This window comes from Collinsella vaginalis, assembly GCF_900176655.1.
GTDB lineage: Bacteria > Actinomycetota > Coriobacteriia > Coriobacteriales > Coriobacteriaceae > Collinsella > Collinsella vaginalis.
This window is the reverse complement of the sequence record NZ_LT838860.1, coordinates 57,672-109,286: the sequence shown is the minus strand read 5'-3', so window position 1 is coordinate 109,286 and position 51,615 is coordinate 57,672. Positions and strand designations below refer to the sequence as shown.

37 protein-coding genes, 1 tRNA gene and 2 pseudogenes (1 of these 40 cut by a window edge) are annotated in these 51,615 nt (G+C 66.4%); 12 read left to right on the top strand and 28 right to left on the bottom strand.

What is annotated here, in order from left to right:
* Positions 1–180 precede the first annotated feature (180 nt).
* From CAP13_RS09295 to CAP13_RS09255, 9 genes and pseudogenes are all read right to left on the bottom strand, one after another.
* Positions 181–1,581: pseudogene (locus tag CAP13_RS09295) on the bottom strand (C1 family peptidase); the annotation flags it as partial.
* 99 nt (positions 1,582–1,680) lie between these two features.
* On the bottom strand, positions 1,681–3,354 hold the full coding sequence (locus CAP13_RS09290; RefSeq protein WP_245798988.1) for an ABC transporter substrate-binding protein: 1,674 nt from the start codon (positions 3,352–3,354) through the stop codon (positions 1,681–1,683).
* A gap of 144 nt (positions 3,355–3,498) precedes the next feature.
* Positions 3,499–4,092, bottom strand: a complete 594-nt coding sequence (locus tag CAP13_RS09285; RefSeq protein ID WP_245798987.1) for an HD domain-containing protein — start codon at positions 4,090–4,092, stop codon at positions 3,499–3,501.
* Positions 4,031–5,173, bottom strand: coding sequence for a C1 family peptidase (locus CAP13_RS09280; protein WP_245798986.1), 1,143 nt, complete (start codon positions 5,171–5,173; stop codon positions 4,031–4,033). The genes CAP13_RS09285 and CAP13_RS09280 overlap by 62 nt, the downstream gene beginning before the upstream one ends.
* 110 nt (positions 5,174–5,283) lie before the next feature.
* Positions 5,284–6,222, bottom strand: coding sequence for a 1-phosphofructokinase family hexose kinase (locus tag CAP13_RS09275; RefSeq protein ID WP_085831307.1), 939 nt, complete (start codon positions 6,220–6,222; stop codon positions 5,284–5,286).
* Positions 6,223–6,326: 104 nt separating this feature from the next.
* Positions 6,327–7,259: a 1-phosphofructokinase family hexose kinase gene (locus CAP13_RS09270; RefSeq protein WP_085831306.1), complete on the bottom strand. Its 933-nt coding sequence runs from the start codon at positions 7,257–7,259 to the stop codon at positions 6,327–6,329.
* 85 nt (positions 7,260–7,344) lie between these two features.
* Entirely contained in the window at positions 7,345–9,048 is a 1,704-nt protein-coding gene (gene ptsP / locus CAP13_RS09265) for a phosphoenolpyruvate--protein phosphotransferase (protein ID WP_085831305.1), read from the bottom strand.
* Between the two features lie 117 nt (positions 9,049–9,165).
* The gene (locus CAP13_RS09260; RefSeq protein ID WP_085831304.1) at positions 9,166–9,429 is read right to left on the bottom strand and encodes an HPr family phosphocarrier protein; all 264 of its coding nucleotides are present in this window, start codon (positions 9,427–9,429) and stop codon (positions 9,166–9,168) included.
* Between the two features lie 200 nt (positions 9,430–9,629).
* Positions 9,630–11,672 carry a fructose-specific PTS transporter subunit EIIC gene (locus CAP13_RS09255; protein ID WP_085831303.1) on the bottom strand — a complete coding sequence of 681 codons (2,043 nt, stop codon included), beginning with the start codon at positions 11,670–11,672 and terminating at the stop codon, positions 9,630–9,632.
* 989 nt (positions 11,673–12,661) lie between these two features.
* Between CAP13_RS09255 and CAP13_RS09250 the strand changes: the two genes are divergently transcribed.
* A tRNA-Arg gene (locus tag CAP13_RS09250) sits at positions 12,662–12,738 on the top strand.
* Between the two features lie 481 nt (positions 12,739–13,219).
* On the opposite strand, the gene CAP13_RS09245 is transcribed toward CAP13_RS09250, so the two are convergent.
* Positions 13,220–13,621 (bottom strand): GtrA family protein, encoded by a 402-nt coding sequence (locus tag CAP13_RS09245; protein ID WP_085831302.1) that lies wholly within the window; start codon positions 13,619–13,621, stop codon positions 13,220–13,222.
* Positions 13,622–14,133: 512 nt separating this feature from the next.
* Here CAP13_RS09245 and CAP13_RS09240 point away from each other — a divergent pair.
* Entirely contained in the window at positions 14,134–16,047 is a 1,914-nt protein-coding gene (locus tag CAP13_RS09240; protein WP_085831301.1) for a fructose-1,6-bisphosphatase, read from the top strand.
* 722 nt (positions 16,048–16,769) lie between these two features.
* On the opposite strand, the gene CAP13_RS09235 is transcribed toward CAP13_RS09240, so the two are convergent.
* The 3 genes from CAP13_RS09235 to CAP13_RS09225 all read right to left on the bottom strand — a co-directional run bounded on the left by CAP13_RS09235 (position 16,770) and on the right by CAP13_RS09225 (position 23,023).
* The gene (locus CAP13_RS09235) at positions 16,770–17,183 is read right to left on the bottom strand and encodes a GtrA family protein (RefSeq protein ID WP_245798985.1); all 414 of its coding nucleotides are present in this window, start codon (positions 17,181–17,183) and stop codon (positions 16,770–16,772) included.
* Between the two features lie 370 nt (positions 17,184–17,553).
* Positions 17,554–18,261, bottom strand: a complete 708-nt coding sequence (locus tag CAP13_RS09230) for a DUF4430 domain-containing protein (RefSeq protein ID WP_143764950.1) — start codon at positions 18,259–18,261, stop codon at positions 17,554–17,556.
* 340 nt (positions 18,262–18,601) lie between these two features.
* On the bottom strand, positions 18,602–23,023 hold the full coding sequence (locus tag CAP13_RS09225) for a DUF4430 domain-containing protein (RefSeq protein ID WP_085831299.1): 4,422 nt from the start codon (positions 23,021–23,023) through the stop codon (positions 18,602–18,604).
* A 327-nt stretch (positions 23,024–23,350) separates the two neighbouring features.
* On the opposite strand from CAP13_RS09225, the gene CAP13_RS09220 reads away from it, so the two are divergent.
* Together CAP13_RS09220 and CAP13_RS09215 are read left to right on the top strand one after the other, a co-directional pair.
* The gene (locus tag CAP13_RS09220; RefSeq protein ID WP_218775358.1) at positions 23,351–23,989 is read left to right on the top strand and encodes an MOSC domain-containing protein; all 639 of its coding nucleotides are present in this window, start codon (positions 23,351–23,353) and stop codon (positions 23,987–23,989) included.
* Positions 23,990–24,331: 342 nt separating this feature from the next.
* Positions 24,332–25,375, top strand: coding sequence for a coiled-coil domain-containing protein (locus CAP13_RS09215; protein ID WP_085831298.1), 1,044 nt, complete (start codon positions 24,332–24,334; stop codon positions 25,373–25,375).
* 158 nt (positions 25,376–25,533) lie between these two features.
* Here the strand turns inward: CAP13_RS09215 and CAP13_RS09210 are convergent, their stop codons facing one another.
* The 3 genes from CAP13_RS09210 to CAP13_RS09200 all read right to left on the bottom strand — a co-directional run bounded on the left by CAP13_RS09210 (position 25,534) and on the right by CAP13_RS09200 (position 27,878).
* Positions 25,534–26,835 carry a serine/threonine-protein kinase gene (locus tag CAP13_RS09210; RefSeq protein WP_179185039.1) on the bottom strand — a complete coding sequence of 434 codons (1,302 nt, stop codon included), beginning with the start codon at positions 26,833–26,835 and terminating at the stop codon, positions 25,534–25,536.
* A gap of 79 nt (positions 26,836–26,914) precedes the next feature.
* Complete coding sequence (locus CAP13_RS09205) at positions 26,915–27,334, bottom strand: transcriptional regulator (RefSeq protein ID WP_085831296.1); 420 nt, start codon at positions 27,332–27,334, stop codon at positions 26,915–26,917.
* 10 nt (positions 27,335–27,344) lie between these two features.
* On the bottom strand, positions 27,345–27,878 hold the full coding sequence (locus CAP13_RS09200) for a DUF4352 domain-containing protein (protein WP_085831295.1): 534 nt from the start codon (positions 27,876–27,878) through the stop codon (positions 27,345–27,347).
* Positions 27,879–28,153: 275 nt separating this feature from the next.
* Between CAP13_RS09200 and CAP13_RS09195 the strand changes: the two genes are divergently transcribed.
* Entirely contained in the window at positions 28,154–30,277 is a 2,124-nt protein-coding gene (locus CAP13_RS09195) for a cation:proton antiporter (RefSeq protein ID WP_179185038.1), read from the top strand.
* A gap of 341 nt (positions 30,278–30,618) precedes the next feature.
* On the opposite strand, the gene CAP13_RS09190 is transcribed toward CAP13_RS09195, so the two are convergent.
* The 3 genes from CAP13_RS09190 to CAP13_RS09180 form a co-directional block, all read right to left on the bottom strand.
* Positions 30,619–31,623: a nucleoid-associated protein gene (locus tag CAP13_RS09190; RefSeq protein ID WP_085831293.1), complete on the bottom strand. Its 1,005-nt coding sequence runs from the start codon at positions 31,621–31,623 to the stop codon at positions 30,619–30,621.
* Between the two features lie 148 nt (positions 31,624–31,771).
* Positions 31,772–32,722 carry an L-lactate dehydrogenase gene (locus CAP13_RS09185; RefSeq protein WP_085831292.1) on the bottom strand — a complete coding sequence of 317 codons (951 nt, stop codon included), beginning with the start codon at positions 32,720–32,722 and terminating at the stop codon, positions 31,772–31,774.
* Positions 32,723–32,884: 162 nt separating this feature from the next.
* Entirely contained in the window at positions 32,885–34,828 is a 1,944-nt protein-coding gene (locus CAP13_RS09180) for an NAD(+) synthase (protein ID WP_085831291.1), read from the bottom strand.
* 270 nt (positions 34,829–35,098) lie between these two features.
* Here CAP13_RS09180 and CAP13_RS09175 point away from each other — a divergent pair, with 270 nt between their 5' ends.
* Together CAP13_RS09175 and CAP13_RS09170 are read left to right on the top strand one after the other, a co-directional pair.
* Positions 35,099–36,055 carry a hypothetical protein gene (locus CAP13_RS09175; RefSeq protein WP_085831290.1) on the top strand — a complete coding sequence of 319 codons (957 nt, stop codon included), beginning with the start codon at positions 35,099–35,101 and terminating at the stop codon, positions 36,053–36,055.
* Positions 36,056–36,314: 259 nt separating this feature from the next.
* Entirely contained in the window at positions 36,315–38,060 is a 1,746-nt protein-coding gene (locus CAP13_RS09170; RefSeq protein ID WP_085831289.1) for a hypothetical protein, read from the top strand.
* 166 nt (positions 38,061–38,226) lie between these two features.
* Here CAP13_RS09170 and ettA read toward each other — a convergent pair whose 3' ends face one another.
* From ettA to CAP13_RS09135, 7 genes are all read right to left on the bottom strand, one after another.
* A complete protein-coding gene (gene ettA / locus CAP13_RS09165) occupies positions 38,227–39,906 on the bottom strand; it encodes an energy-dependent translational throttle protein EttA (RefSeq protein WP_085831288.1) in 1,680 nt (559 codons plus the stop codon).
* A gap of 275 nt (positions 39,907–40,181) precedes the next feature.
* Positions 40,182–40,958 (bottom strand): TatD family hydrolase, encoded by a 777-nt coding sequence (locus CAP13_RS09160; RefSeq protein WP_085831287.1) that lies wholly within the window; start codon positions 40,956–40,958, stop codon positions 40,182–40,184.
* A gap of 5 nt (positions 40,959–40,963) precedes the next feature.
* The gene (locus CAP13_RS09155; protein ID WP_085831286.1) at positions 40,964–41,743 is read right to left on the bottom strand and encodes a tRNA threonylcarbamoyladenosine dehydratase; all 780 of its coding nucleotides are present in this window, start codon (positions 41,741–41,743) and stop codon (positions 40,964–40,966) included.
* Between the two features lie 185 nt (positions 41,744–41,928).
* Positions 41,929–42,765 carry a Cof-type HAD-IIB family hydrolase gene (locus CAP13_RS09150; RefSeq protein WP_085831285.1) on the bottom strand — a complete coding sequence of 279 codons (837 nt, stop codon included), beginning with the start codon at positions 42,763–42,765 and terminating at the stop codon, positions 41,929–41,931.
* A gap of 73 nt (positions 42,766–42,838) precedes the next feature.
* Complete coding sequence (locus tag CAP13_RS09145; RefSeq protein WP_085831284.1) at positions 42,839–43,510, bottom strand: HAD family hydrolase; 672 nt, start codon at positions 43,508–43,510, stop codon at positions 42,839–42,841.
* Between the two features lie 269 nt (positions 43,511–43,779).
* Positions 43,780–45,474: a glucose-6-phosphate isomerase gene (gene pgi / locus CAP13_RS09140; RefSeq protein ID WP_085831283.1), complete on the bottom strand. Its 1,695-nt coding sequence runs from the start codon at positions 45,472–45,474 to the stop codon at positions 43,780–43,782.
* Positions 45,475–45,529: 55 nt separating this feature from the next.
* Positions 45,530–46,300, bottom strand: coding sequence for a phosphatase PAP2 family protein (locus CAP13_RS09135; RefSeq protein ID WP_085831282.1), 771 nt, complete (start codon positions 46,298–46,300; stop codon positions 45,530–45,532).
* Between the two features lie 120 nt (positions 46,301–46,420).
* Here CAP13_RS09135 and CAP13_RS09130 point away from each other — a divergent pair, with 120 nt between their 5' ends.
* Together CAP13_RS09130 and CAP13_RS09125 are read left to right on the top strand one after the other, a co-directional pair.
* Entirely contained in the window at positions 46,421–47,863 is a 1,443-nt protein-coding gene (locus CAP13_RS09130) for a Y-family DNA polymerase (protein WP_085831281.1), read from the top strand.
* Positions 47,856–48,227: a YolD-like family protein gene (locus CAP13_RS09125; RefSeq protein ID WP_097677705.1), complete on the top strand. Its 372-nt coding sequence runs from the start codon at positions 47,856–47,858 to the stop codon at positions 48,225–48,227. The genes CAP13_RS09130 and CAP13_RS09125 overlap by 8 nt, the downstream gene beginning before the upstream one ends.
* A gap of 162 nt (positions 48,228–48,389) precedes the next feature.
* Here the strand turns inward: CAP13_RS09125 and CAP13_RS09120 are convergent, their stop codons facing one another.
* The gene (locus CAP13_RS09120) at positions 48,390–48,776 is read right to left on the bottom strand and encodes a heavy-metal-associated domain-containing protein (RefSeq protein ID WP_085831279.1); all 387 of its coding nucleotides are present in this window, start codon (positions 48,774–48,776) and stop codon (positions 48,390–48,392) included.
* Positions 48,777–49,090: 314 nt separating this feature from the next.
* Here CAP13_RS09120 and CAP13_RS09115 point away from each other — a divergent pair, with 314 nt between their 5' ends.
* The 3 genes from CAP13_RS09115 (at position 49,091) to CAP13_RS10345 (ending at position 50,870) form a co-directional block, all read left to right on the top strand.
* A complete protein-coding gene (locus CAP13_RS09115; RefSeq protein ID WP_085831278.1) occupies positions 49,091–49,786 on the top strand; it encodes a DUF3793 family protein in 696 nt (231 codons plus the stop codon).
* A 51-nt stretch (positions 49,787–49,837) separates the two neighbouring features.
* The gene (locus CAP13_RS09110) at positions 49,838–50,257 is read left to right on the top strand and encodes a flavodoxin (RefSeq protein ID WP_085831277.1); all 420 of its coding nucleotides are present in this window, start codon (positions 49,838–49,840) and stop codon (positions 50,255–50,257) included.
* A 214-nt stretch (positions 50,258–50,471) separates the two neighbouring features.
* Positions 50,472–50,870, top strand: a complete 399-nt coding sequence (locus CAP13_RS10345; protein ID WP_245798984.1) for a Fur family transcriptional regulator — start codon at positions 50,472–50,474, stop codon at positions 50,868–50,870.
* 86 nt (positions 50,871–50,956) lie between these two features.
* Here CAP13_RS10345 and CAP13_RS09095 read toward each other — a convergent pair.
* Positions 50,957–51,615, bottom strand: a pseudogene (locus CAP13_RS09095) (Cof-type HAD-IIB family hydrolase); it runs 108 nt beyond the window's last position.

Genomic DNA, 51,615 nt, shown 5'->3' with positions numbered 1-51,615 from the left:
CCACGCCTCTCCGCCCGCCGACTCGAGGACGGTGAGGACACGCAGGGCCGCCGTCCCCGGGTGACTCCCTCTCAGTTGTGCATCGCTATATTCCATGGCATCCAGTATAAAGGCTGCTTGGCAGCCGCGTGGCTGCGCCGGCACGGGGCGGGCCCGTGCCGGCAACGCAGGCGGCTCCCGTTACGCCAGCGCACCCATGGGATCCCAGGGCGCGAGCTCGATGGGCTCGGACTCGTAGGCTGCAAGCTCCTCGGGCGTCAGGTACTTCTTGTCGACGACCACCTGGTAGACGTACTCGTCGAACCATGCGGCGGAGGCGATGTCGTAGCCCTTCTTGCCATGCTCCTCACCCCAGCTGTTCTCGACGCGCCACCGGGTGGGCTCGCCGTCCTCACCGAGGTTGACACCTTGAAGCGTCATGGCATGCGTCATCAGGGACTCGCCGTAGTCGAGACGCGCGGCCTTGTCGAGCCCCGCCTCGATCGGCAGGTCGAAGAGGGCGTCGATGTCGAGGGCGGCCGGGTCGAGCACACCGTCATCGCGGAGGAACCCCTGGTCGACGTCGGAACCGAACCAGACCGGGAGACCGTCCTTGATCTGGGCGACCGCCACGCGTCGCAGCGACTCGATCGGCAGGTTCACATAGTGCACGCCGCCGTCCTCGATCACGTTGCCTAGGTACTTCACCGTGTAGGAGCGCAGGTAGGGCTTGTCTGCCGTGGGCGCATTGATGATGGAGATGTAGGCGTCGAGGTCCATGTCGACGAACTCGCGGAAGAACTCGAGCGGCGTGTAGGTCCCGCTGGCCTTCAGCTCGTTCTTCTCATCGCGGATGCGAACATCGAAGCGGGCGGGCGGCTCGCCGAGGCTGATGGCAAGCGCACGGTAGACGCCTTGGAGCAGCTCGGCCTTGATGCCGGCGAGCTCATCCGACCCGGCACCGGCAGCCGCCGCGTCGCGCAGGCGCTTCGCGCCGGAGCGCAGGTACCGCGTCAGGTACTTGTTGAGATCCCCGGTGTTCGAGGAGGAGGCCGTCTCGGGCATGGCCTCTTTCGGAACCACGCCGTACTTCTTCACGAGCGAACGGAACATGTCCCACTGCCCGCCGTCGCAGAGCGGATCGGTGAGCAGGAAGGCGACCTCGCGGCCGGCGAGCGGCTCCGCAGCGCTCGCAATCACGTTCTCGAAGAACCAGTTGGCGCGCTCGTATTTGTCCCAGAACAGCGGGTAGGCCTGAGAGAGCTCGAAGGANTCGAGGCGCGGCGCCAGGGTGGCCGCCGCCGCAGCCGTCGCGGGCTCGATGGTGAAGCCGAGGCGGCAGGCGAAACGCACAACGCGGAGCATCCTCAGGGCATCCTCGGAGAACCGGCGCTCGGGCTCCCCCACCGCGCGTATGAGACTGCGGTCGAGGTCCTCCCGGCCCCCGAAGCGGTCGAGCAGGCCGCGGGCGGGATGCCAAGCCATCGCGTTCACGGTGAAGTCCCGGCGGGCGAGATCCTCCTCGACGCTCTCAGAGAAGCGCACGTCCTCGGGATGGCGGCCGTCGGTGTAGAACCCGTCCACCCGGAACGTGGTCACCTCGANCAGGCTCGCGAAGCGGATGAGACCGCGCACGGCGGCGGGCAGGCGGAACCGCGCGCGAGCCGGCGCCGCTGTGGCCGCGAAGGCATCGTCTGCCATCTAGTCCCAGCTCCAGGTGTTGATATCGTTCACGATCGACCAACCGTGCCCATGCGGCTGCAGCTTCTGCTCGGCCACGTTCAGCCCCTCGCGCACCCAGTACAGGTGGTCGACGTTGGCGAACCACGCCCAAGTCGCCGCACCCTGGGGCGCGATGCCCTCGGTGCCGTCCCACTCGGCGCGCTGCCACAGCGGATAGGAGGCGGATACGTCGGAGGCGGCCAGTGCGGCGTCGAGGTAGGCGTCCGTGGTCTCGCTCTCGTAACAGGCGAAGTTCATCGTGCCCGTGGAGTAGTTCAGCTCGTAGACGTCGGAAGGCGCGTTTGAGCCCCAGCCCCACATGATCGGGTCGCTGAACTGGTGCGGGTAGATGTCGTCCCATCCCTGTCCGCTCGTGGTCACCTTGATGCCGATCTCGGCCATCTGGTTGGAGAACTCGTTCGCCATGGCCTGACGCACCGAATCGCTCGACGGGTAGTAGAGGGTCAGCTCCGCGGCGAGGTCGCCTTTGCGGTAGACATCACCCGAGAGCGTCCAGCCCGCCTGCTCAAGCAGGGTGCGGGCCGCGGTGCGGTCGGTCTCCACGCGCATATCGGCGCTCGCCCAGGGAAGGCCGTCGCCGATGCTGTACGCCGCGCGGCCGTGGCCGCCGAGAACGTGCTCTATCATGGCGTCGCGATCGATGGCGAGGTTGATGGCCCGGCGGATCTCGAGATGCGCCGTCACATCGTTGCCGGCAGCGTAGACCGTGCCGTCGTCGCCCGTGCGCGTCGAGCCCGACGCGATGACTGGCAGGTTGATGCCGCGGGAGTCAACCGACTCATATGAGGCGAGTCGGTAGCCGTCGACCGTCTGGTCGGCGAAGGTGGCCGAGGTGTAGGCTATATCGACCTGGCCCGCGCGCGCTGCCGCGAGCGCCGCGTCCTCGGCCATGAACACCACGGTGAAGCGCTTGATCGTGGGCTCCTCGCCGTAGTAGGTGGGGTTCGCCTCGAAGATCGCCTGCTGGCCGCGGTCCCACTGCACGAGGCGGTAGCGCCCGGAGCCCACCGGATTCGAGCCGTAATCGGACCCGTAGGCGTGCTCGGGGACGATGCCCATGACGGCCAGGGTGTAGAGCAGCACATTGTAGGGCTTGGACAGGTGGATCTCCACCTGCGTGTCGGAGAGCGCCTCGGCCGACGTCACCATCGACAGGTCGGCCTGCGCGTTCCCGCTCTCTCGGATCGTGTTCACCGTGAAGGCGACGTCGCGTGCGGTGAGCGGCGTGCCATCGGAGAAGACGGCGTCCGTGCGAATCGTGAAACTCCAGGTGAGGCCATCCGCCGACACCCCGTACTCGGTCGCGAGGTCGTTCACGAAGTTCATGTCGTGGTCGGTGGTGACGAGCGTGGACTGGATGAGCGGCTCGTGCACATGCTCGCCGCAGCCCCAGGAGACGCAGGGGTCAAACCCGCCCTCGGGCTCATTCGACGTGCTCATGGCGATGGTGACCTGGTGCTTGGAATCGACCGCGTCAGAGCCGCCGTCCGCAGACCCGCCGGAGGCCCCGCACGCCGCGAGCGTCCCTGTCGCAGCGAGGGCTGCGGTCCCCGCGATCAGGCTCCGACGCGAGAGCGGATGCATCCCCGATGCCGCCAACGCCTGCCACGCCCCGTCGTTCCGCTTTGCCATCGCGCTCCTCCGCTCCCTGCGAGCCGCCCCGTCTATCTGAGAACGGTGTTACGATACTCGCAAATAGTGTTATTCGAGGATGATACCCCACCGGCAGCGGTCACGCAACGAAATTACGCCTGTAAGACCAACTCGGGTTGGGCCCTATCCAAGGCCCAGATGGGTCAGGAGCGCGCCTCGCTCGTTCTCAACCCCGCCCGCGATCTGGGCGTCCAACGCTTTGTTGAGCAGGAGTCCGATCTCAGAACCTGGTGCGATCCCCGCTTGGATCAGGTCGGCGCCGGAAAGCGCCAGGGTCTTCAGGCTCCATGCCGCACCGGAGGCTATGAGCGCATGGGCCGTCGCCCGCATGCGCTCGATCTCATCGACGTAGGAGAAGCAGCCCGGGGCCTTTCCCAACGCGTCCGCGCGCTTGAGATCGAGGAGAAGATCCATGAGGGGCGCGGCATCCGCACCGCAGCCGGATAGGAGGCGCATCTGGCCGAGCAGGCTCGCCGGCTCATCGCGGAGCGGCCGATCATGGTAGCGAATGAGCAGGCAGGCGTCGCGCACCAAGGCCTCGGGCAGGGCGAGTCGGCGCATGATCTTCCGGGACAGCTCGGCGCCGCGCTCAGGATGCCCGAAAAAGTGCCCTCGCCCCTCCTCATCCACGGTGAAGGTCGCGGGCTTCGCTATGTCATGAAGCAGCGCCGCCCAGGCAAGCGAGGGTGGACAAGGGGAAGAACCGTCCTCTGCCACCTTGAGAACCTGCGCGGTGTGCCGGTAGACGTCGAAGATNCAGGTCGAAGAGGGCGTCGATGTCGAGGGCGGCCGGGTCGAGCACACCGTCATCGCGGAGGAACCCCTGGTCGACGTCGGAACCGAACCAGACCGGGAGACCGTCCTTGATCTGGGCGACCGCCACGCGTCGCAGCGACTCGATCGGCAGGTTCACATAGTGCACGCCGCCGTCCTCGATCACGTTGCCTAGGTACTTCACCGTGTAGGAGCGCAGGTAGGGCTTGTCTGCCGTGGGCGCATTGATGATGGAGATGTAGGCGTCGAGGTCCATGTCGACGAACTCGCGGAAGAACTCGAGCGGCGTGTAGGTCCCGCTGGCCTTCAGCTCGTTCTTCTCATCGCGGATGCGAACATCGAAGCGGGCGGGCGGCTCGCCGAGGCTGATGGCAAGCGCACGGTAGACGCCTTGGAGCAGCTCGGCCTTGATGCCGGCGAGCTCATCCGACCCGGCACCGGCAGCCGCCGCGTCGCGCAGGCGCTTCGCGCCGGAGCGCAGGTACCGCGTCAGGTACTTGTTGAGATCCCCGGTGTTCGAGGAGGAGGCCGTCTCGGGCATGGCCTCTTTCGGAACCACGCCGTACTTCTTCACGAGCGAACGGAACATGTCCCACTGCCCGCCGTCGCAGAGCGGATCGGTGAGCAGGAAGGCGACCTCGCGGCCGGCGAGCGGCTCCGCAGCGCTCGCAATCACGTTCTCGAAGAACCAGTTGGCGCGCTCGTATTTGTCCCAGAACAGCGGGTAGGCCTGAGAGAGCTCGAAGGATTTGACCCCGAGCTTCTTCATGACGCGGAAGCGCATCGTGTTCAGGCTCGCGAACATCCAGCAGCGGCCGGAGCGCTTCTGGTCGGTAGGCCCGCCCTGCTCGAGCTGGATGTCGAAGGTGGCGGTGGCTGCGGCCGCGGCATCGACGTCACGGGCGGCGGAGCGGATGCCCGACGCGGTGACGGCGTTGCGGGCGATGAGGTCGGCGCGGCTCTGGACGAACGCCGCGTGCGCGCGCTCGGTGAGGTCTGCGGGGATGGCCTGGGATGTGCTCATGGTGAACTCCTTTGAAACGAAGACGGGTAGGCTCATATGTCCCTGAGCCTATCCGTCTGACGCCGATGTAAAATACTCGGACTGCACCGCACGAAAGCGGCGCGTCTGCGCTAGCGTGCCTCGACCTCGCGGACGAGGATCCCCTTCTGGTACTCCTCGACGCGGGCGAAATCACCGAGACCCGGGCATTCCACCACGTTCGCGCCGGTCGCCATCGAGAGGCGGAGTGCCCGCTCCACCTCAGCGGGGTTGTCATGCCAAACGGAGAGGAAGGCGGCGAGCGAGGAGTCGCCGGCGCAGACCGTGGACACGAGATTGACCTCGAAGGTGCGCTTCGCGAACCAGAGCCGCTCGCCGTTCGAGAAATAGGCGCCTGCGCCACCGAGGGTGAGCAGGACGTTCTTGACGCCGCGGGCGTGGAGCTCGCGCATGGCGGCGGCCACCGACGCATCGTCCTCGCCCGAGACCTCGATGCCGAAGATGTCGCGCAGCTCGTCGTCATTGGGCTTGATCAGCAGCGGACCCTCGGCCGTGAGCTCGGCGAGCTTTGGCGAGGAGATGTCAAGCACGAACTCGGCGCCCTTCGCCTTCACGCGGGAGATGACCTGGTTCAGGAAGTCCTCAGAGGTGTTGGGGGGCAGGGAGCCCGAGATCACGAGGCAGGTGAGGTCGTCCAGACCCTCGAGGAGCTCGTACAGGGCCGCCTCGTCATCGGGTGTCACGGCCGCGCCCGCGTTCACCATGTTGTACTCGGTGTCGGGGCCGGCGTTCAGGAAGACGTTCACCCGGGTGATGCCCTCCGTCCAGACGGGCTTGACGGGCACGCCCGCGGCCTCGGCACCCTCGACGATGAACTTTCCCGAGAACCCGGCGAAGAAACCGAGGATCGTCGTGGGGACGCCGTAGTGCGCGAGGGTGAAGCTCACGTTCAAACCCTTGCCGTTCGGCGTGTACACGGCATCCCGCGTGCGGGTGACGCGATTCGGCTCGAGGCCGTCGCTCGCGATGTTGTAGTCGATGGCGGGGTTCGCTGTCAGCGTGTAGATCATGGAAGCCTCCTTCAGGCGATGGGCTGCAGGGGAACCGACACGAGAAAGGCCGCCCCGAGTTGGAGCGGCCTCTCGGAATAGGCGCGGTGAAGAAGCGCGTCCGGTTAAGCGCGCGGGAGCTTGCGCACGGCGATACGCTTGCTGTACTCGTCGACGTGGCCGAAGTCGCCCAGGCCCTGGCTCTCGGCGACGTTCGCACCCGTGGCGAGGGCCAGCTTCAGGGCCTCCTCCACGTTGTCGCGGTCCTTGAACCACTTGTTGAGGAAGGCCGCGAGCGTGCAGTCGCCGGCGCAGACGGAGGACACGAGCTTGATGTTGAACTCGCGCTTGGCGTACCAGATATCCTCGCCGTTGGAGAAGTAGGCGCTGCCGCGGCTGCCCATGGTGAGGAGCACGTTCTGGACACCGGACTCATGCGCGAGCGCCAGCGCGCGGCGGGCGTCGTCATCGGTGTCGATCTTGATACCGTAGATCTCGGCCATCTCATGGTGGTTCGGCTTGATGAGCAGCGGCTTCTTGTGAGCGAGGTCGCGCAGCTTCGAGCTGGAGAGGTCGAGGACCACCTCGGCGCCGCGGGCCTGCGCATGGTCGACGACCTTGTCAAGGAAGTCCTTGGAGACGCGGGGCGGCAGGGAGCCCGAGACCACGAGGCAGTCGAGGTCGCCGGCGGTGTCGAGGATGCGGTAGAGCTCCTCCTCGCTCTGGGGCGTGAGCGCGGGGCCGGGGTTCAGGATGCCGTACTCATGCTCGCCGTCGTTGATGTAGCAGTTGATGCGCGTGATGCCGTCGATCCAGACCGGGCGGCAAAGGCAGCCCAGGTTCATGGTCTCCTCGACGATGAACTTGCCCGTGAAACCGGCGAAGAAGCCGAGGGCCACGGAGTCGATGCCGAACTTCTTCAGAGCGTAGCTGACGTCAAGGCCCTTGCCGTTGGCGGTGTAGCTCGCACCGGTGGTGCGGACGTTCTCGTCGGGCTCGAGGCCCACGCACGAGGTGGTCATGTCGACTGCGGGGTTGGCAGTCAGGGTGTAGAACATGCAATGCCTCCAAAAGATCTTGCGACTATGGCGACGGGCCCCCTCGCGCACGGGGCGGTCCGGTAGCAGGTGCGGCGAACGAGGACTAGCGGGCAGCCGCCTCGAGCACGGCCTTGACCTCTTCAGCGGTGGCGCAGGCCAGCGCGCGCTCGGCGAGCTCGTCGGCCTCCGCCTTCGTCCACTGCGAGATGGTCTTGCGGGCGCGCAGGATGCTCGGCGCGGACATCGAGAACTCCTCCATGCCCCAGGAGATCAGCAGCGGATCGAGCAGCGGGTCGGCTGCGGCCTCACCGCACATCCCTACCATGATACCCGCCGCGACGCCGCTCTCGATGATGTTCTTGATGGAACGGAGCACCGCCGGGTAGTACCAGCTGTAGAGGTAGCCGACGCGGTCGTTGCCGCGGTCGGCGGCCATGGTGTAGCCCGTGAGGTCGTTGGTGCCGATGGAGAAGAACGCGGACTCCTTCGCCAGGAGGTCGGCGATGTTCGCCGCGGCGGGGGTCTCCATCATGATGCCGACCTCGATGTCGCGGTTGAACGCGACGCCCTGGGCGTCGAGCTCGGCCTTGCACTCCTCAACGAGGACCTTGACCTGGCGGATCTCCTCAACGCAGGTGACGAGCGGAACCATGATCTTCACGTCGCCGAAGGCGCTCGCGCGCAGGAGGGCGCGAAGCTGGACCTTGTACTGATCGGCGTTGTCCAGGCAGTAGCGCACGGCGCGGTACCCCATGAAGGGGTTCTCCTCCTCCTGCATGTTGAGGTAGGGAATAGCCTTGTCGCCGCCCACGTCGAGGGTGCGGATGATGACGGGGGCGCCCTTCAGGGCCTCGGCGACCGTGCGATAGGCCTTGAACTGGTCCTCCTCGGAGGGGAGCTCCTTGGCGTCCATGAAGAGGAACTCGGAGCGGAAGAGGCCGATGGCCTCGGCGTCGTGCGCGAGGGCGGCCTCGACGTCATCCGGGCTGCCGATGTTGGCGGCCACGATCTTCTTGATACCGTCGGCGGTCACGCTCTCCTTGCCGCGGAAGGCCTCGAGGGCCTCCTTCTCGGCCACGAGCGCGGCGGCGCGCTCGCGGTACCCGTTGAGGGTCTCCTCGTCCGGGTCAGGCACGACGACGCCCTTGGTGCCGTCGACGATGCAGGTCATGCCATTCGCAAGCGCCGAGCAGATCCCGGGCACGGAGAGGACCGCGGGGATCTCCAGGGCGCGGGCGATGATCGCCGAGTGCGAGGTGCGGCCGCCCGTCTCGGTGACGATGCCGGCCACGTGCTCATGGTCGATGGTGGCCGTCATGGACGGGGTCAGGTCGTGCACTGCGATGACGGTGTCGGCGGGCAGGACGGAGAGGTCGATGACCTCCTTGCCGAGGAGCTCTGCCAGGATGCCGGTGCGGATGTCGGCGATGTCAGCGGCACGCAGGCGGAACATCTCGTCATCCATCGAGAGGAACATGTTCTCGAACATGGTGCTCGTCTCGACGAGGGCCTGCTCGGCACAGGAGCCTCCGTCGATCATGCCGTTGATCTGATCCGTCATGCCCGGGTCCTGGGCGAGCAGGATGTGGCCGGACATGATCTCAGCCTCGGCCTCGCCCACGGTCTCCTTCATGTGGTCTGCCTGGGCCTGGGTCTTCTCGCAGAAGACGCTGAGCGCGGCCTGGTAGCGCTCCTTCTCGGCGGCCGGGTCGTCGACCTGATGCGCCTCGAACGACAGGTCGGGGTCGACGGCGACCATGACGGTGCCGATGCCGATGCCCTCGGATGCGTTGACTCCCTCGTACATTCCCAATCCTCTCTCCCATGCACCCGTGCCGCTATGCGCGACACGGTAAAAGAAAGCGTCCGCCCTCCACGAGCAGACGCCTCCCATACAGTCACCTTGTTGATCAGGCCACCTTGACTACTCGCCCAGACCGCTCTTGATGAGCTCGATGGCGGCGGCGAGGGCCTCCTGCTCGTCCGGACCGTCAGCGCGAACCTCGACCTCGGTACCGCAGGGGATGCCGGCGGCCATGAGCGCCATGGGGCTCTTGCCGTTGACCTCCTTGTCAGGGGCGACGATGGTCACATCGCTGGCGAACTTGCCCATGGTGGACGCGAAGAGGCCGGCGGGACGCATGTGAAGACCCTGGGGGTTGACGAGCGTTGCCTTATCCGAAACCATACCTGTCTCCTTTGCTACATGCCCGCAGCTTCTCCGCGCGCACGATACGGTACGTCGCATATTCTAGCGCATCCGCTGGGCGAAACCGCCCAGAAGTACGATTGCGCTGTGCACGTTCGCGAGGGCGACACGAACGCGCCGGGACCCCGAATCACAGGGCCCCGGCGCGTGCTCGGGCAGTTTGTGCTCAGCGCGTCGATCTAGACGAGGCGCGCGTTGATGGCGGCGGCGATGAGGGCTGGATCGGCCTCCTGCTTGACCGTCGTGCGGAAGTCCTCGTCCATCAGGGCCTCAGCGACCTTGGAGAGGAGCTTGAGGTGGGTGGTGCCCGCCTCGGCATCGGGGATGAGCAGGGCGATGGCCACGTTCACGGGCTGGGAATCCATGGTGTCCCATGAGCCCACACCGGACTCGTCCTTCACGACGATGACCGCGGCCTCCGCCACGGCGGAGGACTTCGCATGCGGGATCGCGAAGCCGTCCATCATGCCGGTGGATCCCTCGCCCTCACGCTTCAGGAAGGCGGCCATCAGGTCGTCGGCGTCGGTGGCGACCCCGGCCTTCACGGCCTCGTTCGAGATGAAGGAGAGGGCCTCGTCGCGGGTCTCGAAGTCCTGGCCCGGGAAGACGAGCTCGGGCTTGACGAAGTCCGACGCGGCCGGGGCGGGAGCGGGCTCAGCAGCGGCCGGGGCCTGCTCGGCGGCGGGGGCAGAGGCGGGCTCGGTGACAGGCTCGGCGGCACCGGCCTCCTCAACCTGCGCCTTCTGATACTCATAGCGCTTGAAGGCCAGGAAGAGGACGCCGCCCACGACGGAGCCGATGAGGATCGCGAGAACCCACTGAAGGGCGCCGTCGACCACGGGGAGCACGAGGAAGCCGCCGTGGGGCGCCGGCACGTGCACGCCGAAGAGCAGTGTGAGGACGGCGGCGATGGCGGAGGAGAGCATCATGATCGGCATGACCGGGATGATGTTCTTCGTCATGAAGGGGATGGCGCCCTCGGTGATGTGGGTGGCGCCGAGGATGATGTTCACGAGACCGGCGTCGTGATCCTCCTGGCTGAAGTACTTCTTGCCGAAGATCGTGGCGAACGAGGTCACGAACGGCGGCACGATGCAGGCGGCCGAGACGGCGGCCATGAACGCGGTGCCGTCGTTGTAGGCGGCGGTGCCCACACCGGCCTCAAGGCCGGCACCGAGCAGCAGCGTACCCGTCACGTAGGCGGCCTTGTTGACCGGGCCGCCCATGTCGAAGGCGCACATGCAGCCGATGGCGATACCCAGCGGGATCGCGCCGGCGTGCTGCAGGCCGCGCAGGAAGTCCATCATCGCGGTGTTGATCGTGACCATGGGCCCGGAGATGCCGAGCATGATGAGACCGACGATGAAGGTCGAGCACAGCGGATAGAGGAAGATGGCCTTGAGCCCGTTCAGGTTGGCGGGCAGCGGCTTGAAGACCTTCTCGAGGAGCAGGATCACGTAGCCGGCGAGGAAGCCGCCGATGATGCCGCCGAGGAAGCCGAAGCCCACGCTGGCGCCGGTGGCGTCGATGAGGCCGGTCGCCTCGCTGACGGGCAGGCCCTGGATGGCGATCATACCGGCCACGAAGCCCGGGACGAGCGCGGGGCGCTTGCCGATGGACTCGGCGATGTAGGCGGAGAGCACCGGGACCATGAGGCCCATGGCGATGCCGCCGACGGTCTTGAGCAGGGCCGCGAAGGTGTTGTAGTCGGCCGCGGTGGAGTCGAAGCTCGTGATGCCCCAGAGGAAGGAGATCGCAGTCAGCACGCCGCCGGCGACGACGAAGACGAGCATGTGGCTCACGCCGTTCATGAGGTGGCGGTAGAGCTGGTGACCGAGGGTCTCCTTCTCCTCAGCGCCGCCGGAGAGCTCCGCCTGGGCGCGCTCGGCAGCGGCGGCGTCGCCCTTCTGGGAGAGCGCGCGGTCGATGAGCTCACCGGCCGCCTCGACGGACAGCGCCTTCGAGACGGGGACGTTCACCAGGGGCTTGCCGGCGAAGCGGTCAACCTGGACGTCCTTGTCGGCCGCGACCACGACGGCGCGGGCGCCGGCGATCTGGTCGCGGGTGAGCGCGTTCTCGACGCCCACCTGGCCATGGGTCTCGACCTTGATGGTGAGACCACGCTCGGCGGCGGCCTTCTCCAGGGCCTCCTTCGCCATAAAGGTATGTGCGATACCCGTAGGGCAACCGGTGGCCGCGATGATGTCGTACGTATCTGCCATACAGACCTCCCTTTCGTTTCCCAAGATGCCTCGCCGCGGATCACGACGAAATCGCACATGAGGATACCATGATTTTGGTATCAATTTCACACATATCAGGCTACGCTGCTGACCAGGGGCCTAGCTGGGCGGATACGCGATGTGGCCGGGTGGTTGGGCGTGCGGCGGGGCTCTGGCGTTGGCGGGCGGGCATCGGTTTCTCGGTATGGGGAGCGCAGCTGCCTGGCTGTGTGCGGTTTTCGGACTCGTATGGCCTGCCCTCGTGCCCATACCTGAGACGGCAGGGGCTTCGTCTTCGGCGGGTCCCCGCGGCCTGGCCGTGCATGAACGTTCGGGAAAACGTACTTTGCTCGCAGGTCCCAGGCAGATCCGCCTCCGGATGCCGTCGAAAATACGTTTTACCCTTCATTTCTGGCTCACGCAACCTGGTCGTGTACACATGCCTGGGAAAACGTACTCTGCTCGGCGGTTCTAGGCAGATCCCCTCTCAAGCGTCATTGAAAGTATGTTTTCCAGGTCCCACAGTCTGGCCGCACACATGTCCGAAGCCGGTGTCTTTGCCTCGCGGGTCCCGCAGCCTGGCCGTGCGCGAATGTTCGGGAAAACGTACTTTGCTCGGCGGTTTTAGGCAGATCCGCCTTCGGGTGCCGCCGAAAGTATGTTTGCCTGGCTCTCCAGGTTCCACAGTCTGGCCCCGCGCACATCCGGAGCCAGCGGCTGCACTCTCTGTGGGTCCCGCGGCCTAGTCGCGCACACATGTCTGGGAAAACGTACTCTGCATGCCGGTTCTAGGCAGATCTGCCTTCAAGTGCCGTCGAAAGTATGTTTTTGCACCGAGTTTGTGAAAAGTGGGACTTCTACTACATAAGGGTATATAGGGGCCCTCAGACAGGGACTGCGCGGCAGCCGCGAGACGGTCCAATCCCACGGCCGACCCGAGGCCCCGACGTCTATGGGCAGCGAATCCATGAGCTATAATCGGACGGCACGCGCCATTAGCTCAGTTGGATAGAGCAGGGGACTTCTAATCCCAAGGTCGACGGTTCGAATCCGCCATGGCGCACCAGGGAACCGCAGGTGGGGCGCTCGCAAGGGCGCCTCATTCTATTTTAGACAGCGTGTTCTGCGGCATGTTCCGGGCTGACACACCGACCCGCCTGGGACAAACGATCGAGGCGCGTTTTTCTGGCAGGTACGGATGTCTAGGCCGCGGATCCACCGAGGTCGCATCCGCCAGCTTCGGACGTTCCCACGGTCAAGCCGAGCGATGCGGAATCGAGGGCAAAACCTACTTTCAATGACGTCCGAAGGCGAATCTGCCTGAAACTGGCGTGCAAAGTACGTTTTCCCGAACGCTCGCGCACGACCAGGCCGCGAGACCGACAGAGAGCGCAACCACCGGCTCAGAACGTGGGCGCGCAACCAGGCCGCGGGACCCGCCGAGGGCTAGCCACTGGTTCCGGACATGTGCGCAACCAGGCCGCGGCGCCCGGAAAACAGGCGTAAAACATACGATCGACGGCACCCGGAGACGGCCATCTCCCCCGTCACGCAGCGGCTTTGGCATCGCCCTCCAGCCAGTGCTTGCGCGACCAGAAGTTCCAGACCATAACCACCGCCGTCGCCGCGATCTTGACCAGGCGGTAATCCACACCGACGAGCTCCGTGCCCAGCCACATGCAGGCCTCGTTGATGGCGAGGCCCACGCAGGAGAGCGCCACGAAGAGCACGAACTCGCGTCGACGGCTGAGGTCGTCACGGCGTTCGAAGACGAAGCTCATGGAAAGCAGGTAGTTCACCACGAGCGACACCACGAAGGAGATGCCGGCAGCAACGACCGCATCCATGCCCGCGAGCTCCTTGAGCGCGATCATGAGCAGGTAGTCCACGAGGAACGCGATGACGCCCACGACGCCGAACTTCCCCATCTGCTTGATAAGGGCACCCATGATGTCCCGCACCTCCTTGAAACGATGCCGCGACGAGACCGGACCGGAGTCTAGCACGCCGCCCATCGGTTAGCCCGCTGCGGCGAGCGGCACCTGAAACGTTGTCAGCCAGCGTACCCGTCCAGGCTCCGGGGAGCCCGCTCCCCAGGGCATCCATAAACTTTCTGACGCCCCGACACGTCCTCTCCAAAAGATCGACGCCGAATGGACACCTGGATCACGACACCGAACTGGGGTCCTGCACCCGTCTAACAGAGTTGACGGTCCACCTTCTCGCCGACGGCTCCGAGGGAGGCCCCTACACCCTGTCGGGCATGACGCTTTCTGTCCACACTGTTTCCGCATATCGTCCATAAAGAATGCAAAGAACTGCCCGAGGTATCGGAAATAGCACCTATCACCTGCACATCTCGACCGTCCACGGAATGATCTCCGCTCTCCACACCGTCTCCGTACCCGCCGCCCATACTCATCCCCATCCGGCGCACACCGCACCCAAGGAGGACGTTTCCATGGCCCAACAGGACCGCTCCGAGCAGACGCTGAAGTACCTGGAGCTCCTATCCCATCACTTCCCCACCGAGCAAGCGGTCTTCACCGAGATCATCAACCTGCAGGCCATCCTGAACCTGCCCAAGGGCACCGAGCACTTCATGAGCGACCTCCACGGCGAGTACGAGGCCTTCATGCACATCCTGAACAACTGCTCAGGGGTCATCCGCGAGCATGTCGAGCTGATCCTCGGCGAGACCGTTGATGAGGCGGACCGCGCAGACCTCTGCACCCTCATCTACTATCCGCACGAGAAGCTCCGTCTCCAGCGCGCCCAACACGCCGACTCCCCCACCTGGTATCGCGCGATCCTCGGCCACCTCATCACCGTGACCCGGGCGCTTTCGAGCCGCTACACCCGCTCCAAGGTGCGCAAGGCGATCCCGCGCGACTACGCCTACATCATCGACGAGCTCCTGCACACGCATCCCGATGAGAGCAACTACCGCGTGCGCTACCACGACCGCATCATCGCGAGCATCCTTGAGACCGACGCGACCGAGGACTTCATCTGCTCGCTCGCCGCCCTCATTAAGCGCCTCGCCGTGGACCACCTGCATCTTGTCGGCGACGTCTACGACCGCGGCGGCGGCTCGTCCAAGATCCTCGACATCCTCCTCGCCCACCAGGGCCTCCTCGACATCCAATGGGGCAATCACGACATGCTCTGGATGGGGGCCGCCGCAGGCCAGGCCGCCTGCATCGTCTCGGTGCTCCGCAACAACCTGCGCTACGGCAACTACGAGATCCTTGAGAACGACTACGGCATCTCCCTGCGCGAGCTCGTTGCCTTCGCGGACGCCACCTATCAAGACGGCGAGCGGATCTCCCCGCTCATCAAGGCCATCAACGTGCTGCTCTTCAAGCTCGAAGGACAGTTGATTCGCCGGCATCCCGAATGGGACATGGCCGACCGCCTCCTGCTCGAGCGCATGGACCTCGACGCCGGGACGGTGCGCCTGGATGATGGGTGCGACTGGCCGCTCACCACCTGCGACTTCCCCACACTCGACCCGGCCGATCCTTATGCGCTCACCGACGATGAGCAGCGGATCGTCGACCGCCTCGTCGCCGAGTTCCGCGACAGCGACCACCTGCGCCGCCATGTGAACTTCCTCTACAGCCACGGCTCGATCTACCTCGCCCGCAACGGGAACCTGCTCTTCCACGGATGCGTGCCGATGAACGAGGACGGGACCTTCTTCTCCATGCGCTGCGGGGACACCTGCCTCTCGGGCCGCGCCTACCTCGACTTCTGCGACGACATGGCTCGGCGGGCCTGGCGCTCGGGCGGTCGCGACACGGAGGCCCTCGCCTGGATGTGGTACCTCTGGATCGGGTTCAAGTCGCCGGTGAGCGGCCGTTTGGTTAAAACGTTCGAGCGCTCCTACATCGAGGACACGAGCACCTGGGTGGAGCCGATGGACCCCTATTTCACCCTCACCCGCGACGAGGGGCCCTGCGAGCGCATCATGCGCGAGTTTGGCCTCATCCCTGAGGACGGGCACATCATCAACGGGCACACCCCCGTGAAGACCCTCCGCGGTGAATCCCCGATCAGGGCCAACGGACGGCTCCTCGTCATCGACGGCGGATTCTGCAGCGCCTACCAGCCGAAAACCGGCATCGCAGGGTACACGCTCATCTACAGCTCGCGCGGAATGCGCCTGAAGGCGCATGAGGCGTTCAAGAGCGTGGAGGACGCACTCGCCCGCAACCTCGACATCGAAAGCGAGACCGACTTCTTCGCCCCGGTTGAACAGCGGATCATGGTGAGCGACACCGACACCGGCGAGGAGATTCGGGATCAGATCCATGATCTCAGGAGCCTACTCGACGCATATCGGACGGGGGCGCTGCCGGAACGCGGGTGATGGGCGTGAGGTGTGGATCGGATGCGGCGGCGTTGAACGCTGATTGGACAGGTGCGATACGAGACGGGCAAGGCACGGCTCTGGATCTTGGCCGCACGTAAGCCGGGTGCGATCTATCCCTGCGCCGCGCCTTGCCAAACGCTCACTTTGTGACGTGCCGCGAGATCCCCTAGTAGAAAATGTCAGATCTGAGTCTATACACGGCTGCCAAAGGACCCGCATGCCCCTGTAGTTTGTCATTGAAATGCAATTTGACCAACTCTATATATTCAACTGACCTGCAGAGGATGAAATCTGAACCGTCTGACTGCTCTTTGGAATGGTTTTTCAGGCCCCTGTGACGCAGATCTGACATTTTCTACTAGCGTCCACACTGTCGCAAAAAACTAAATGTAAAAATTAGAATAGAACTCGTATTAGATTCATTTTATTTGAAAACACATAATGGCGAGCTTGGTGGCCGCGTAGATGCCAAGTCCTCATGCCATGCATCCGGATCAACACGGTGACGGCGCGCCACGATGCAACAGCTCGTGAACTGCAGCCGCGCGCGCTCGTGTACATCGAGCGGGGCACCTCGTGCGCTCGGTGCGCACCGGATATCGGCGCGGTCAATATTGAACACCCACGAGACGCCCCCGCACTTAGTGCGCACCGCTGCCGGACGTCGTTCTGAGGCTGACCGCGAAGAGGCACCCCGCGCTCGGTACGCGCCGGGGCCCCTAAGCCCCGTCTCCCAGGAAACGGCGGCGGCTGAAGTAGTTATACCAGGTGACGAAGAAGGTCGAGATCAGCTTCATGAGCTGGTATCCCATGTTCAGCAGCTGCACGCCCACAAACATGTACAGTCCGTTGAGGCCGAGACCCACCGTGGAGAGGACGGCGAAGATCGTAAACTCGCGCCGGCGGCTGATGCCGTCGCGATGCGCGAACACGTAGCGCACCGAAAGGACGTAGTTCAAGCACACGCCTGCGAGGAAGGAGATCGTGGTGGCGACGAGGTAGTTCATACCGAAGCGCTCGACGAAGAAGATGAGCAGCACGTACTCAACCGCCAAGGAGACGATCCCCACGAGTGCAAACCGCCCAAATCGTTTCATCGCGGGCCGGTCGATATGATGGTGCGTTGAATTCACGCGGCTCCCTCGCTATCCCAACTGCGACCACACTATAAGGGGAACGTTATAAAAATGTAAGGTCCGCCACAGCTTCTCCGCGCGACGGGCCTGTGTGCTGCGGGACACCTGAGGGTGACGTGACCATCTCACTGCGCACCTCGCGAGCGACGCAACGTGGCACGCCCAAACCAAAGGCTCATCGGCATCGTCTGGTGGGTTCAACGCATTCGGGGCACCGTCTGGGAACGCGTCGTCGGGCCCAGACGCGCGCTGGACCCGTGAGCCCCGTTCCATCAAGCGCGCGCTGCTGCACTCTCGTCCCAGGAGCCTGCACGCTGAAAATCCAGGGCTGCGCATCCAGCGATAGCGCCTGACCCATCGGTGGTCATCAGGCGCTGCCCCAGTACCAGGACACGGCATCGCCGTCCTTGAGGACATAGCGGGCCGCGGAGCGATCGCCGTCGACGCCGTTGACGGCGTACTTCCAGCCCTCGGAGCCATGGGCCGCATAGCCCCCGATCGTCGTCACGTACAGCCCGTACACCGTGCTCTCGGCGCTGACCGAAAGACCCGTGCCCATGAGGGCATCGTACACGGTGGCACCGCGCTCAAAGGTGAGCGTAGTGCTCGCGAGCGTGCCTCCGCCCGCCCCTGCAGCGCTCACCAAAACCGTCACAGTGCCGGTCTCGGGGGCGGCGGAGCCGCCGGTCTGGCCCGAGCTAGCGCCGGGGTCTGCGGTGGCCCCGGCAGAGCCGTCGGCGCCCGAGGCGGAGGATCCCCCTCCAGCCTCCCCCGATGAAGCAGACGGGGAGCTAGCGCCAGAGGACGAGGCCTCGCCTGCGGACGCGCTTGCCGTCCCATCTGAATCCGCGCCAGCCGCTCCCGACCCTGCGTTCGCGCTTCCATCCGAGCCTGCGGTGGAAGTGGTCGCCGCCTCGTCTGAGGCCGTTCCATCACCTGTCACGCTCGCGGCCGACCCCGCAGGCGCATCTGCGGTTGTCGTCCAGAGCCCGTTGCCCGCACCAGGGATCCCAAATGCGAGCAGGAGGGTAGCGATGATAAGGGCGATCGAGACGAGAGCGAGGCCGGCAGCCATACGTCGCTGGCCTCCGGTCCCGGGGGCACTGACACCCCGTGCGGCAGGAGAGGCACCGGGATACACGCGCGCGTCCGCCGCCTTTCCCAACATCATCGTGTTTTCAGAGACGGCTGCCTCACCCGCGCCATGTGCGCCGCTCAGGTCAGTCGACGGCTCACGCGAACCTGCCGCCCCGTTCGAGCTCGCCGACTTGCCCAAATCAGATGAGCGGGACTGGGAGGCCGCATCCCGTTCGGCAGCGGCCCCGATAACACCGTCTGGAGCGGAGAGCTCATCGGCGGTTTGGGGCCCACCCCTGCGCTCGCCCTGGCCCATACGGTCTCGATCGTCCATGTCCTCACGCTCCCGTGCGCTCGCGGCGGCGGATCGCGGCGAACCACAGCCCGGCGATGATCAGGCCGAAGATTCCGGCGGCGCCGAGGATGAGGGGCAGCCAGCCACGCTCGGCCGCAGCCCGGGATGGCGTCACATCCGCTGCGGCTGCGGTGCCGTCGACCGCTGCCGCCTCCTCGTTCGCGCCTTCGCCCTCACGGGTTGCGGCCGTGGCCTGATCGTCCGTGGATGCCGTGGCATCGGACGCGGCCGCCTGCGCGAGCGGGGTCTTGCCGGGGGCGATGACGCCCCCGCGGCCGGACGCAGCGCTCGAGGCCGCCGCACCCTCCGTCTGCAATCCCGTAATGGTGGCGCTGCCCTTTGAGGAGCTGTTGTCGCCGGTGCCGCCACCGTTCTCAGCTCCGCCGTTGTCATGGCCACCGTTGTCATGGCCACCGCTGCCGTTTTCAGAGCCGGCCCCCGCCCCGACCGCGAACACCGTGCCCGAGTCGTTGCTGTAGTAGAGGTTGCCCGCCGCATCGGCGATCACACTCGCCATCGAGTAGTTCGCGAGGGCGCCCGAGGGCTCGTAGATGACCGCGGCCTCCCCCGTGGACACCCGGTACCGAATCAAGGCGCCGGGCTCCGTGTTCGCTGTGACATACAGGTAGGTCTCACCACCGCTCGAGATCGCGAGCGGTGTGGACTTCACCTCGGCCGCAGCCACTGTGCTCACACGAACCACCTGCATCGTGTCCACGTCGACCTCGGCGATGACGCCCTGTCCCGCCTCGTTCACACCGCCGATATAGGCCCGGGAGCCCACGATCACCGGCGTCGAGGTGGAGCTCGCCGTGAAGGCGGCCTCCCCCGCCACCGCGAGCTCATCGCCGGAACGGACGATCTTCACGAGCGTCGCCGGCGCACGGCCCACGGCGAAGAAGACCTCATGGCCATCCTCATCGACCCCGCCGGAAACGATCGAGGTCCGAACCGGGGTCCCCAGCTCCACCGTGGAGCGCACCGCACCGGTGGCGACGTCGATGAGCTGCACCCGTCCAGCCTCATCGCCGATCACGATATCGGAGCCCGAGGGAGCGGCGCCGGCCCAGTAATATCCGGCGCCTAGCTCATCGCCGGTGCGCCGATCGGTGTTCGTCCAGAGCACGGCACCATCCGAGATGCGCACAGCGACGAGGGCGCCTGCCTGGGCAGCTCCGCTCGCGCCCACATCGGCCACGAAGGGCGCGATGACCGCGTCGCCCGCGACCGTCAGGGTCGAGGCCGCCTGATAGCCCTTCGTCTTCCCATTAACCACCAGCGGCGCCAACGAGGGGGTCTTCCACACACAGGTCAGCGTGTCTGCCGTGAAGGCGGCGAGGGACCCGTCATCGGAGGGCACGATGACGACCCCCCGTGCGTACACGGGACGGGAGAAGTACGAGACATGGCCGAAGGTCTTCACCCGCGCGACGATCTCCCCGGTCGCCCGGTCGATCTTCACGAGATCGGTCGAGGTCGTGACGAAGAGGCGGTCGCCCACGATGATGGGGTCCCCCACCGCGGTGAAGGACTCGCCGGTGGCCTTGAGGTCCGCCGTCCAACGCTCACGGGTGCTGCCGGTGGGAGCCCCGTCCGCGGCCAGCGCCGTGGTGCCACCGTTCCCGAAGCCCGACCAGGTGGACGGTGCATCCGGCCGCGGTGCATCCGGATTGATCTCAGGGGCGTCCTTCCCGGGCACCTGCGGGGTGGCCGACACGTAGGTGAGCGCGATCTCGTCGCCGTCAGCGACGTACGTCTTGTTCGCTGCGGCCTGCGCATACGCGCCGTTGACGTAGAAGCTCCAGTAGCTCCAGCCGCTCCCCACCTGCTCCATGCCGAGCGTGCGCCCGTCCAGCGACGTGATGGAGTCCGGCGCGAACGTGGTCGCGTCATAGGTGTAGCCCGCCTGGTCGAGCAGGCTGGCGATAAGATCCCAGGCGGTCCGCGCCTCGGATTTCTTGAAGGTCACCTTCGTGGGGGGCACCCAGAGCTCGGCATGAGACGACCCCTCCGCATCCGGCGCCGACAGGCCGGTCACCGTCACCGTGGCGCTCACCTGGCGCGCAGCCTCGGGATCCTCGGCGCCCTTCGTGCCCTTGACGGTGAAGGTCGCCGAGACCGGCTGGGCGATCAGCTTAGCGAGCTGAGCGTTCTCCGGATGCGCGAGGGCGAGCGACTCGTAGCGCTTATACGTCAGCAGCGAGTCGACCGTGACCTCGGTGTCATAGGCGGGACGGGTGACCCGGAGGCTCTCGCTCGCCACGACGCGCTCATCCGAGGAACGGAACGCGCGCCAGGGCAGGCCCGACATCGAATCGTAGCCGGGCAGGTCCACGGCCGTGATGCCGCCGGTACCGGCCTCTGCAACCGTACGCGCCCAGACAGGCGCCTCGTCCGCACCCGGCAGAACCGCGGAGAAGGGGACGAGGTCTGTCGTGACCTCGTCGGGTGCGGCATTTGCCCCGAGGATGTGCGCGGCGTAACCCGTCTTCGCAGCATCCATGAGGGCAACGGCGGCGTCGATCTCCTCGCCGCTCACCTCGCCCATCGTGAAGGTCCCGAGCGCGCGATCGACGGTCACGCCCTCGTAAGTGAGGTGTGCCGTGACCGTGGCGAATCGGAGCGACTCCCCGGCGAGCGAGGGCGTGACCTGCCCCCGGTAACCGCTGACGCTGATGACGGACTCGTCACTCGAGGTGTATGCGAGCTTGTAGTACTTACCGTCGATGCTGAGATCGCGCGGGCGCGAGAACTGCAGGTCACCGGTGACGACCGAGGCATCCACTGCGGCGCCGGTGGCGAAATCCGTGGCCTTGACCTTGCTGAGGTACGCCTTGAGACGGCGTTCAATCTGCGCTGATGACGCGCCCGAGCGCGGAGCGACCTCGAAGGTGACGGACCGGGTCGCGGTCTTCTCGGGTGCAGCCCCGTACCCGGGGATCTTCAGGGAGAGTTTCGCCGTGAGGGTCACGGTCGCGGGCGTGCTTTGATGCGTGAACCTCGCCGTAGCCGTGCTCTGGTAATCGCTATCAAAACCCGTGGCCACCTTCATGGTCGCGGTGTCGGAACTCGACCACGTGATGTCAGCGACCTTGACGCCCCCCTCGCCCATGGCGGCAACGGGCAGCGCGAGCTCGGCGACATCCTCAGGAACCGAACCGCTTGTCATGGCCTCGGGAAGCGCGAGCCCCGCCGCGGCATCCTCGAGGAAGGACTCGACCTTCGCGTCGTCCCACGGGAGCGCCGAGGTGCGGCCTGGCGTGTAGGAGAGCTTCGCCGAACCCCGCGAGAGCTCGAAGGTGGGGGTGAACCTGCGCAGGACGGAGTAGTCGAGCGACGAGGTCTTCTGGTCCGGAGCAAGGAAGAACGGTGTGATAGCACCGTTCGCATCGGTATCAGAGGTGTCGATGCCGCCCGCGGCCGCGGGGTCTGAGCCGCCGGCCTCGACGGAGCTCACCCGCGCGGTGATGCCCTCGTGCCCGAGAGCCGCGAGGCGCGCCTCGATCATGGCGTTCAGGTTGGTGTCGACGCCGTAGCGCGGGCTCGGGTAGTACCCGCTGAAACCATCCGCCTTGAGCACGGCGACGGCCACGGCGAGGGCCTCAGCGTCCGCATCGGCCTCGGGGGCAGGGCCAGCCGCCTGCGGCACCTGCGGGGTTGAGGATGACGACCAGACGACGCTGCCGTCGGCGTTCGTCACACGCGCAGCGATGAAGGAGCCTGCCTGCGCAGTCGTCACCGTGAAGCTGCGGCCCTGGGCGCCCGCGATGGGGGTGTAGCCCTTCGCCTCCCAAGCGCTCGCCAGGTACACGTTCGAAACCCGCTCGCTCCCCTGGTACCACTGAATCGCGAGGTCATCGTACTCAGCGTCGGTGAACTCGGTCTCGTCGCCGAAGTCGCCGTAGGGGTCCTCGTAGGTGGCGTCGATGCGAAGCGTCTGTCCCACGGCCGCCTCCGTGGGCGCCGCGCCCGTGGACGCGTCCTTGATGGCAATCCAGTCGGCTGCGGTCGCGGAGGCTGCAGCCCGTGCCGCTGGGCTCGTTGAAGCGGCATCGGACGATGCGTCCGGAGACGCCTCAACAGATGTGGCCCCGGTTGTCGTCGCAGCAGACGGCTCAGCGGCCGCCGTGGCAGAAGACCCGGTATCCGACGCGGGGGCGTCAACCTCCCCTGCAGCGGGCTCACCGGCCGCATCCGCTGCAGCGTTGTCCGCCGACGTAGCAACCTGACCGTCCGTTACCGCAGGGGCCGGCGAAACCTCATCGGCCCACAGCGGCGTCGGGCTTCCGCCGAGCACCAGGCTGAGCGCCATGACCACGACGATACCGCGGTGGCCTCCCCCTCGTATGATCTGCATGATTCGCTCGGCCGCGCGCTCCCGGCGGCCGTCATTGAGTCCGAGCACCTCGGATCCCCTTCCCTCCAGAGCCTGGGCGACGCACGCGATTCGCGCGCCGCGCTAAGATGGGAGGCGATCCGACTCATCGTCATCCGACCGTGCATGCCGTCCGATCTGCGACATGGGGACCACGGCCGTCCGAAACACGGTTACTGGTACAGCTGGGGACTCTCACCCCGATTCTCCCGGACGCGCCCGCGCCCGTGCGTCTCCGCACCACCATCTCGGCCATATGCGCCGACAATCGTAGCACAGAGCATGCAAGCGTCCCGCACGGCGGGCCGACGTGTTATAACAGGTGCGACTTATATATAAGACAAGGGAGGGGTCGCCATGCAGGAGACCGACAAGGATTCTGTGATTCTCGCCGCCGCCAGGCGGGAGCTCGAGGACCGGGCCGCGCAGACGGGCTCCACGGGCCGCCTGCGGTCTTCGGCCGATGCGTACACCGGACCGGCACGCGTTCGCTCCATCAACGTGTCGACCAGGAAGGGCACGCGCAAGGCCCCGGTGGCCTCGGGGGTCGCGCGCGTTGTGGAGCAGCACGGCCTCGCCGAGGACGCCCATGCCGGGCACTGGCACCGCCAGGTCTCGTTCCTCGCTGAGGAATCGGTCGCGGAGGCGCGGGCCCACGGGCTCGACGTGAAGGAGGGGGACTTCGGGGAGAACTTCACCACCGAGGGCATCAACCTCCTGACCCTCCCCCTCGGAACCCAGCTGCGCGTCGGCGACGAGGTGCTCGTCGAGATCAGCCAGATCGGCAAGGTCTGCCATACCCGCTGCGCCATCTACTACCTCGCCGGCGACTGCATCTTCCCCCATGAGGGGATCTTCGGCGTGGTGCTCAACGGCGGCGAGGTGCACGTCGGCGATGCGATCGAGATCGTCCGTATGGGTGACGGCACCTGCACCTTCACCCCGCCCGAGGCGCTCGCCGAGGTCGAGCGAGCCCGGGCCGACGGGACCCTGTGATTACAAGGTCTGACGCACCTATGGCGGGGCCTGTCGCTCAGCGATGGCCCAAGGCTCAATCCCGTTAGCACGCGCCCTCAGACAGGGCTCCGGCTGATTGCGCAGCGATCTCCGGAGCCCATTTTTTATCTCCGCAGCTCAAGCGTGTGCAACCGATTTCAAAGCTTCAACCTTCAAGTGAAACTCGAATCTCTATAGGCGCTCCACAACTCGATTGAGGCGCAGGTTGCGGCCATCCTAAACCTTCAACTTGACCCTTAGACTTGTTTAAGGCTCAAGTTGAACTCGAAGGTGGTAGTACACTTGGTTCCACCGAACACGGACGTCTATTGAGGATGGTACATGAACGGAACCTCACATTCGCATCGCGTGCTGGCGGTCAGCGCCGCCCTCGCCTTCGCGCTCGCCGGGACCCAGCTTGCCCCCATCCCCGCCTTCGCTGTCACCCAGGAGACGCAGGCCCAGGTCAATGAGACGCAGCAGAAGGTCAAGCAGAGCGCCCAGGCCTACGAGGAGGCCACGGCGAACCTGAAGGCCCTGCAGGAAAAGATCGACGAGAACACCGCCAAGATCCAGGAGCTCGAGGCCGCCATGCCCGCCAAGCGCGCCAAGGCGAGCCAGGCCCTGCGCGCCCGGTACAAGAACGAGCAGGGCACCAACGTGCTCATGAGCGTGGTGCTGCAGTCCTCCTCCCTCGACGACCTCCTCACCCGCATGACCTACCTCGATCAGATCCAGTCTTCGAACACGGAGGCCCTCGACGCCCTGAACGACGCCGAGGCCGACCTCGAGCAGCAGCGGGTTGAGCTCGAGCAGGCGCGCACGCAGGCCGCTGCCGAGCAGGATCGCGCCGACGCCGCCCTGAAGGAGGCCCAGCAGCTTCGCCAGGACGCCCAGCGCCGGGCTGACGAGGAGGCAGCCGCGGAGCTGGCCAAGCTCGCCGCTGCAGCGGATGCCTCAAACGGCCTCGAGGTCATCGCCACCTCCCCGCTTGAGAACAACACCTCGGTCGACTGGGGCGTGAGCCAGGAGGACTTCATCGCCTCATGGGCACCGCGCATCAATACCTACCTTGAGGGATCCGCGCTCTCAAGCTGCGGCGAGCAGTTTGCCTCCGCCGCATGGAAGTACGGTGTTGACCCCCGTTTCTCCCCCGCCATCTCCAACACGGAGAGCAGCAAGGGCGCGCACCTCTTCCGTGCGTACAACGCCTGGGGCTGGGGCGATATCGATTTCTCCTCCTGGGATCAGGCGATCGACGCGCACGTGCGCGGCCTGGCCGAGGGTTACGGTTACACCATCAGCGTGGCCGGTGCCCAGAAGTACTGCCCGCCGAATTGGTACAACTGGTACCGCAACACCCTGAGTGAGATGCAGCGGATATAGGCGCGGCGCTGCCACCCATACGCATACGCTGAATCAACGCGGCGGCCCTCGGGGCCGCCGCGTTTCTTGTCGTGGGACCGGAACGGACAAGGGCCCGAGCTCCAGCGCCCGCTCAAAACCATGCAGACAGCCCGGCCCTGCGGCGGGGAACCTCAGATTCATCCCAGACCCATTTGCGCGATGACGATGATGACCATACCGATGAAACTGGCGATGAAGGACTTGAGGAGAAGCAGGAGGCAGCGTCTCCACGTCCAGTAGCCGACCTGGGGGATACGATGGCGCAAACGGCGCTTGTCGAAGAGGAGCCAGAGGATCGCCATCCCGGGGACATCAAAGGCAAGGAACGTGGCAAGCGCGCGTAACAAGGAATCGACCGGGGCAAGCAACTCGCTCGGATCGATCACGGCCCGGTAACTTGCAACCGCGAGAATGGCCGCCGTGCAGATAATCGAGAGGTTCCAGAGGATCCCAAGGGCCATTGAGACCTGGACGAGGAATGGAGCAGCCGCCTGCGACGGGTCACTCGGCGCCTCCGAGGAGGTGGCGGCCGACGGTTCAGAGTTCGAGGGCCGCTCGCGTTCCGGCGAGACCGCTCGAATCGCGGCTGCGAGCTCGACGGCGCTCGCATAGCGATCGGCCGGATCAAAGCTCATCGCCCGCGCTGCGACCGCTGCGAGCGGCCCGGGAATGCCGGGCGCATCCAAGCTCGCAGCGGTCCGCCCCAACGATGGCCCCTCCCCTGTGCAGCAGAAGACGAGTAGCGCTCCGAGGGCATAGACGTCGCTCCGCACATCAGTTTGACCGAAGCCGAACTGCTCAGGAGGGGCGTATCCTTTGGTGCCGAAGTGCGTCGTATCTGCCGACGCCTCAGCGCGCCACGAGCGCGCGATGCCAAGGTCGATGATCGTGACCAGCGCAGATTCGACGGAGAGGGGCTGGCCACCGTCCGGTCCCCAGCCATCCACCATGATGTTCGCAGGCTTCAGATCCCGATGGATGATCGGCGCGTCGAGCCCCTCATGGAGCTCGGAGACCGCCTCGCAGACCAGGGGCATCAGGGCACGGGCAAGGGCGGGTGAGGGCCCCACACGGTCGACGAGTGCCGCAAGCGTCTCCCCGGGAACGAGCTCCATGATCACGTGGGTCTCCTCCCCCACCTCCACGACCGAGTAGATCCGGGGCAGATGGCGGTAGCGGACACCGGCTCGCTCCAAGCGGAGCAGGGCCGTGTACGCAGAGCCCATGTGCGCCTCTCGAGCCAAGCGCTTGAGCACGAAGGGGCCTGCCTCGCCTCCGTTGGGCACGGGGAGGTAGACGACCTCCGTCGTCTCCGCGGGCCCTCGCTTGAGCACCTCGTCGACACGGTACGCCGCGGGCTCGTCTGCGGGCGCGTCCGGCCCCTGTGAACAGGGACCCTCGGGGCCTGTCGATCTGGTATCTCTCTCAACGGTTTTCATGGCTTCCATCATAACAACGCGCCCGGACAGAAGTGCCCGGGCGCGTGATGCGGTGCACTGCCTCAGCGTCGTACGAGGGTCAGCAGACGGTCTCCTCGCCGAAGCGAAAAAGCTCCTCATTCACCTTCTGCAGAGAGCAACCGCGGTCGAGGCAGAAGATGATGATCGCGTCACGGCGGCTGCGTGGGTTCAGTGAGCTCACGCCGGCAGCGCGTAGGGCTCGGTTCGCCTCGCGCAGGGTGAGCGCCATCGCGAAGACGATCTGAAGGACCTTGTTTCGTGAGGGATTCCGGGTGCCGGTGAAGATTTGGTAGCCAAAGGTCTCATTGAGGTTGGCCATACGAACCACGTCGGCGCGTGCGAGATCTTTCTCCTCCAGCAGCTGTTGGAGGTAGTCGGAGAGCGAGGGAGCTTCGAAGTCATGCCCCTCGATGAACGCGTCGATGCGGGGAGCATCGAGCAATTCGTCAAGCAGCTCCTCGGTCAACGGTTCAGCCATCTCATCGTCCCTACGCAACGGTCCAGCTCGCCTGCACGTCCTTGTTGAAAAAGTTTCCTGTGAAGACCAGCTTGACCGTGCCTTCCTTGAAGTAGATCGTGCCGGTCTTGGTGCCCCCGGCCGCGAGATCGCCTGAGCCGAGCGCGTTGTCATCCGATTTGTAATCCGTGCTCATGTAATACTCGTGATGCTCCTGAGCGCCGTTCGCGTCCTCGCCCTTCCAATCGTACTCGTTGAAGCTCGCCGTGTCCTCACCCTCGTTCTTGTAGGTGACGGTCGCCTTCACGTACGTGCCGTTGGAACCGGCGACGCCCGTCTCGATCGAGTCGACGCTGACCGTGAGGCCGTTGCCCATGTCGACCGCCGTGCCAGCCGCGAGGTCGGTCGTCTTCTGCTCCTCCTGCGCTGTCTCCTGCTTCGTATCGGTTGCGGACCCCTTCACCGAGGGCGTGCTCCCGCAGCCGGTGATCGCGAGGGCGAGGGCGCCTGCGGCGAGGACGAGCAAGCCGCGGCGGGTGGCGCGCGTGATTCCCATGGTCTTCATGCTGAACTTCCTTTCCCAACGGCGCGCCGGGACATCCCCGGCGCTTTCATCGGATAACTGTATCGAGATGCCGCACCTGTTTCATTAGCTCGGAGCTAATGGCAGCAACCGCCCTTCGGTCGCGCTCTGGCACAACGAGCACGTGTGGTTGCCCCTCCCCGTTGCAACGGCCAGAGCACGCCGTGCGTGGCCGGAGTGCCCGTTGTCGAAACCGCGTTCGCCGGCCGCGAAACCTGGGTACCATCGAGACATCAAACCGTGAAAGAGGTATCTCCATGCAGCTTCTCCAATTCATCCTGACGCTTGCGGTGGCGGTGCTCGCATCTGCCGTCATCGCACAGCTCCTGCCGCGCATTTCCGCACCACTCGTGCAGATCGCTCTCGGGCTTGGGCTCGCCCTGGTCATCGGAGCGGGCATCGACTTCAACATCGAATCGGAGCTCTTCCTCGCCGCCTTCATCGCACCCCTGCTCTTCAACGAGTCGCAGCAGGTCGACCGCAGGCTCCTCGCCCGGCAGCTCCCAAGCGTGCTCTCGCTCGCCATCGGGCTCGTTATCGCAGCCACCCTCACCGTCGGCTTCGCGCTCAACCTGCTCGTGCCCTCGCTCCCCCTCGCAGCCGCCCTCGCCCTCGGGGCCGCCCTCGGCCCCACCGACGCGGCGGCCGTCTCCTCGATGTCCACCTCGGTCGATCTCGGCGAGCGCCAGGAATCCCTGCTTGCCGGCGAGGCGCTCTTCAACGACGCCTCCGGCGTGGTGTCCTTTCAATTCGCCGTCGCCGCCGCGACCACCGGTGCCTTCTCGCTCGCCGGCGCCGGTAGCTCGTTTGCCTTCTCATTCGTCGGCGGGATCGTCATCGGCATCGCGCTCGCCCTCGCCTATGGCACCATGCACCGCATCGTGCGCGCCACCGGCCTTGAGAGCGCATCGTTCTCGGTCACGTTTGAGCTCGTCCTCCCGATCCTGGTCTTCCTTGTCGCCGAGGAGCTGCATGTGAGCGGCATCCTCGCGGTTGTCGCAGCGGGCATCGTGGTCGCGCTCACACCCCGCCGTTTCACCGTCGAAGCAGCGCGGACCGTGCTCGTGACCAGCGGCGTATGGGACACGATCACCTTCCTTCTGAACGGGACCGTCTTCGTGATACTCGGCCTGCAGCTGCCGGCCGTCTTCCAGAGCGGTGCCGGCGCCTTCGACCTCATCTCGCTCCTCCTCGTCTCGGTCATCGTGACCGCCGTGGTGGTGGGCACCCGCTTCGTCTGGCTGATCGTTATGGAGCGCCTGGCGCGCCGCCCCCGTCTGCGCCGTGGCGCGCAGACGGGGGCTGAGCTTGCGCGCGTGTCCGACCATGATGACTTCTCCCGCAGCGCACTCATGGATGCGCTGATCCTGACCTTGAGCGGGCCCAAGGGAGCCGTCACCCTCTCCATCGTGCTCACGCTGCCGGCCACGCTCCCGGCGGGCACCGCCTTCCCCTTCCATGACGAGCTGATCTTCATCGCCTCGGTCGTCATCGTCCTCACGCTCCTGATGGCGAACTTCATCGTCCCGATCCTGGCTCCCAAGTCAGCCGCAGACGAAGAACAGGAGCTCCTTGCCGCGCGCCGGAGCGCCGCCGAGCACGTGGTCGACACCCTGCAGCGCCGTATCGCCCACACCGAGGATGCCGGCGAGGCGTTCGCCTTGTCGTTCGTGGCGCGCACGTACCTCGCAGGCATCCGCGAGCTCGACACGAGCCTGAACCCGAGCTCCGCCCGCGCCATGGAACGCGTGACGGCCGACCTCAACGCCGCGCAAACCTCCTACCTGCACGAACTCGCGGAGAGCGGCGCATACTCCCGCGAGACAGTCGAGGCGTGCGAGCGGGCGCTTGTGCAACGGGCCGCCGCCTGCGCGCGGAGCAAGCGGAACCAGAGCCTCGGGGGGGTCACCGGGATCGTCCTGAGCGCCATCAGCCGAAAGAAGCGCGGCCACGGTTGCACGCTCGGGATTCCCGAGGGCCATCAGGAGGAGTTCACCGAGCTCTACACCGCCGCCATCAAGCGAGGGACCGATTTCCTCCAGGGCATCGTGGACAGTGCCGGCACCGCGGACGCCGAGGATGCCGCGACGCTCCAGGCGGCCCAGTACCTGCTCGGCATGCGGCGATCGCTCAGCATGAGCAACGGGACGAAGATCAAACAGGCGTCTGGGCTCGCCGGTCGCGATGTGTTTGCCAAGCATGAGGGCCTCGCCGACAGAAACGATTTGCGTGAGCGCATCGGCACCGTCGAGGCCGACGCGCTGGGTCTCATGCTCGACGGTATCGCGGGCCTCTTTGACCGTGGCCAGATCTCACCCGAGCAGGCGGCCACGCTGCGGGAGGGCGTTTACACCAGCCAGCTCGCGCTGCTGCAGAGCTAAGGCGGTAGGGCTTCCGCAGGGCCGCTGGTCGCTGCCGCGCCATCCCCTATTGCGTTTTCTTGAGCTGTGCATAGATTTGCCGCGTGAATGGGCGAGCTATGAACCCGTCTATGCATAGCGCAAGAAAATGCGCCATCGTTGACCTGCTATTTCGTTCGCACTACTCCGCGCGGCACCGCGGGCCTATTCATAGCTCGCAATATTGCAATTTCCGCCGGCGCCAGCGGAGCGCGATCTTGGTTCAACTACTTGCAATTTCCGCCGGGTACCACCGGACGCGATCCCGGCTCAACTACTTGTAATTCCCGCCGGTCGCCACCGGGACGCGACCCATGGCCCACCTACCGGTTCTCGATCGATCCGATGTTCTTCAGCGAGATCGAGATCAGGCCGTTCGGCTCGTTCACGAACTCGATGAGGTCCGTGTTGGATACCAGCTCGGCAGGGAAGCTGATCGTGATGCCCGTGTCCGTGCGGATGCGGTGGTTCCGCACCTGGGCGCGTTCCACCTGGGACCGCTCAACTGGCACGCGCTCGGGAACCTGCTCCTCGGTGAGCCCGGCCCGCACGGCCTCTCGCATGACGGGCTCGTCCTCAAACGCGGCATCCACCACGTCCCAGGGCGGCAGCTCCTCGTCCTCCTCCACGGCCTCGGCCACGGCGGCCTTCACCCGAGCAAGCGCGACCGCGGTGTTCGCACCATGGTCCTCCGCGACCTGCTCAACCACGCGGGTCACGGTCTCGATGGCCTCCTTGCCCGATACGCCCTCCGCGCACGAGAGCAGGCCCTCGGGCAGGAGCATCCGATCCTCTCCGGCGATCTTGCGCCGTTTATCCTGGTAGAAGACCTCCATGGTCGAGGCGCGCACCAGGCAGAAGCTCGCGAGCTTCTGCGAGGGGTTCGGCAGGATGGCGAAGTGGCGGCGGATGTCGTTCCTGACCTCACCGCCCTCACGCCCGACCTCGTGCATGAAGGCCTGGCGGCTCCCGAGCAGGAGCACGGCGAACCAGCGCACCTCGTCGTCGTCCTCGAAATCGGCCACGAGCACGTCGGTCGACTCGACCTTGTCCGCACGGGAGAGCTCGCCGGCGAGGAACTCCCCCACCTGCTGGGAGAGGTCGACGAACTCCCGATCACCGAAGAGATAGCCTTTGAGCTCCCCGGCGAAGGCGGAATTCTCCGCGAAGGCGGCGCGGCGGTTGTCGGGGCTCGTCCGCGCGCGGCGCAGGTGCGTGCCCACAAACGATTTGACCTGGCGGCTCTCGAGGTCGAGCTCGCGCTCGCTCATCACGTTGACGGCGGAGTCGAAGTCCAGGATATGCAGGATCGCGTGGTTGATCTTCATGGCTTGGGCGCTCCTTCACGCTCATGGGTCCGGCGGCCGGGTCACGTTGGCGTGCGGCCGCGATGCACGCAGCGCCCGCCTGACAGCAGGACGCCCGGCCACCGAGCAGCCGGGCGTCCTGCAGGCGCGAACTGATGCAGACAGAACCTTACGCCTCGAAATCAACCTTGTCCATGATGGCACGGAGGGCCGCCGCGCTCTCGTGCAGCTCAGCGCGCTCGGCCTCGTCGATGTCGACGGGGACGCGGGTCACCACACCGTCGCGACCCACGACCGTCGGCATGGAGATGCAGATGTCGTCGAGGCCGTACTCGCCCACCATGAGGCTCGAGACGGGCAGGGCGCACTTCTCGTCGCACATGATGGCGGTGCAGATGCGGCGCACGGTCATCGCGACGCCGTAGTAGGTGGCGCGCTTCTTCTCGATGATGGTGTAGGCGCTGTTCTTGACCTCCTCGGCGATGCGCTTCTCGGTGGCCTTGTGATCGTGGTGGCCGTGAAGCTCGCAGAAGTCGTTCAGGGGAACACCGGCGACCGTGGCGCTCGACCAAGCGGCGAGCTCGGAGTCACCGTGCTCGCCCATGACGTAGGCGTGGACGTCGCGCGGGTCGACATCGAGGTGCTCGCCGAGCATGTAGCGCAGACGGGCCGTGTCGAGCACCGTACCGGAGCCGATCACGCGGCCCTCGGGCAGGCCCGACATCTTGACGGCGGCGTAGGTGAGCACATCAACGGGGTTGGAGACGATGAGCAGAACGCCCTCGAAGCCGCTCTCGCGGATGTTGGGGATGATGGACTTGAAGATCGACACGTTCTTGTTGACGAGGTCGAGACGGGTCTCACCGGGCTTCTGCGCGGCACCGGCGGTGACGACGACCATCGCGGCATCGGACACATCGGAGTAGTCGCCCGCGTAGATCTTCATCGGGCTCGCGAACGGAACGCCGTGCGCGATGTCGAGTGCCTCGCCCTCAGCGCGGTTGCGGTCCACGTCGATGAGGACCATCTCGGAGAACAGCCCGCTCTGCATGATCGCGAACGCAGACGAGGAGCCCACGAACCCGCAGCCCACAATGGCGATCTTCCTGTCGTTGACCATAACGCGTCCTTTCTTTCAACGGAAATCCTCAGACACCCCAAAGGGGTACCCGATATTTCCGGCCTTCGTTACGTCCCCATTATTCCGCAACTCACCGATGAAAATCCACCGTTCGCCGATTTTTGAAGGTAGTGAGGTGACAGAGAAGAGATTGAGATCTCCTTATGCCAACCCGTCCAACTCCGCAAGCCAGAGACGGGCGGAGGCATCGCTCGGCATGCGCCAGTCGCCGCGCGGCGAGAGCGTGACGGAGCCCACCTTCGGGCCGTCGGGCAGGCAGCTGCGCTTGAACTGCTGGGAGAAGAAGCGCCGGTAAAAGACGCGCAGCCAGGAGAGGATCAAGGCGGGCTCGAAGGTACCCTCGAAGGTGCGGCAGGCCTGGCGGTAGATGCGGCCCGGGCCGTGGCCGCCGCGGATCATGTGGTAAAGGAAATAATCGTGCAGCTCGTACGGGCCCACGAGGTCCTCGGTGCGCTGGGCGATCTCGCCGTCCTCCGTGGGCGGCAGGAGCTCCGGCGAGACCGGGGTGTCGAGGATGTCCGCGAGGACGGCGGCCGCGGGGCCCTCCACGGTGTCGGCCGCGTAGCGCACGAGGTGGCGGACGAGGGTCTTCGGCACACCGGCGTTCACCCCGTACATGCTCATATGGTCGGCGTTGTAGGTGGCCCAGCCGAGCGCGAGCTCGGAGAGGTCACCGGTGCCGACGACGAAGCCATGGAGCTCGTTTGCGAGGTCCATCAGGATCTGCGTGCGCTCGCGGGCCTGGCTGTTCTCATAGGTGACGTCGCGCACCGCGGGATCGTGCCCGATATCGGTGAAGTGCCGCTCGACAGCCGAGCCGATCGCGATCTCCCGGAAGTCTACGCCGAGCTCATCGGCGAGCCGCTCGGCGTTGCCCTTCGTCCGCGACGTGGTGCCGAAGCCCGGCATCGAGACGGCGTGGATGCCTGCGCGATCGAGCCCCGCGCGATCGAAGGCGCGCGCGCAGACAAGCAGGGCGAGCGTGGAGTCGAGGCCGCCCGAGAGCCCGATGAGGACACTCGAGGTCGACGTGTGCACGAGGCGCGTGGCGAGGCCGGCGGCCTGGATCGAGAGGATCGTCTCGCAACGCTGGGCGCGCTCAGCAGCCCCTTCAGGCACGAAAGGTCGCGGGTTAAAGACGCGGTCGGTCTCGAGGGCCGAGCGCGTGGGCGTGACGCCGAGGCTGAATGGGATGGACGCCGGTGCCTCGGCAGCGTGGTCCCCGTGCGTCCAGGTGGTCGTGCGGCGACGCTCCGAGACGAGGCGGGCGAGGTCGATGTCGGATACGGCGGATCCGCAGGTGAACGCCTCGCTCTCGCATAGAACGGCACCGTTCTCCGCCACGAGGTTCACCCCGGCGAAGACGAGGTCGGTGGTGGACTCCCCCTCGCCGGCGTCCGCGTAGGCGTAGGCGCAGAAGAGCCGGGCGCTCTGCGAGGCCACGAGCATGCGGCGGTAGGCCTCCTTCCCCACCAGCTCATCGGAGGCGGAGAGGTTCAAGATCACGGTCGCGCCGCCATCCGTGGCCATGCGCACCGACGGGGGATCAGGCACCCAGAGGTCCTCGCAGACCTCGACGCCGATGCGGACGTCTGGATCCTCGTTACAGGCGTACACGAGCTCGGATCCCAGCGGGGCCGTCTGGCCGGCGACAGCGACCGAGATCGGCGCCACAGGGGCCGGGGCGAACCAGCGCGCCTCGTAGAACTCGCCGTAGGTGGGCAGATGGCGCTTGGCGGTGAGGCCGAGCAGGCGCCCGCGGCAGCAGACGGCCGCGACGTTGTAAACGGCATCGGCGTGCGCGACGGGAAGGCCCACCGCGAAGAGGAGGGGCAGGTCGGCCGTCTCCTCGAGGATGCGGGCGAGGGCGCGCTCGCAGGCGGTGAGCAGGGCTCGGTCGTGCAGGAGGTCGGCCGCGGTGTAGCCCGTGAGGCAGAGCTCGGGCAGGACGAGGGCGCGGACACCGTCCGCCGCGGCCTCGCGGATGGCAGCGAGCACCGCCTCCGCATTGCCGGCAACATCGGCGACGCGGATCCTCGGCGTGGCGGCGGCGATGCGGAAGAAGCCGTCAGCGATGGATTCCATGATGCCCTCCTCAGGGGTCGCGATCCTGCTGGCATTGTAGCGCGGCCGCAGGGACCGGGCGGCGGCGGGCCTCGCAATGGACGAGGGGCGGGGCCTGACACCGGGCGGGATCGCAACAGACCCAACCCTCACCTTCAACCCCAACCTCAACGTCCTTCACGCTTTCCGCACGTGTGTCCCCTCTTTCTGTTCTCTCCCGGCCACGCACCAGTCTCGCCGCCGACGGGTACTAATCTCATGAGACACATCAGCGACCGAGAAGGACCGAGCATGGCATCGAACATCCCCGAGTACACGGATCTGCAGAGAACGCGCGTGGTCAGGCGCCTGGACTCGGATGGCGCATCGGGGCCGGGCTCGATCGGCAGCACGCAGCCGCTCAAGGCGGAGAAGAAGGGGCTGTTCGACGACCTCTCGATCGCGCAGATCATCGCCGGTGCCGGCGCGGCTGCCACCTCGGTGCTGCTCGCCTCGCACATCGGCGTCTACGGCTCGGTAATCGGAGCCGCCGTGAGCTCGGTCGTCACGGTCATCGCCACACAGGTCTACCGGCGCGCGCTCACCGCGGGCGCGAAGAAGATCAACGACGGGCTCGGCGTAGGCGGATCCGCCCAGGAGACGTCGCGCATCGAGAACCCCTATCGCGCGGACCTCAATGCCCCCGCGGGCACCCGCAGCGTGCGCGGCGCGCGCACCGCACCGGCCTCCTATCGCGCCCGCGCCGCCGAGGAGCGGCACGCGGTGCAGCGCAGGGTCATCATCGCCTCCGTCGTGGTGGCCGTCATCGCCGTGGCCTTGAGCGCCGGGGCGATCCTCCTCACCACCGCAGGCCAGGGCCTCGGCGACCGTCCCACCGTGAGCACCACCGGGACCACCGATGGGTCGACGAGCGAGCGGGGCACCGCCGGGACCGCGCAGTCCGACAGCAATACGAACGCGTCAACAGACACATCCTCGACGGACTCGAGCGACGCGACGGGCGGCAGCTCCTCATCCTCGACCTCGACATCAGGCACGGGCTCGACCGATCAGAGCTCGAGCGACTCCAGCTCATCCGGCACCTCGGATTCCTCGAATACGGGCAGCTCGGACACGGGGACCTCTGGATCCTCTGACAGCTCCACGGGGGACACGAGCTCGACGTCGAACTCCAGCTCGCAAAGCGGCGCCTCATCGACGAGCGGGACCTCTACCTCTGCCACCGCGGTAATCGGGCAGACGTCGTGACAGTTCGTGAACCGGGCGTCGGTGTTCTTCGATGTGACCGAGCGCCTGGAGACGGGGCGACGCTGTGACCGACCGGCGCACGTGTGGGGATATCCCGCCTGCGCAGTTCAGAGTTGCGCTCTACGTCAACCAACTGGAGCGCGCAAAGCAGCGCCCGCCCCCGGCACAGCGGGCGCCGTCGCCTGCGGCGGCAGGACGCGGGACCGTCCGGACGGGGTGCTAAGATGCAGGCGGCACAACCTGCGAGATTGAGGTCCCCATGGCGCGAACCGATTCCCCGTCGCTGTCCGACGGCAACATGCTCTACCTGTACGATCTGCTCAAGCGCGAGATCGGCTGCGGCAAGCAGACCTTCCTCCCCCGCGTTGAGGAGGCACTGGCCACCGACCGCATGACCGGCGAGGACCTGGGCTTCGAAAGCACCCGGACGCTGCTGGAGGCGCTCGGCGACATGGTCACACTCACCGTGTTCAAGGGTGGCCGCGTGTACGCGACGCTTGCCGAGATGCCCGCGTGGGACGAGGTGCTCGCTGCGGCGGATGCCCCCAAGGCGACAGCCCCAGCCGGCAGGCCCTGGAAGCGCAAGCGCGGGGCGAGGACCTTGAAACCCCAGCGTCCCCGGCGTGTGAAGCGCGCGGAGCCTGAGGCGGACCATGCGGCCGCTGAGGCTGATCAAGCGCCTGTAGCGAGCGTCGATACGGCGGGCGATACGGGAGCTGAGACCGAGTATGCACCCGATGCGCGCACCGTCATGGTGCATCAGGAGCCGGAAGCCCCGATGGTGAAAGCTGAGGGTGTCTCTGCAGGCACCGGGAACGAGCGGGATGCCGTCGCCCCTCGGACACCAGACGGTCAGGCTGGCGGTGCCATCGAGCCCGAGCGGGGCTCCGCGGAGGATGACGACCCCGAGCATACCGGCCAGATCGCGGAGGACTCCCCGTCAACGCCCGCCGCAGGCCCTCTCAGGACCCCTTCCATCTCCCTCACCGTCACCTACGATCCCGATGAAGGCCTGGGGGAAGCTGGCGGCGGCGATACCCAGACCGCGCCGCAGACCGTGATGGCCGGCGTAGATGACGAATCAGATGGCTCGGCGTCGCCGCAGCAGGTGGACACAGGGATGCTGCTCGACACGCCGACGAAACAGCGGTCTGAGATGGATGAGCGCGCGGACGACCCGGCCGCCCACGCCGCTTCCCTGCCGTCACATGAGACCGCTGCCGTGACCGGCGCAACGGCATCTGCAACCGGTATGGCAGCATCACCTGGCAACGCTGCCTCTAGGCTCACCCCGCCGTCGAACCTTGCCACAAGCACACCGGCCGGCTCCCAACGGCCCGGTGCCGCCGCGTCGGCCCCCGCTGTCGCGAAAACGGGCTCCGTCGGCTCCAGCGTCACCCCGACCCCACATGCCCTCGCCTCCTACCCGCGCGACTTCGCCACCGAGGTCCACATCCCCGGCCCCCTGCTCGCCGAGCTCACGCGCATCATGCCCTTCGGCGCCGACGTGGTGTCCGAGCTCACGCGGGACTTCCGCGCCGACCGGGGCCTGGGGTCGCTCAGCGGCACGCGATCGCAGGCGGTCTTCCCACTCCGCTTTGACGGGGGCGGCCAGCCCGTTGCCGTCACCATCAAGCGCACGCCGGACGGAGTGCGCCCCTGGGCGGTGAGCGCCGTCGAGTATGCGGAGAACACCGCACCCGCCGCAGCGGACCTCGAGGGCCTGCCCCTGGTCTCGCCTGTCGAGGAGCCCCTGCGCGAGCTCGCGGCGCGCGCGTACCTCGACTCCCCCGCCCTCGCCGCACTCGCAGAAGCCGCCTATCCGGCGATGTGGGATGCCGAATCCATCCGGGCGCAGCTCGCCTTCGCCCTTCAGGACGTCGAGCTCTCAGCCGGCGATGTCGCCATCGGGCTCTTCACCGGCACGGGCGCACCCCTCCTCGCGCGCTTCGAGGAGACCGACGAGGACATCCCGTGGCGGCTCACCGGACCGGGGTCGAAGTAGAGGCTATGCATACCTCCCAATAACGCACACGATCGCCTGCGTTTCTGGGAGCTGTGCATAGGCGCACCGCATAAAAGAAGCGGCGGCGCGGACCGACCCGTCCGCACCGTCGCCATCTTTCTCGAACACTCCCAGCCGCCGGGACCCTCCTGGGATCCGAAAGCCGCTAATCCCGCGTCAGCTTCCGATGGATTCGGTGCGGGCGAGCGGCGTCCTCACCGAGTCGCGCCACACGGTTCTCCTGGTAGGCCTCGAAGTTGCCTTCGAACCAGTGCCAGATGCCCGGGTTCTCGTCCGTCCCCTCCCAGGCCAGAATATGCGTGGCCACGCGGTCGAGGAACATGCGGTCGTGGCTGATCACAACCGAGCAACCCGGGAACTCGAGCAGGGCGCTCTCGAGCGAGGAGAGCGTCTCCACGTCGAGGTCGTTCGTGGGCTCGTCGAGGAGGAGCAGGTTGCCGCCCTGCTTGAGCGTGAGGGCGAGGTTCAGGCGGTTGCGCTCGCCACCCGAGAGCACGCCGGCGCGCTTCTGCTGGTCGGAGCCCTTGAAGCCGAAGCTCGCCACATAGGCGCGGCTCGGCACCTCGCTCTCCCCCACCTGCATGATGTCGAGGCCGTCGGAGACGACCTCCCAGAGCGTCTTGTCGGGATCGATGCCGGCGCGGTTCTGGTCGACGTAGGACACCTTCACGGTCTCGCCGAGCTCGAGCCCGCCCGAGGTCAGCGGCTCCAGGCCGACGATGGTCTTGAACAGCGTCGACTTGCCCACGCCGTTGGGGCCGATGACGCCCACGATGCCCGCGCGCGGAAGCGTGAACGAGAGGTCGTCGATGAGGACACGGCCGTCGAACTCCTTGTGGAGATGGCGCGCCTCGAGGACCTTGGCGCCCAGACGCGGGCCCACGGGGATGCGGATGTCCGTGTAGTCGAGCCGCGCGCTCGCCCGGGCCTCGGCCTCCATCTCCTCGTACCGGGCGAGACGGGCCTTGTTCTTGGCCTGGCGCGCCTTGGGGCTCGAGCGCACCCACTCGAGCTCGGCGGCCATGCGCTTCGCCAAGCGCTCGTCGCGCTGCCCCTGGGCGGCGATGCGCGCCGCCTTCGTCTCGAGGTAGGTGGAGTAGTTGCCCTTGTAGGGGTAGAGATGCCCGCGGTCGACCTCGCAGATCCACTCGGCCACGTTGTCCAGGAAGTAGCGATCGTGGGTGACGGCGAGCACGGCGCCGGAGTAGCCGTGCAGGAAGTGCTCGAGCCAGAGGACAGACTCGGCGTCGAGGTGGTTCGTCGGCTCGTCGAGGAGCAGGAGGTCGGGGGCCTCGAGCAGGAGCTTGCAGAGGGCCACGCGACGGCGCTCGCCGCCCGAGAGCACCGAGACCGGGGTGTCCGAATCCGGAAGCTGCAGGGCGTCCATGGCCACGGAGAGCTTGCTGTCGATATCCCAGCCGTCCGCCGCGTCGATCTCATCCTGCAAGGTACCCATCTCCGCCATCAGGGCGTCGAAGTCGGCATCGGGCTCGGCCATCAGAGTGCCGATCTCGTTGAACCGGTCCACCTTCGCGAGGATGTCGCCGAAGGCCTGCCGCACGTTCTCGATGACGGTGGCGCCCTCGTCGAGCGGGGGCTCCTGAAGGAGGATCCCCACCGAGTAACTGGGTGTGAGCCGGGCGTCGCCGTTCGAGACCTCCTCGAGGCCGGCCATGATCTTGAGGAGCGTGGACTTGCCCATGCCGTTGGGGCCCACGACGCCGATCTTGGCGCCGGGATAGAAGCTCAAGGTCACATCGTCGAGGATGACCTTGTCGCCGTGCGCCTTGCGCGCCTGATACATCTGGTAGATGAACTCCGCCATAAGCCTGTTTTATCCTTTCTACCTGCGGTTTCTTTTCTGATTATCCGAGTGGTCGACAAATTTGGTCGACAAAACCCGGCAAGAACCCCTGTCGCCTTTCTGGTCGAACGCCTCTCCACGTCCGTCTCCGGTGGTCACCGCGCTCGGTGAACAGGCGGCTCGAAAAAGCGGGGGCTCAACCGCCCCGCAACCACATTCTACCGGGTGTTCCGCATCCGCACCACCGGGCAGGCCGCCCATGCGGTGACACCTTGTCGGCGGATTCAGCGGGAGCCTCAGATCCCCAGCAGCCGCGCGCTCGTGTCGGCAATGCGGCGGGCGAGCTCGGCGCGATCCGCGTGGCGAATCTCCGCGAGGGTGTCGAGCACCGTCTCAAGCGCGGCCGCGATCTCCCCGGCGGTGTAGGGGGTGTCCAATCCCGGCGGCGCATCGGTCTCAAGCAGAATCCGGTCCACCGGCATGATCCGTGCGTACTCGCGTCCGCGCTTGGTGGAGAGCATCATCGGATTCACCGACACATAGCAGCCTGCGCAGCGCAGACGGGCGAGCTCGTCGCTCGTGCCTGAGAACCAGTGGAAGATGCAGGAGGCATCGGAGCCCGTGCCTGTGAGCCCGCAGCGCTCGAGGACGTCAAGAATCTCCCCCGACGAGCGCACCGCGTGCACCGAAAGGACCCTCCCGGGTACGGAACGCTCCGCACAGTCGCGGATCAGGCGCTCGAACGCCGCCACCTGCGCCTCGCGCGACCCCACGTGGGCGCGACCGAAATCGAGCCCGACCTCGCCGACGAAGCGCGCATCCGCGATGAGCCGAGCAGCCTGCAGGACCTCTTGCTCCCCGCACTCCCCCGAGTCGATCCACCAGGGATGCAGGCCCACGCCCACGCACACGTTCACATGGCGGCCGAGCGCCCTGCGCGCGGCGAGCGTGCCGGCCGGGGTGACGGGCGCGCAGAATATCGCGAGCCCGCGCTCCTCCGCCTCAGCGGCCACCCGCTCCGCATCGAAAATGCGGTCGAGGTGGCAGTGCATGTCGTACAGGCAATACGTCATCGCAGCTACCGGATCGCACCGACAGGCGGCACCGGGCCCACGGCCTCGACCCCCACCCCGGTGAGCTTGCGGATCAGGTAGCCCGCGATCATCTGCCCCATGATGGGCGGCATATAGGAGACGGTCCCCATGCCGCTGCGCTCGCTGCGGTCGCGTCCGGGAAGCCCCGTGGCCGGTCGGGCATGCTCACAGGAGTAGAGCACGGTGAGGCGGCGGATCCCGCGGCGGCGGCACTCCTTGCGCATGACGCGCGAGAGCCGGCAGTTCATCGTCTTGGAGATATCGGTGATGCGCAGGCACTCGGGATGCAGCTTGTTCGCCCCGCCCATACTGCTGATCAGCGCGAACCCGCGCCCCTCGGCAAGGGCCGCCAGCTCGAGCTTGACCGAGATGGTGTCCACGGCGTCGACCACATGGTCGATGCGGCCGGCGGCTTCAAGGAGCTCATCGAGGAGGTCCGCCGCCCCTTCGGCGGTGACGCGCACCTGGCGGCAGATGACCTCGGCATCGGGGTTGATATCGTGGATCATCTCGGCCATAACCTCGACCTTCGGGCGCCCCTGCGTGCTCATGAAGGCGATGGCCTGGCGGTTGATGTTGCTCAGCGACACCACGTCGGCGTCCACGAGGACGAACTTCCCCACCCGAGCGCGGGCGAGCGACTCGACGCAGTTCGAGCCCACGCCGCCGACGCCGAAGACGAGGACGCACGAGTCCTCAAGCCGTTTGACGCCGTCTTCGCCGAGGACCGGGATGAGCTTGGTTGCCGGGGTATCTTCTGCCATGGATCCCTCTCCGTTTTGGTTTGCGCGGTCCATTATAGGGGGATCTCGTTGGATAGGTGAGCAGGTGGGCATGCGCGGGCATCCATCTCGAGCAGCCGGTACCGACGGACCGGGAAAGCCCGTTGCGAGGTCAAACCGGTTGAGATGGGCTTACAGCAGGCCCCTCTGAGCGGGCCTGTACGGGATCAGGCCAGCAGCCGCTCCAGCGCATCCGCGATGCCGTCCTTGTTGTTCGTGCCCGTGACCATATCGGCCACTGCCTTGACCTCATCCGTCGCGTTGCCCATGGCCACGCCCACGCCGGCCGCCTCGAGCATGGTGAGGTCGTTCTGGGCATCGCCGAACGCTGCGACCTCGGAGAGGTCGATGCCGACCGCAGGCAGCGCCTCCGCGAGAGCACGGCCCTTGTGCACGCCCTGCGCGGTGTACTCGAAGTAGAAGTCGGCGGTGAACACGCAGGCGAGGGTATCGGCGAACGGCTCGGCCATCGCGCGCCAGTGCTCCTGCAAATAGGTGTCCGTACCGGCGACCAGCACCTTCTCCACCGGGCGGTCGATGGCCGCGGAGAGGTCGCGGACCTCGTGAATGAGGAGGTCGCAGGCGTCGCACTCGTACTTGATGATGTTCTTCGGCGCGCCACGGTGCTCGATCATGCAGCGGTAGGGGTCCTCGACGAGCAGCTCCTCGCCCCGCACGATCCACGGGATCACATCGAAGGTGCGCATATGGTCGATGATGGCGCGCGCCTCCTCGACGGTGAGGGCCTGGTCGAAGAGGACCTCGTCGGTGGTTGCATCCACGGCCACGGCCCCGTTGTAGGCGACGATGACGCCGTGGTGCGCGGCGAGATCGAGCTCGTCCGCGAGTGCCCGCAGGCCCTGCACCGGGCGGCCGGAGGCGAGGACGATCCGGATCCCCTGCTCCTGGGCCGCGATCAGCGCCTCACGGGTGCGGGGTGTGATGCGCTTCTCATCGTTCGTGAGCGTGCCGTCGATATCGAGTGCGATCGCCTTGATGGCCATGTGAAACCCTCCCGCGCCCCTCGGGCGCATCCTCTGAGCTGAAACGCGTCTCAGTCCGCCGTGAAAACAGGTCTTAGCCTATCATCAGCAGATCGGGGACGGTGTCAAGGATGGCGTGGGCCGCCGCCTGCGAGAACCCGAAGCGGTCCTCGCGCTTCGCGAACACGGTGAGTCCCGCCGCGACGCCGGCGGCGATGCCCGGCACGGAGTCCTCCACGCAGCAGCACGCACTTGCGGGCAGCCCGAGCAGCTCGAGGGTGTGCAGGTAGATCTCGGGATCGGGCTTGCTCTCGGTGAACTGCTCACCTGAGACGATGACCTCGAAGAACTCGATGAGCCCGCAGGCCGTGAGGACCTCCTTGATGTTCTCCAACTGCGACGACGAGGCGAGGGCGAGGCGCACGCCGCAGTCCTTGAGGGCGGCGAGGGTCTCAGGGATACCCGGATTCATCATGGAGCGGTAATCGTACGTCCGGCGCGCCTCGGTCCACGCCTCGTAGGCGGCTACGGCCTCGTCCTCGGTGTAGTCGCGCCCGACGCGAGCGTACCAACGGCGGATATTGCGGCGAAAGTCCTGGTGTGAGCAGCCCACCTGGTCGAACAGTTCCCGCTCGGTGAGGCCCATCCCGAGCTCGGCGGAGAGCGCTTCAAATTCGTGGACGTAGAACAGCTCGGTATCGACGATCACGCCGTCCATGTCGAAGATGACAGCGGTGTACGGAAAGCGGGCGGGCTCATCTGTCATGAGGGCTCCTTAGCAGGATGGAGGTGGCACGCAACAGCCGCATTCTAGCATGGGGCTCAGACACGCCAGGAAAATGCGCCGGCGGCTACGGCGTCATCCCACACCTCGCCATCATGTGAAAACGGACACGCCGCCCCTGCAAAGTCAGCCGGCGCACAGACGACCCTCTCATCGTCCATCGGCCAGCTCGCGCTCCCAGGCCGAGAAACGAGACCGGGGCACCCGCGGGCGCCCCGGTCGATCACATGCCCGTTGGCAGGAAGCGCGCCTTACCGGCGGTTCTCCCGGTAGAACGCGATCAGCGCCTGCGTGCTCGCGTCCTGCGCCGCAAGGGCCTCGTCATCGTGGAAGGCCGGGGTGATCTGCTTGGCGAGCTGCTTGCCCAGCTCAACACCCCACTGGTCGAAGGAGTCGATCCCCCAGACCGTCCCCTCGACGAACGTGATGTGCTCGTAGAGCGCGATGAGCGCGCCCAGGGAACGCGGGGTCAGGTCCACGCCGAAGATCGAGGTCGTCGGCCGGTTGCCCTCGAACACGCGGGCCGGCACCATCCACTCCGCGGTCCCCTCGGCGCGCACCTCGTCGGCCGTCTTACCGAAGGCGAGCGCCTTGGTCTGCGCGAGGAAGTTGCCGAGGAAGAGCTCGTGCACGTCCTGGCTGCCGTCCAGGGCGGCGTTGGGCGTGTTCGCAAAGGCGATGAAATCGGCGGGGATGATCTGCGTGCCCTGATGGATAAGCTGGTAGAAGGCGTGCTGGCCGTTGGTGCCGGGCTCGCCCCAGAAGATCTCGCCGGTGGCGGAGGTCACCGGCGTGCCGTCCCAGCGCACGTGCTTGCCGTTGCTCTCCATCGTGAGCTGCTGCAGGTAGGCCGGGAACCGGTGCAGGTACTGGTTGTACGGCAGGATGGCATGGGTCTTGCAGCCGAGGAAATTCACGTACCAGACGTTCAGGAGGCCCATGAGCGCGATGACGTTCTCCTCAAGCGGGGTGTTTGCGAAATACTCATCCACCTCATGGAAGCCCTCAAGGAAGCACTGGAAGCGCTTGGGCCCGAGGGCCACGATGAGCGAGAGGCCCACCGCGGAGTCGACCGAGTAGCGCCCACCCACCCAGTTCCAGAAGCCGAAGGCGTTCTTCGGATCGATCCCGAAGTCGGCCACGAGGTCGAGTGCTGTGGACACGGCCACGAAATGCTTGGCCACGGCCTCGGCGCGGGACGCCTCGGAACCGTCGATGACGCCGGCCTCCTCCAGGGTGGAGAGCAGCCAGGTCTTGGCCTCGCGCGCGTTGGTCAGGGTCTCGAGCGTGGTAAAAGTCTTCGAGACGATGATCACGAGCGTGGTCTCGGGGTCGAGGCCGCGGGTCTTCTCGGCGAGGTCGTTCGGGTCGATGTTCGAGACGTAGGTGCAGTCGATCCCCGCATCGGCGTAGGGCCGCAGGGCCTCGTAGACCATGACCGGGCCGAGGTCGGAGCCGCCGATGCCAATCGAGAGCACGTGCTCGATCCTCTTGCCCGAGACGCCCTTCCAGGAGCCGTCGCGCACCTCGTTCGCGAAGGCGTACATGCGGTCGAGGACCTCGTGCACGTCGGCGACGACGTCCTGGCCGTCGACGATCAGGCTGCCCGCCTGGCTGGCCGGGCGGCGAAGCGCGGTGTGCAGCACGGCGCGATCCTCGGTGGTGTTGATATGGGCCCCGGCGAGCATGGCGTCGCGCCGCTCCTCGAGCCCGACCGCGCGGCCGAGATCCACCAGCAGGCGCAGGGTCTCATCGGTCACGAGGTTCTTGGAGAGGTCGATGCGGAAACCGGCGAGATCGTAGCTCAGGCGCTCCACGCGGCCGGGATCCTCGGCGAACCACCGCTTGAGATCGACCCCCTCAGCGAGAAGGGCGTCGAGGTGGTCGCTCAGACTCTGCCACGCAGGGGTTTTGACAGCATCGACAGGTGCTGGAACGGTTGGCATGGGGAACTCCTCCTAGAGACGTGCCCGCGGGCACCGCGCCCGCGTGAGGTTTCCCCTATTGTAGCGCTGAGCCCGCGTCGGACGCGGCCGCATCGTCCACGGCCGGCGCTTCCGGTGCTACGGCTCCCCCGTCCACAGACGGTTCGCCCAAAAAGAGCGGCACCGCCAGGCGCGTGTAGAACGCGAGCCAGATGAGGGCCGCCGCGAACCCGCCGATCACGTCGCTCGCGTAGTGGACCCCGAGGTAGATACGGCTGACACCGATCATCACGATGACGACGGCGAAGGCGCCCGAGAGCAGGAGGCGCTGGCGGCGATCGCGCTCATAGTGCCAGATGAGCCAGACGATCAATCCGAAGAAGGCCATGGCCATCATCGAGTGGCCCGACGGGAAGCTGAAACCCGTCTCCTCGATGAGGCGGAACCCCACCGGTCTGGGGCGCTGGACCAGGGCCTTCAAACCGACGTTCAAGAGCGAGGAGAGCACCAGGTTGACCGCGCAGCACCAGCCGGGGCGCCGGCCCGGTGCGAAGGCGGCGATCACGAGCAGGAGCACGATGAGGATCACCGGGCTCCCGAGCGCCGTGAACCCCATCATGACGGGGGTGAGCCAGGAGACGCGGAGCTTTTGGACGAACAGCCAATAGGCCCAGACGTCGATCCGCATCGTGTCGGATGAGAGCACATCCCCGAGTAGGAGCAGGAAGACGGCGAGACAGCCAAGGAGCACGAGTGGAAGGGCGTTCGCGCGGATCAGGCCCAGAAGACGCCCCGGTAGCCGGCGGCGCTCCTCGGGGGTCAAGGCGTCGTCCCTACGGTTTTCCATCTTGCGCTCCTTTCGATCTCCCTATTTTAAACGTGTCCGCACGGGCCCTTAGGATATCCTCATCGAATGTCTTTTCATGGAACATATGTTCGTGTACACTGAAGCCAGAAGGAGGGGTTCATGAAACGCGCCCGCACCTACCTATGCATCGATCTCAAATCGTTCTACGCGTCGGTTGAATGCGTCGACAAGGGACTTGATCCGCTCACCGCGCGGCTGGTGGTGGCGGATCCCGCCCGCGGCCCCAAGACCATCTGCCTGGCGGTGAGCCCCGCCCTGAAGCACTTGGGGGTCCGCAACCGCTGCCGCGTCTTCGAGATCCCCTTGGGGATCTCCTATGAGAAGGCGGTGCCCCGCATGCGCCTCTACATGGAGGTGTCGGCCCGCATCTACGGCATCTACCTCGAGCACATCAGCCCGCAGGACATCCACATATACTCGGTGGACGAGTGCTTCATAGACGCCACCTCCTACCTCAGGCTCTATCAGATGACGGCCCGTCAGTTCGCCAGCAAGCTCATGGGCGAGATCCGCTCCCGCACGGGCATCCCCGCAGCGGCCGGCATCGGGAGCAACCTGTTCCTCGCCAAAGTGGCCTTGGATATCACCGCCAAGCACGCGGGCGACGGCATCGGCGTCCTCACCGAGGAGACGTTCCGCCAGCAGATCTGGCCGCACCGGCCCATCACGGATATCTGGGGCATCGGGGCGGGCACCGCGCGGCGCCTGGCCGCCTATCACGTGCACGATCTCATGGGCGTCGCCGCGCTCGATGAGTCAATCCTCTACCGCGAGCTCGGCGTCCGCGCCGAGTACCTGATCGACCACGCCCACGGGCGGGAACCGGTCACCATCGCCGAGATCCAAGCCTATCGCCCAGCCGCCTCCTCGCTGGTGAGCGGCCAGGTCCTGCACCGCGACTACACGCGCGAGGAGGCGCGCACGGCACTTCGCGAGATGGTCGACACCTCGGTGCTCGAGCTCGTCGGCCGCCATGTGGTCGCAGGCGGGATCTCCCTGTTCGTGGGCTACGGCAAGAACGTGCCCCCAGCGAGGAACGCCCCGGCAACCTGCGTGGATCCCAGCGCCCACAGCGCGCTCGACGACACCGCCCTGCTGGAGCGCCAGAACCCCGACGGCAGCATCGGCGGGGGCGTCCGAGCGATGAGCAGGCTCGCCGGAGATACCTTCCCCGGAGAGTTCGCAGGCCGCATCGCACGCGGGGCCTGGGGGCACGCCGGCGGGCAGCGCAAGCTCAGCGGGCACACGAACTCGTTCCGCAAGATCTGGGAGACCTTCGAGTGGCTGTTCGATGAGACGGTCGATCCCGCGCGGGCCATCAAGCGCATGAGCATCGGGTTCGGGGACCTCCTCCCCGAGGAGTTCGCCGACGTGGACCTCTTCACCGATCAGGCCGCCGAGGGCGCCGAGCGGCAGCTCGCCCTCACCGTCAACGCCGTGAAGGGCCGCTGGGGAAAGAACGCCCTGCTCCGTGGCACGAGCTTCAAACGTGGGGCCACCGGGCGCGAGCGCAACGAGCAGGTGGGAGGGCACCGTGCCTAAGTACACCAAAAACGGTCAGTCCCGAGCCAGCCGCGCAGCCCAGTTCATGCCCTTCGCGGCGCTCACCGGCTACTACGAGCTCGCACGTCAGCAGGAGCGCGTGGTCGAGGCGCGACACGAGCCCACCGACGAGGAGGCCCTCGCCCTCTCGCAGACGATCATGCAGGTGCGCCGGGGCGATCTCATACGCGTGACCTTCTACCGGGGCGACGGCTACGTCACCCGGGCGGGAACGGTGGCGGCCGTGGACGCAACCCTCCGAAACCTGCGCCTCGACGAGCTCACGATCCCGTTTCGCGATATTCGTGAGATCGACCGCTCCCCCGCGAACGGTGATGGCGCGTGGGAGCGGCCAGGAGTGTGAGGTCGGCAGGGGCGCACGCGAGCGGACAAGCTCTCTCGGCCCACAGCCCTCCAGCGCGGGCGCCGGTCCGTCCTAAAAGGCTGAAGGTCAAGGCCAGAGAAGGTCGATTCCAGCCGGAAGGAACCCCTTGCGAGGCCCGCCGGCGCCGCGTGCAGGCGGCGCTTAGAGCTTCTGCACGTAGTAGCCGGCATCCTTGACGGCCCGCTCGTAGGCGGCCTCGTCGATGGGGTGCTTTGAGAGGATGCGGGCCATGTTGTCGCCAAGACTCACCCGCGCCCAGGTGCCATCGATCCCGTTCAGGGCGTCTGTGACATGGCGTTCACAGTTCTCGCAGGTCATGCCGCCAATCAAAAGGTCAGTCCGATACGGATAGTGTGACTCATCGGTGTCCGCCACCTCCACGTGCTTGACCTTCGCGGCCCCCTCGTGCTCACCGCAGCAGCTCTGCGTGCCCGAGAGGCCGCCCCAGACACGACGCCCGCCGATGGCGAGGCCGGCGATGACGATGATGGCGACTACGATATTGCCCGGCGTGAGGATCTCACCCATGAGAGCTCCCTTCAACATGGCGCCAACCGGTTCGGTCGGCGCATCCCAAACGGCGCAGCCGCATCGACCTGGCGCCGCCAGGTCCGGCGCTACGGTTTGCAACGAACCGCGGCCACTCGACTCGGTCCCGCACCACGGCGCCCGCATGGGCGGTTGAATCCGTGAAGCCGCGCCTTTCGCGAACACACTATAGCCCTCAATCCCATCCATCTTCCCTAGAAGTTAGAAGATGCTTACTTCTCGTGCGATCCGGCGCCGATCCGGTGTATAAGTTACCTAGACCTAACAAAGGGACGAAGGCTGGAGGACGCACCGTGATCACACCCATCGACGCGCTCTCACTCGAGGCATCGATCGTTCGCAACGGCGCACCCACGCTGACCGGGGCCATGCCCGCGAACCTCTTCACCTTCCCCGGGCGGTTCGCCGCATCGACTCCCTGCACGGCAGTAAGCGCCACCGAGGTGCGCGAGAACCGCGCCGCCCTCCATGATGCGGCACGCGTCTGCGCCACCTGTCTCGAACACTCCGGCATCCGTCTGAGCGTGCTCGTCTGGCGCGGCTGCGGGGCCCTGCTCTTCCTCTACCGGCCGGACGCGCTCGAGCGCATCTTCTCGATACCCGAGGTGCACCATGCGTTCGAAACGGCCGGATATCCCTCAGGCGACCTCGATGGATGCTTGGATTCCCTCGCCGAGCGAATGGCAGCGCGCGGCCCCTGCGCCGTGAGCGCCCGGCATGCGGCGACAGCCGTTCCCTCCCCGCAGCATCCGCAGCGAACCGCCTTCCCCCATGAGGTCGGTTACCTCCTCGGCTACCCCGTCGCCGACGTAGCGGGCTTCATCAACCACGCCGGCAAAAACTGCCTAGTCTCCGGACCTTGGAAGGTGTACCAGGATCGGAACCGCGCACTCGCCCTCTTCGAGCGCATCCGTGCGAACACGGCACGGTGCCGACAACGCTATCGTCGCGGCGCGAGCCTCACCGAGCTCGCCGTCGCGTGCGCATAGGACCCAGAAACCAGCCGCGCGAAGAACGCGGCGCAACGGAAAGGATCAGCTATGAGCAAGGTTGCGGTCATCTACTGGAGCGGCACGGGCAACACCGAGGCCCTTGCTGGGTTCGTCGCCGACGGGGTCTCCGAGGCCGGCGGCGAGGCGGACGTCGTCCAGGTCTCTGATTTCGACAAGGCGTCGCTCGCGAGCTACGATGCCTTCGCCCTCGGATGCCCCGCCATGGGCTCCGAGGAGCTCGAGTACGACGAGTTCCAGCCGTTCTGGGACGACACCAAGGGCTCGTTCGGTGAGAAGAAAGTCGCCCTCTTCGGCAGCTATGAGTGGGCCGAAGGTGAGTGGATGGACACCTGGAAGGCCGACGCGGCGGATGCCGGCGTGAACGTCGTCGACACCCTCATCGTCTACGACGCCCCTGATGCCGAGGGCGAGACCCAGGCCAAGGCGCTCGGCGCGAAGCTCGTGTGATCAAAGCCGATTCGGCTGCGCCGTGGAACGAGCGGCGGATGTACCAGGGGCGGGCGGGCCACGAAGGCTCGCCCGCCCCACTCATGGCGGCAATGTGTCGGAACCGCGTTGCTCAGATGGACGTCGGCCATGCGGGGCGTGGGGCAACCGAACCCAAATTCCCGCTGTGCTATCGTATCTATCGATACGCCGTACTGATAAGGAAGGGAACGCCGTGGCGGTGCAACGACGCAACACGCACCAGCGCCAACTGGTGCTCGATGCCGTGATCGCACGGAGCGACCACCCCACGGCTGAGGAGATCTACCACGATGTACGCGCCCACGACGAGAAGATCAGCCGCGGCACGGTGTACCGCAACCTCAACCTGCTCGAGGAGGCCGGTGCGATCCGCTCGGTCCATGTGCCGGGAGGCAACCGCTTCGATCGGAGGATCGAGGACCACGCGCACGTGACCTGCCTCATCTGCGGCTCGGTGCAGGACGCCCCCCTCGCCTACGACGACGCGGTCGACGCCCGCGCAGCTGCGGAGACGGGCTACGACGTCGAATCGCACAGCACGGTCTTCTACGGCATCTGCCCTGCCTGCCAGCGCAAGCAGCAGACCACCTAGCCCGTCTCAGCGCGGCAGAGCCTGCCGCCCGCAAAGATTATGCGTTTCCGCAGGCGGGCCCTCCAGGCGGGCCCACACTCCAAAACTCAGACAAGCCCCAGCTCACGGCAGGCATTCCAGATGCCGTCCTCGTCAACGGAGGTGGTCACGAGCTCTGCCTCCGCTTTCACGGTATCCCAGGCGTTGCCCATGGCGACCGCATGGCCCACCGCCCTGAACATCGGCAAGTCGTTCTCCCCGTCACCAAAGGCCACCGCCTCGTCCGGGCCCACGCCCAGACGCTCGAGCACGGCCGCCACCCCACGCCCTTGCCGCCCGTGCTCGGCACCACATCGCAGAAGAGATCGGTCCAGCGGGTCAGCGCAACGTGCTCCGTGACCTTAAGGATCTGGCCCTCCTCCTCGCGGGGCAGGAACGCGCAGATCTGGTACACCGGCGCCTCGAGCGCGCGTGCGAGGTCGTCGACCACGTAACGGAGCCCCACCTCCTGCTCATTCGCCCGCAGGCGATCCCCCCGGCCGCTTGCGAACGAGCCGTCGCGCTGGAGCACGAGCAGGTCGTATCCGCGCTCACGGGACTGCGCCGCGATCGCGCGCACGTCTGCGGCATCGAGCGAGCAGTCGCGGAAGCTTCCAGCGCCATCGAAGCAGAGCTGGCCGTTGAAGGTGATGTAGGCGTCAAAACCCTCCAGCAGCTCGGGGATCATCTGGTAGCGGGCGCGTCCCGTGGAGACGACGGTGGCGAC

Excerpts from the sequence above, each read along its gene's own strand:
- CAP13_RS09155 (WP_085831286.1), bottom strand. The coding sequence starts at position 41,743 with ATGGCAGAAGATACCCCGGCAACCAAGCTCATCCCGGTCCTCGGCGAA.
- CAP13_RS09120 (WP_085831279.1), bottom strand. The coding sequence starts at position 48,776 with ATGGGTGAGATCCTCACGCCGGGCAATATCGTAGTCGCCATCATCGTC.
- CAP13_RS09170 (WP_085831289.1), top strand. The coding sequence starts at position 36,315 with ATGGCGCGAACCGATTCCCCGTCGCTGTCCGACGGCAACATGCTCTAC.
- CAP13_RS09175 (WP_085831290.1), top strand. The coding sequence starts at position 35,099 with ATGGCATCGAACATCCCCGAGTACACGGATCTGCAGAGAACGCGCGTG.
- CAP13_RS09195 (WP_179185038.1), top strand. The coding sequence starts at position 28,154 with ATGCAGCTTCTCCAATTCATCCTGACGCTTGCGGTGGCGGTGCTCGCA.
- CAP13_RS09230 (WP_143764950.1), bottom strand. The coding sequence starts at position 18,261 with ATGGCTGCCGGCCTCGCTCTCGTCTCGATCGCCCTTATCATCGCTACC.
- CAP13_RS09240 (WP_085831301.1), top strand. The coding sequence starts at position 14,134 with ATGGCCCAACAGGACCGCTCCGAGCAGACGCTGAAGTACCTGGAGCTC.
- CAP13_RS09290 (WP_245798988.1), bottom strand. The coding sequence starts at position 3,354 with ATGGCAAAGCGGAACGACGGGGCGTGGCAGGCGTTGGCGGCATCGGGG.
- CAP13_RS09255 (WP_085831303.1), bottom strand. The coding sequence starts at position 11,672 with ATGGCAGATACGTACGACATCATCGCGGCCACCGGTTGCCCTACGGGT.
- CAP13_RS09145 (WP_085831284.1), bottom strand. The coding sequence starts at position 43,510 with ATGACAGATGAGCCCGCCCGCTTTCCGTACACCGCTGTCATCTTCGAC.
- CAP13_RS09190 (WP_085831293.1), bottom strand. The coding sequence starts at position 31,623 with ATGAAGATCAACCACGCGATCCTGCATATCCTGGACTTCGACTCCGCC.
- CAP13_RS09130 (WP_085831281.1), top strand. The coding sequence starts at position 46,421 with ATGAAACGCGCCCGCACCTACCTATGCATCGATCTCAAATCGTTCTAC.
- CAP13_RS09110 (WP_085831277.1), top strand. The coding sequence starts at position 49,838 with ATGAGCAAGGTTGCGGTCATCTACTGGAGCGGCACGGGCAACACCGAG.
- CAP13_RS09275 (WP_085831307.1), bottom strand. The coding sequence starts at position 6,222 with ATGATCTACACGCTGACAGCGAACCCCGCCATCGACTACAACATCGCG.
- CAP13_RS09185 (WP_085831292.1), bottom strand. The coding sequence starts at position 32,722 with ATGGTCAACGACAGGAAGATCGCCATTGTGGGCTGCGGGTTCGTGGGC.
- CAP13_RS09160 (WP_085831287.1), bottom strand. The coding sequence starts at position 40,958 with ATGACGTATTGCCTGTACGACATGCACTGCCACCTCGACCGCATTTTC.
- ptsP (WP_085831305.1), bottom strand. The coding sequence starts at position 9,048 with ATGTACGAGGGAGTCAACGCATCCGAGGGCATCGGCATCGGCACCGTC.
- CAP13_RS09205 (WP_085831296.1), bottom strand. The coding sequence starts at position 27,334 with ATGGCTGAACCGTTGACCGAGGAGCTGCTTGACGAATTGCTCGATGCT.
- pgi (WP_085831283.1), bottom strand. The coding sequence starts at position 45,474 with ATGCCAACCGTTCCAGCACCTGTCGATGCTGTCAAAACCCCTGCGTGG.
- CAP13_RS09220 (WP_218775358.1), top strand. The coding sequence starts at position 23,351 with ATGCAGGAGACCGACAAGGATTCTGTGATTCTCGCCGCCGCCAGGCGG.
- CAP13_RS09210 (WP_179185039.1), bottom strand. The coding sequence starts at position 26,835 with ATGAAAACCGTTGAGAGAGATACCAGATCGACAGGCCCCGAGGGTCCC.
- CAP13_RS09245 (WP_085831302.1), bottom strand. The coding sequence starts at position 13,621 with ATGGGTGCCCTTATCAAGCAGATGGGGAAGTTCGGCGTCGTGGGCGTC.
- CAP13_RS09150 (WP_085831285.1), bottom strand. The coding sequence starts at position 42,765 with ATGGCCATCAAGGCGATCGCACTCGATATCGACGGCACGCTCACGAAC.
- CAP13_RS09270 (WP_085831306.1), bottom strand. The coding sequence starts at position 7,259 with ATGTTCTACACCCTGACTGCCAACCCCGCAGTCGACATGACCACCTCG.
- ettA (WP_085831288.1), bottom strand. The coding sequence starts at position 39,906 with ATGGCGGAGTTCATCTACCAGATGTATCAGGCGCGCAAGGCGCACGGC.
- CAP13_RS09200 (WP_085831295.1), bottom strand. The coding sequence starts at position 27,878 with ATGAAGACCATGGGAATCACGCGCGCCACCCGCCGCGGCTTGCTCGTC.
- CAP13_RS09180 (WP_085831291.1), bottom strand. The coding sequence starts at position 34,828 with ATGGAATCCATCGCTGACGGCTTCTTCCGCATCGCCGCCGCCACGCCG.
- CAP13_RS09215 (WP_085831298.1), top strand. The coding sequence starts at position 24,332 with ATGAACGGAACCTCACATTCGCATCGCGTGCTGGCGGTCAGCGCCGCC.
- CAP13_RS09135 (WP_085831282.1), bottom strand. The coding sequence starts at position 46,300 with ATGGAAAACCGTAGGGACGACGCCTTGACCCCCGAGGAGCGCCGCCGG.
- CAP13_RS09260 (WP_085831304.1), bottom strand. The coding sequence starts at position 9,429 with ATGGTTTCGGATAAGGCAACGCTCGTCAACCCCCAGGGTCTTCACATG.